The sequence below is a fragment of the Mesorhizobium sp. P2_E6 genome (assembly GCF_056403835.1).
On sequence record NZ_JBFUEQ010000014.1, the window covers coordinates 57,672 to 114,372 of the forward strand.

The 56,701-nt window shown below is 61.5% G+C and carries 51 protein-coding genes and 1 tRNA gene (2 of these 52 only partly in view); 29 read left to right on the forward strand and 23 right to left on the reverse strand.

Going from position 1 to position 56,701, the window contains the following annotated elements; all coding sequences use genetic code 11:
• From AC1D08_RS28405 to AC1D08_RS28425, 5 genes are all read left to right on the forward strand, one after another.
• On the forward strand, positions 1-1,563 hold the 3' portion of the coding sequence (locus AC1D08_RS28405; RefSeq protein ID WP_477424564.1) for a hypothetical protein. 867 nt of this gene lie to the left of the window's left edge; only the last 1,563 of its 2,430 coding nucleotides appear in the window; the start codon falls outside the window, past its left edge; it ends in the stop codon at positions 1,561-1,563.
• Positions 1,564-1,759: 196 nt separating this feature from the next.
• On the forward strand, positions 1,760-3,607 hold the full coding sequence (locus AC1D08_RS28410; protein ID WP_477424566.1) for a CAP domain-containing protein: 1,848 nt from the start codon (positions 1,760-1,762) through the stop codon (positions 3,605-3,607).
• A gap of 173 nt (positions 3,608-3,780) precedes the next feature.
• Positions 3,781-5,271, forward strand: coding sequence for a beta strand repeat-containing protein (locus AC1D08_RS28415; RefSeq protein WP_477424568.1), 1,491 nt, complete (start codon positions 3,781-3,783; stop codon positions 5,269-5,271).
• A gap of 17 nt (positions 5,272-5,288) precedes the next feature.
• Positions 5,289-7,082: a type I secretion system permease/ATPase gene (locus tag AC1D08_RS28420; RefSeq protein ID WP_477424570.1), complete on the forward strand. Its 1,794-nt coding sequence runs from the start codon at positions 5,289-5,291 to the stop codon at positions 7,080-7,082.
• The gene (locus AC1D08_RS28425) at positions 7,082-8,446 is read left to right on the forward strand and encodes an HlyD family type I secretion periplasmic adaptor subunit (RefSeq protein WP_477424572.1); all 1,365 of its coding nucleotides are present in this window, start codon (positions 7,082-7,084) and stop codon (positions 8,444-8,446) included. Before AC1D08_RS28420 ends, AC1D08_RS28425 begins: the two co-directional genes overlap by 1 nt.
• A 72-nt stretch (positions 8,447-8,518) precedes the next feature.
• Here the strand turns inward: AC1D08_RS28425 and AC1D08_RS28430 are convergent, their stop codons facing one another.
• From AC1D08_RS28430 to AC1D08_RS28440, 3 genes are read right to left on the reverse strand one after another with little or no spacing between them, the layout of a single operon-like run.
• Complete coding sequence (locus AC1D08_RS28430) at positions 8,519-9,169, reverse strand: class I SAM-dependent methyltransferase (protein WP_477424574.1); 651 nt, start codon at positions 9,167-9,169, stop codon at positions 8,519-8,521.
• The gene (locus AC1D08_RS28435; RefSeq protein ID WP_477424576.1) at positions 9,169-11,196 is read right to left on the reverse strand and encodes a glycosyltransferase; all 2,028 of its coding nucleotides are present in this window, start codon (positions 11,194-11,196) and stop codon (positions 9,169-9,171) included. The genes AC1D08_RS28430 and AC1D08_RS28435 overlap by 1 nt, the downstream gene beginning before the upstream one ends.
• A 14-nt stretch (positions 11,197-11,210) precedes the next feature.
• On the reverse strand, positions 11,211-11,999 hold the full coding sequence (locus AC1D08_RS28440; protein ID WP_477424578.1) for a TylF/MycF/NovP-related O-methyltransferase: 789 nt from the start codon (positions 11,997-11,999) through the stop codon (positions 11,211-11,213).
• A gap of 111 nt (positions 12,000-12,110) precedes the next feature.
• Here AC1D08_RS28440 and AC1D08_RS28445 point away from each other — a divergent pair, with 111 nt between their 5' ends.
• From AC1D08_RS28445 to AC1D08_RS28475, 7 genes are all read left to right on the forward strand, one after another.
• Positions 12,111-13,034, forward strand: coding sequence for a class I SAM-dependent methyltransferase (locus AC1D08_RS28445; protein ID WP_477304016.1), 924 nt, complete (start codon positions 12,111-12,113; stop codon positions 13,032-13,034).
• Positions 13,035-13,120: 86 nt separating this feature from the next.
• Positions 13,121-13,897 (forward strand): sterol desaturase family protein, encoded by a 777-nt coding sequence (locus tag AC1D08_RS28450; protein WP_477424580.1) that lies wholly within the window; start codon positions 13,121-13,123, stop codon positions 13,895-13,897.
• A 364-nt stretch (positions 13,898-14,261) separates the two neighbouring features.
• Complete coding sequence (locus tag AC1D08_RS28455; RefSeq protein ID WP_457154814.1) at positions 14,262-14,960, forward strand: DUF2161 domain-containing phosphodiesterase; 699 nt, start codon at positions 14,262-14,264, stop codon at positions 14,958-14,960.
• A 56-nt stretch (positions 14,961-15,016) separates the two neighbouring features.
• Entirely contained in the window at positions 15,017-15,445 is a 429-nt protein-coding gene (locus AC1D08_RS28460) for a DUF930 domain-containing protein (protein ID WP_457154815.1), read from the forward strand.
• A 187-nt stretch (positions 15,446-15,632) separates the two neighbouring features.
• Complete coding sequence (locus AC1D08_RS28465; RefSeq protein WP_477424582.1) at positions 15,633-16,292, forward strand: TerC family protein; 660 nt, start codon at positions 15,633-15,635, stop codon at positions 16,290-16,292.
• A gap of 147 nt (positions 16,293-16,439) precedes the next feature.
• Positions 16,440-17,753: a 30S ribosomal protein S12 methylthiotransferase RimO gene (gene rimO / locus AC1D08_RS28470; RefSeq protein ID WP_457155165.1), complete on the forward strand. Its 1,314-nt coding sequence runs from the start codon at positions 16,440-16,442 to the stop codon at positions 17,751-17,753.
• A 99-nt stretch (positions 17,754-17,852) separates the two neighbouring features.
• A complete protein-coding gene (locus tag AC1D08_RS28475) occupies positions 17,853-18,959 on the forward strand; it encodes an acyltransferase family protein (RefSeq protein ID WP_477424584.1) in 1,107 nt (368 codons plus the stop codon).
• Between the two features lie 48 nt (positions 18,960-19,007).
• On the opposite strand, the gene AC1D08_RS28480 is transcribed toward AC1D08_RS28475, so the two are convergent.
• The 8 genes from AC1D08_RS28480 to AC1D08_RS28515 all read right to left on the reverse strand — a co-directional run bounded on the left by AC1D08_RS28480 (position 19,008) and on the right by AC1D08_RS28515 (position 27,257).
• Positions 19,008-20,075: a BMP family ABC transporter substrate-binding protein gene (locus AC1D08_RS28480; protein WP_457153392.1), complete on the reverse strand. Its 1,068-nt coding sequence runs from the start codon at positions 20,073-20,075 to the stop codon at positions 19,008-19,010.
• Between the two features lie 50 nt (positions 20,076-20,125).
• Positions 20,126-21,046, reverse strand: a complete 921-nt coding sequence (locus AC1D08_RS28485) for an ABC transporter permease (RefSeq protein WP_095091569.1) — start codon at positions 21,044-21,046, stop codon at positions 20,126-20,128.
• Positions 21,046-22,176, reverse strand: a complete 1,131-nt coding sequence (locus tag AC1D08_RS28490) for an ABC transporter permease (protein ID WP_457153393.1) — start codon at positions 22,174-22,176, stop codon at positions 21,046-21,048. Before AC1D08_RS28490 ends, AC1D08_RS28485 begins: the two co-directional genes overlap by 1 nt.
• The gene (locus AC1D08_RS28495) at positions 22,173-23,750 is read right to left on the reverse strand and encodes an ABC transporter ATP-binding protein (protein ID WP_457153394.1); all 1,578 of its coding nucleotides are present in this window, start codon (positions 23,748-23,750) and stop codon (positions 22,173-22,175) included. Before AC1D08_RS28495 ends, AC1D08_RS28490 begins: the two co-directional genes overlap by 4 nt.
• A 133-nt stretch (positions 23,751-23,883) precedes the next feature.
• Positions 23,884-24,864, reverse strand: coding sequence for a quinone oxidoreductase family protein (locus tag AC1D08_RS28500; RefSeq protein WP_457153395.1), 981 nt, complete (start codon positions 24,862-24,864; stop codon positions 23,884-23,886).
• A 22-nt stretch (positions 24,865-24,886) separates the two neighbouring features.
• Complete coding sequence (gene pcsA / locus AC1D08_RS28505; protein ID WP_477424586.1) at positions 24,887-25,693, reverse strand: phosphatidylcholine synthase; 807 nt, start codon at positions 25,691-25,693, stop codon at positions 24,887-24,889.
• Positions 25,690-26,304 carry a DUF1326 domain-containing protein gene (locus AC1D08_RS28510; RefSeq protein WP_095091806.1) on the reverse strand — a complete coding sequence of 205 codons (615 nt, stop codon included), beginning with the start codon at positions 26,302-26,304 and terminating at the stop codon, positions 25,690-25,692. The genes pcsA and AC1D08_RS28510 overlap by 4 nt, the downstream gene beginning before the upstream one ends.
• 14 nt (positions 26,305-26,318) lie before the next feature.
• Complete coding sequence (locus AC1D08_RS28515) at positions 26,319-27,257, reverse strand: DUF2182 domain-containing protein (protein ID WP_457154379.1); 939 nt, start codon at positions 27,255-27,257, stop codon at positions 26,319-26,321.
• Positions 27,258-27,328: 71 nt separating this feature from the next.
• On the opposite strand from AC1D08_RS28515, the gene AC1D08_RS28520 reads away from it, so the two are divergent.
• On the forward strand, positions 27,329-28,537 hold the full coding sequence (locus AC1D08_RS28520) for a UbiH/UbiF family hydroxylase (protein WP_477424588.1): 1,209 nt from the start codon (positions 27,329-27,331) through the stop codon (positions 28,535-28,537).
• Positions 28,538-28,715: 178 nt separating this feature from the next.
• On the forward strand, positions 28,716-29,039 hold the full coding sequence (gene hspQ, locus AC1D08_RS28525; RefSeq protein ID WP_167392389.1) for a heat shock protein HspQ: 324 nt from the start codon (positions 28,716-28,718) through the stop codon (positions 29,037-29,039).
• Positions 29,040-29,112: 73 nt separating this feature from the next.
• On the opposite strand, the gene AC1D08_RS28530 is transcribed toward hspQ, so the two are convergent.
• Entirely contained in the window at positions 29,113-29,742 is a 630-nt protein-coding gene (locus tag AC1D08_RS28530) for an invasion associated locus B family protein (protein ID WP_095091562.1), read from the reverse strand.
• Positions 29,743-29,975: 233 nt separating this feature from the next.
• On the opposite strand from AC1D08_RS28530, the gene AC1D08_RS28535 reads away from it, so the two are divergent.
• Together AC1D08_RS28535 and AC1D08_RS28540 are read left to right on the forward strand one after the other, a co-directional pair.
• Positions 29,976-31,796, forward strand: coding sequence for an extracellular solute-binding protein (locus AC1D08_RS28535; RefSeq protein ID WP_477424590.1), 1,821 nt, complete (start codon positions 29,976-29,978; stop codon positions 31,794-31,796).
• A gap of 18 nt (positions 31,797-31,814) precedes the next feature.
• Positions 31,815-32,495, forward strand: coding sequence for a DsbA family oxidoreductase (locus AC1D08_RS28540; RefSeq protein ID WP_457154786.1), 681 nt, complete (start codon positions 31,815-31,817; stop codon positions 32,493-32,495).
• 38 nt (positions 32,496-32,533) lie between these two features.
• On the opposite strand, the gene AC1D08_RS28545 is transcribed toward AC1D08_RS28540, so the two are convergent.
• Positions 32,534-32,962 carry a hypothetical protein gene (locus tag AC1D08_RS28545; RefSeq protein ID WP_457154785.1) on the reverse strand — a complete coding sequence of 143 codons (429 nt, stop codon included), beginning with the start codon at positions 32,960-32,962 and terminating at the stop codon, positions 32,534-32,536.
• Positions 32,963-33,559: 597 nt separating this feature from the next.
• Between AC1D08_RS28545 and AC1D08_RS28550 the strand changes: the two genes are divergently transcribed.
• Together AC1D08_RS28550 and mgtE are read left to right on the forward strand one after the other, a co-directional pair.
• Positions 33,560-35,452, forward strand: a complete 1,893-nt coding sequence (locus AC1D08_RS28550) for an ABC transporter ATP-binding protein/permease (RefSeq protein WP_477424592.1) — start codon at positions 33,560-33,562, stop codon at positions 35,450-35,452.
• A gap of 271 nt (positions 35,453-35,723) precedes the next feature.
• Positions 35,724-37,088 (forward strand): magnesium transporter, encoded by a 1,365-nt coding sequence (gene mgtE / locus AC1D08_RS28555; RefSeq protein WP_457154436.1) that lies wholly within the window; start codon positions 35,724-35,726, stop codon positions 37,086-37,088.
• Between the two features lie 69 nt (positions 37,089-37,157).
• Here the strand turns inward: mgtE and gor are convergent, their stop codons facing one another.
• From gor to rpiA, 3 genes are all read right to left on the reverse strand, one after another.
• A complete protein-coding gene (gene gor / locus AC1D08_RS28560) occupies positions 37,158-38,549 on the reverse strand; it encodes a glutathione-disulfide reductase (protein ID WP_477424594.1) in 1,392 nt (463 codons plus the stop codon).
• Between the two features lie 116 nt (positions 38,550-38,665).
• On the reverse strand, positions 38,666-39,274 hold the full coding sequence (locus AC1D08_RS28565; RefSeq protein WP_457154959.1) for a DUF2059 domain-containing protein: 609 nt from the start codon (positions 39,272-39,274) through the stop codon (positions 38,666-38,668).
• Positions 39,261-39,992, reverse strand: a complete 732-nt coding sequence (gene rpiA / locus AC1D08_RS28570; RefSeq protein ID WP_477424596.1) for a ribose-5-phosphate isomerase RpiA — start codon at positions 39,990-39,992, stop codon at positions 39,261-39,263. Before rpiA ends, AC1D08_RS28565 begins: the two co-directional genes overlap by 14 nt.
• A gap of 389 nt (positions 39,993-40,381) precedes the next feature.
• On the opposite strand from rpiA, the gene AC1D08_RS28575 reads away from it, so the two are divergent.
• Complete coding sequence (locus AC1D08_RS28575) at positions 40,382-41,065, forward strand: phosphoglycolate phosphatase (RefSeq protein WP_477424598.1); 684 nt, start codon at positions 40,382-40,384, stop codon at positions 41,063-41,065.
• A gap of 141 nt (positions 41,066-41,206) precedes the next feature.
• Positions 41,207-41,281 (forward strand) — tRNA-Val (locus AC1D08_RS28580).
• Between the two features lie 205 nt (positions 41,282-41,486).
• Here AC1D08_RS28580 and AC1D08_RS28585 read toward each other — a convergent pair.
• Positions 41,487-42,452, reverse strand: coding sequence for a pPIWI-associating nuclease domain-containing protein (locus AC1D08_RS28585; protein WP_477424600.1), 966 nt, complete (start codon positions 42,450-42,452; stop codon positions 41,487-41,489).
• Positions 42,453-43,146: 694 nt separating this feature from the next.
• On the opposite strand from AC1D08_RS28585, the gene AC1D08_RS28590 reads away from it, so the two are divergent.
• Positions 43,147-43,959 carry a reverse transcriptase domain-containing protein gene (locus AC1D08_RS28590; RefSeq protein WP_477424602.1) on the forward strand — a complete coding sequence of 271 codons (813 nt, stop codon included), beginning with the start codon at positions 43,147-43,149 and terminating at the stop codon, positions 43,957-43,959.
• 72 nt (positions 43,960-44,031) lie between these two features.
• On the opposite strand, the gene AC1D08_RS28595 is transcribed toward AC1D08_RS28590, so the two are convergent.
• Positions 44,032-44,547: a bZIP transcription factor gene (locus AC1D08_RS28595; RefSeq protein WP_477424604.1), complete on the reverse strand. Its 516-nt coding sequence runs from the start codon at positions 44,545-44,547 to the stop codon at positions 44,032-44,034.
• 826 nt (positions 44,548-45,373) lie between these two features.
• Here AC1D08_RS28595 and AC1D08_RS28600 point away from each other — a divergent pair.
• A complete protein-coding gene (locus AC1D08_RS28600; protein ID WP_457154210.1) occupies positions 45,374-46,048 on the forward strand; it encodes a peroxiredoxin-like family protein in 675 nt (224 codons plus the stop codon).
• Between the two features lie 176 nt (positions 46,049-46,224).
• Here AC1D08_RS28600 and AC1D08_RS28605 read toward each other — a convergent pair whose 3' ends face one another.
• Entirely contained in the window at positions 46,225-46,578 is a 354-nt protein-coding gene (locus AC1D08_RS28605) for a hypothetical protein (RefSeq protein WP_457154206.1), read from the reverse strand.
• A 452-nt stretch (positions 46,579-47,030) separates the two neighbouring features.
• Between AC1D08_RS28605 and AC1D08_RS28610 the strand changes: the two genes are divergently transcribed.
• Positions 47,031-47,264, forward strand: a complete 234-nt coding sequence (locus AC1D08_RS28610; RefSeq protein WP_457154207.1) for a GcrA family cell cycle regulator — start codon at positions 47,031-47,033, stop codon at positions 47,262-47,264.
• A 48-nt stretch (positions 47,265-47,312) separates the two neighbouring features.
• Here AC1D08_RS28610 and AC1D08_RS28615 read toward each other — a convergent pair whose 3' ends face one another.
• A complete protein-coding gene (locus tag AC1D08_RS28615) occupies positions 47,313-47,681 on the reverse strand; it encodes a hypothetical protein (protein ID WP_477424606.1) in 369 nt (122 codons plus the stop codon).
• Between AC1D08_RS28615 and AC1D08_RS28620 the strand changes: the two genes are divergently transcribed.
• The 4 genes from AC1D08_RS28620 to AC1D08_RS28635 all read left to right on the forward strand — a co-directional run bounded on the left by AC1D08_RS28620 (position 47,648) and on the right by AC1D08_RS28635 (position 51,771).
• Positions 47,648-49,168 carry a winged helix-turn-helix domain-containing protein gene (locus tag AC1D08_RS28620; protein WP_477424608.1) on the forward strand — a complete coding sequence of 507 codons (1,521 nt, stop codon included), beginning with the start codon at positions 47,648-47,650 and terminating at the stop codon, positions 49,166-49,168. The two genes, AC1D08_RS28615 and AC1D08_RS28620, sit on opposite strands and share 34 nt — an antisense overlap.
• 339 nt (positions 49,169-49,507) lie before the next feature.
• A complete protein-coding gene (locus tag AC1D08_RS28625; protein WP_457154209.1) occupies positions 49,508-49,765 on the forward strand; it encodes a PepSY domain-containing protein in 258 nt (85 codons plus the stop codon).
• A gap of 382 nt (positions 49,766-50,147) precedes the next feature.
• A complete protein-coding gene (locus AC1D08_RS28630; RefSeq protein ID WP_457152131.1) occupies positions 50,148-50,888 on the forward strand; it encodes a lysozyme inhibitor LprI family protein in 741 nt (246 codons plus the stop codon).
• A gap of 397 nt (positions 50,889-51,285) precedes the next feature.
• A complete protein-coding gene (locus tag AC1D08_RS28635) occupies positions 51,286-51,771 on the forward strand; it encodes a hypothetical protein (RefSeq protein ID WP_167392387.1) in 486 nt (161 codons plus the stop codon).
• A gap of 45 nt (positions 51,772-51,816) precedes the next feature.
• On the opposite strand, the gene AC1D08_RS28640 is transcribed toward AC1D08_RS28635, so the two are convergent.
• Together AC1D08_RS28640 and AC1D08_RS28645 are read right to left on the reverse strand one after the other, a co-directional pair.
• Complete coding sequence (locus AC1D08_RS28640) at positions 51,817-53,694, reverse strand: L,D-transpeptidase family protein (protein WP_457152132.1); 1,878 nt, start codon at positions 53,692-53,694, stop codon at positions 51,817-51,819.
• A gap of 212 nt (positions 53,695-53,906) precedes the next feature.
• Positions 53,907-54,653, reverse strand: coding sequence for a 3-oxoacyl-ACP reductase family protein (locus AC1D08_RS28645; protein ID WP_457152133.1), 747 nt, complete (start codon positions 54,651-54,653; stop codon positions 53,907-53,909).
• A 99-nt stretch (positions 54,654-54,752) separates the two neighbouring features.
• Here AC1D08_RS28645 and AC1D08_RS28650 point away from each other — a divergent pair, with 99 nt between their 5' ends.
• Together AC1D08_RS28650 and AC1D08_RS28655 are read left to right on the forward strand one after the other, a co-directional pair.
• Positions 54,753-55,367, forward strand: coding sequence for a TetR/AcrR family transcriptional regulator (locus tag AC1D08_RS28650; RefSeq protein ID WP_457152134.1), 615 nt, complete (start codon positions 54,753-54,755; stop codon positions 55,365-55,367).
• A 58-nt stretch (positions 55,368-55,425) separates the two neighbouring features.
• Entirely contained in the window at positions 55,426-55,821 is a 396-nt protein-coding gene (locus tag AC1D08_RS28655) for a rhodanese-like domain-containing protein (protein WP_457152135.1), read from the forward strand.
• A 13-nt stretch (positions 55,822-55,834) separates the two neighbouring features.
• On the opposite strand, the gene AC1D08_RS28660 is transcribed toward AC1D08_RS28655, so the two are convergent.
• Positions 55,835-56,701: the 3' portion of an alpha/beta hydrolase gene (locus AC1D08_RS28660; protein ID WP_457152136.1), read on the reverse strand. 45 nt of this gene lie beyond the right edge of the window; the window shows 867 of its 912 coding nt (coding positions 46-912); its start codon lies off the right edge, out of view; it ends in the stop codon at positions 55,835-55,837.

The window sequence follows — 56,701 nt, forward strand, 5'->3', positions numbered from 1 at the left end:
GGCGGTCTTGGCAACGACACCTACTATGTCGACAATGCCGGCGACCTTGTCCTCGAGGCCAATGGCCAGGGCACCGACAATGTCCAGGCTTATGTCAGCTTCAACCTCTCCGGCCAGGCGCTGGAGAACCTGGCGCTGCGCAGCGCGGCTTCGATCAATGGCACCGGCAATTCCGCTGCCAACATCATCACAGGCAATTCCGGCAACAACGTCATCGATGGGCTCGCCGGCGCCGACACGATGAGCGGCAGCACCGGCAACGATACCTACTATGTCGACAACGTCGGCGACCATGTCATCGAGCTCAACGGCCAGGGCACCGACAACGTCCAGGCCTACGTCTCCTTCAGCCTCTCCGGCCAGGAGTTGGAGAACCTGGCGCTGCGCAGTGGGGCCTCGATCAACGGCACCGGCAATTCCATTGCCAACATCATCACCGGCAATTCCGGCAACAACGTCATCAATGGGCTCGGCGGTGCCGACACGATGAGCGGCAGCACCGGCAACGACACCTATTATGTTGACAATGCCGGCGACCATGTCATCGAGGCGAATGGCGGCGGCACCGACAATGTCCAGGCCTATGTCTCCTTCAACCTGTCGGGACAGGAGTTGGAGAACCTGGCGTTGCGCAGCTCGGCTTCGATCAACGGCACCGGCAATTCCGCTGCCAACATCATCACCGGCAACACCGGCAACAACATCATCGACGGCCTTGCCGGCGCCGACACGATGAGCGGCGCGCAAGGCAACGATACCTATTATGTCGACAATGCCGGCGACCACGTTGTCGAGCTCAACGGCCAGGGCATCGACAATGTGCAGGCCTACGTCTCCTTCAACCTCTCCGGGCAGGAGCTGGAGAACCTGGCGCTGCGCAGCTCGGCTTCCATCAACGGCACCGGCAATTCCGCTGCCAACATCATCACCGGCAACACCGGTGACAACATCATCGACGGCCTTGCAGGCGCCGACACGATGAGCGGCGCACAAGGCAACGACACCTATTATGTCGACAATGCCGGCGACCACGTCATCGAGCTCAACGGCCAGGGCATCGACAATGTCCAGGCCTACGTCAGCTTCAACCTCTCCGGGCAGGAGCTGGAGAATCTGGCGCTGAGAAGCGCCGGCAACATCAACGGCACCGGCAACTCCATTGCCAATGTCATCACCGGGAACAGTGGCGCGAACGCGATCAACGGCCTCCTCGGCAACGACACGCTGTCCGGCAGCACTGGCCAGGATACCTTCGTCTTTACCACAGCGCTGAACGCCTCGACCAATGTCGACCGCATCACCGATTTCTCGGTGGTCGACGACACCATCCAGCTCGACAATGCGATCTTTGCCGCGCTCGGCGGCAACGGCACGCTGACGGCCGACCAGTTCATCAAGAACACCACCGGCCTTGCCGGCGACGGCAACGATCACATCATCTACGAGACCGACACCGGCTGGCTCTACTATGACAGCGACGGCAGCGCCGCTGGCGGCTCCACGCATTTCGCCACGCTGACCGCCAATCTGGCGCTCACCAACGCCGATTTCGCCGTGGTCTGATCCGCTCGAAGATAGAACTCCCCACGCAATCGCAGGCGCTCGATTACGGCGTCGGCGATTGCGTGGGCATATCTGCTGTGCAGCCCGTTCAAGCGTTGAATGGCACGGCTTTTGAGCTGGTTTCTTCCAGCCGGCTGGCGTTTTGGCGGCATGTTGCCTAAAAATAATACTCGCACAATACTGGATGGGGAAAGTCATGGCCAATCAGAGTGCTGTCGAGCAGGCAATCCTGGAACTGATCAATCGCGCGCGGCTCGATCCGGCCGCTGAAGCCGCACGATATGGCATAAGCCTCAATGAGGGGGTCCCGGCCAACGAGACCATCTCCGCCGCGATGAAGCAGCCGCTGGCGATGAACGACACGCTGCTCGGCGTGGCGCGGGCGCATAGCCAGGACATGATCGACCACGACTACTTTTCGCATACTGATCTGAGCGGCCACGATCCATTCGAGCGGATCACGGCCGCTGGCTATGACTGGAATACGGCAGGTGAAAACATCGCCTACAGCGCTACTTCCGGCACGCTCACACCGGAGATGTCTCTGCAACTCCATCAACTTCTGTTTGTCGATTCGAACTACCCTGGCCGCGGCCACCGGGTCAATTTGATGGATCCGGACTATCAGGAGGTCGGTGTCGGCCAGGCCCAGGGCATCTATCAGGGTCTCAACGCGACGATGCTGACCGAAGATTTCGGCCGGCCAGGCGGCAATCACCAGTTTCTCACCGGTGTCGCCTTCAACGATACCGTGACCGCCGACCAGTTCTATTCGATCGGCGAAGGGCGCGCAGGCATAACGGTTTCCGTCAGCAGCGGACCGAACACGGCCAGCGGCAGCGCCGGCGGCTATTCCGAGGAGGTGACGGCCGGTCTCAAGACCATCACGTTTGCCAGCGGCGATCAGGTGACACCGGTGGTTCTCACCGCGACGATCGCTGCCGGCTTCAACGCCAAGATCGATCTGATGGGCCAGTCGACCATCCGCACGTCGGTATCGGTGACAGCGGTGAACGGCATTTCATCTATCGTCGGGCTTGGCACGAATGCCTTGACGCTGACCGGCACCGACGGCACCCAAGCCATATATGGTTCCTCGGGCGGCGACCATTTGGACGGCAAGGCCGGCAATGACACGCTGGATGGCAAGGCAGGTGCCGACAGCATGTATGGCGGGGCCGGCAACGACACCTACTATGTCGACAACGCTGGCGATATCGTCAGTGAAAACACCGCCGGCGCCAACGGCTCGGATATCGTCAATGGCTATATCTCGATCAACCTCAGTGATGGCAACCACTTCACGGGCAACATCGAGAACGTCGCACTGCGCAGTGCCGCCTCGATCAACGCCACCGGCAACAGCCTGGCCAACGCGATGAACGGCAATTCAGGTGTCAACACGCTGAGCGGTCTTGGCGGCAATGATACGTTGGACGGCAAGGAAGGCGCCGACACCATGCAAGGCGGCATCGGCAACGACACCTACTATGTCGACAATGCCGGCGACCATGTCGTCGAGCTCAACGGCCAGGGCACCGACAATGTCCAGGCCTTCGTCTCGTTCAACCTGTCGGGACAGGAGCTCGAGAACCTGGCACTGCGCAGCGCGGCCTCGATCAACGGCACCGGCAACTCGACCGCCAACATCATCACCGGCAATTCGGGTGCCAATGTCATCAACGGCCTCCTCGGCAACGACACGCTGAGCGGCAGCACCGGCAACGACACCTTTGTCTTCACCACGGCGCTCAATGCATCGACCAACGTCGACCGCATCACCGATTTCTCGGTCGCCGACGACAGCATCCAGGTCGACAACGCCATCTTCACAGCGCTTGGCGGCAGCGGCACGCTGACGGCGGACCAGTTCGTCAGGAACACAACCGGCCTTGCCGCCGACGGCAACGACCACATCATCTACGAGACGGATACCGGCTGGCTCTATTATGACAGCAACGGCAGTGCCGCTGGCGGCTCGACCCATTTCGCCACACTGGCCGCCAACCTGGCACTCACCAACGCCGATTTCGTCGTGGTGTAAGGAGATCATGCCGGTCGGCCCGAAGCGGACCTTGCCGCCGCCGCCAAAGTCCATCGCAACAATTCCATCCCGAACCCTCGCTGGCTAACTACAAGTAAGAACGGTCAGTTGTGCTGTTTCAGGAAACCTCGTAAATATAGGTTGGGGTTGTTAATCTTGGGTGGGAGAACGTCATGGCTGTTGTCAGCGGTGGTACGGTTTTTGGACTGAATTTCGATACGCTGCAGGTGGGAGCACTGGTCGACTACGACTTCGAAGACCCGCAGCCTCTCTATGCAAGGTTTTTTGACGACGCGTCGAATTACACACTCTTTCAGGGCTCTGGATTCACTTATAACGCCGGCGTCCCTACGGGTGGGACCGTGACATCCGTCCAGTATGTGGTGGCTGGCAGCACGGTGCTGCAGATCACGGGCCTGAACGTAGCGGCCACCGACGTTGCGAGCTTCGTCTTCAGCAATGACACGATGGGTCTGCTCAATCTCGCGCTGAGTGGCAATGACACGCTGAACGGAACGCCGCTGCACGACGTGCTCTATGGGTTCGGCGGCGCCGACACCATCAATGGTGGCGCCGGCGCCGACACGATGAGCGGTGGCACCGGCAACGACACCTTCTGGGTCGACAATGCCGGCGACGTTGTCCTCGAGGCCAATGGCCAGGGCACCGATACAGTCAACAGCACGATTTCCTTCAATCTCTCCGGTCAGGAGCTGGAGAACCTGACGCTGCGCGGCGCGGCCTCCATCAACGGCATCGGCAATTCCATTGCCAACATCATCACCGGCAATTCAGGCAGCAACATCATCAACGGCCTTGCCGGTGCCGACACCATGAGCGGCGCGCAAGGCAACGACACCTATTATGTCGACAATGCCGGCGACCATGTCATCGAGGCCAATGGCGGGGGCACCGACAATGTGCAGGCCTATGTCAGCTTCAACCTATCGGGACAGGCGCTGGAGAACTTGGCGCTGCGCGGCGCGGCCTCGATCAACGGCACCGGCAATTCCGCTGCCAACATCATCACCGGCAACAGTGGCAACAACGTCATCAACGGCCTTGCCGGCGCCGACACCATGAGTGGCGCTCAAGGCAACGACACCTACTATGTCGACAATGCCGGAGACCATGTCATCGAGGCCAACGGCGGTGGCACCGACAATGTGCAGGCCTATGTCTCGTTCAATCTTTCCGGCCAGGAGCTGGAGAACCTGGCGTTGCGCAGCGCGGCTTCCATCAATGGCACAGGCAACTCGACTGCCAACATCATCACCGGCAATTCGGGCAACAACATCATCAACGGCCTGCTCGGCAACGACACGCTGTCCGGCAGCACCGGTCATGACACCTTCGTCTTCACCACGGCGCTGAACGCTTCTGCCAATGTCGACCGCATCACCGACTTCTCAGTGGTCGACGACACAATCCAGGTCGACAATGCGATCTTTGCAGCGCTTGGCGGCAACGGCACGCTGACGGCGGAACAGTTCGTTAAGAACACCACCGGCCTTGCGGGTGACGGCAACGATCATATCATCTATGAGACGGATACCGGCTGGCTCATCTATGACAGCAACGGCAGTGCGGCGGGTGGTTCCACCCATTTCGCCACGCTTGCCGCAAACCTGGCGCTGACCAACGCCGATTTCGTCGTAGCCTGAACGTTAAGCGGGGGCATGTGGCAATTCAGATACAGAACCGCGGCGGCACCCGGCCTGCCCCAGCGGGATTGTCCGCGCCCAGCCGTGCGCTAAGGTCGTGCGCTGCGGCACTGGCTTGCGTTGCCGTGTTCTCGGGAATGATCAACCTGCTTGGCCTGACCGGCTCGCTCTACATGCTTCAGGTCTATGACCGTGTCCTGCCTTCGCACAGCATTCCGACCCTGACAGTGCTCTCGATCGCCATGGCGGGACTTTACATCGCCTATGGTCTGCTTGATCTCCTGCGGCTCAGGCTGCTTGCCCGGATCGGCAGGCGTTTCGACACCAGCCTGCAACCGGCTGTCTTCGCTCTCTCGGTCTCGCTCCCTCTCAGGTCCGGTCAGGAAGGCACACGCCTTCAGCCGATCGGCGATCTCGACCAGATACGCAGCTTCATTTCGGGATCGGGCCCGACAGCCTTCTTCGATCTGCCCTGGCTGCCCTTCTATCTGGTCGGCATCTTTTTCCTCCACCCGCTGCTTGGAGCGCTCGCGACGGCCGGCGCGATCGTGAGCGTCTTGCTGACACTGGTTGCCGAAGGGCTTAGCCGGGGACCCGCCAAACGGGCGATGGAATCGTCCATTTCCCGCAAGCAGCTTTCCGATGCCGGGCGTCGCAATGCCGAGGTGGTGCGCGCGCTTGGCATGGGACGTCGCATCAGCGGTCTCTGGCAGGATCGGAGCGAAGCGTATCTTGCCAATCAGTTGCGCATTTCCGATGTCGTCGGCGCGACCGGGACCGTCTCGCGGACGTGGCGAATGATCCTGCAATCGCTGATGCTCGGACTTGGCGCTTACCTGGTGATCGAAGGCGAGGCATCGCCTGGCATCATGATCGCGACGTCGATCATGCTCGCCAGGGCACTGTCGCCCGTCGATCTCGTCATTGCCAACTGGCGCCCCTGGGTTTCGACCAGACAGAGCTATGGCCGGCTCAAGCAGATGTTGCGCAACGCCGATGCACAAGAAGCGCCTCTTACGCTGCCACGGCCTCGGGAGACGCTGTCGGTCGAGGCGGTCTCGGTCGGTGCTCCCGGCCAGCAAAAACCAATCATCCAGAACGTGGCGTTCTCCTTGCAGGCGGGAGCCGGGCTGGGCATCATCGGAGCAAGTGCGTCAGGCAAGTCCACGCTGGCGCGTGCGCTCGTCGGGGCATGGACCCCTCTTCGCGGCACTGTGCGTCTTGATGCGGCCGCACTCGATCAGTTCGACGAAGAAGCGCTTGGACGCGACGTCGGCTACCTGCCGCAGGACATCGAGTTGTTTGAGGGTACCGTCGCCGAGAACATCAACCGCTTCAACGCCAATGCGAGCGCGGACGCCGTCGTGGCGGCGGCCGAAGCTGCCGGGGTCAAACAGATGATCCTCCGGCTGAGCGACGGTTTCCAGACGCGCATCGGCGAAGGCGGCTCAGCACTTTCCGGAGGCCAGCGTCAGATGGTCGGTCTGGCGAGGGCATTGTATGGCGATCCGTTCCTCGTGGTTTTAGATGAGCCGAATTCCAATCTGGACGGCGAAGGCGACATCGCCCTGGGCGCAGCCATAAAGGGCGTACGCGATCGAGGTGGCATCGTCGTCGTCATCGCACATCGGCCCGCAGCGTTGGCGAATATCGATACCGTGCTGGTCATGGCCGGCGGAACGGTGCAGGCGATAGGACCGCGGGACGAAGTGCTGGCAAAGATGACGCGCCCAGCCAATGTGCGGCCGGAACAGGCCCCGGGCGGCGAACGCGCACCAACCGTCGTCACCTTGCATGACAGGCGGCCATGATGAGCCTCGCACCCACGCAAACGCCCCACCTGACGCGTTTGCACGCACCAGCCCTGCCGGCATTGCAACGCTCGTCGATGCGTGGTGACGGAGTTCGATGGACCATTGGATCCGGCCTCGTCGTTGTCGCGGCACTTGTTGGCGGCATCGGCATCTGGGCCGGGACCACCTCCCTTGCCGGTGCGGTCATCGCCAGCGGAACGGTGGTGGTGGAATCGAATGTGAAGAAGGTGCAGGAGCAGACTGGCGGAACCGTCCACGAAATCCTCGTGCGAAATGGCGACAAGGTAACGGCCGGCCAGGTCCTGGTTCGCTTCGACGACACGGTGGCACGCGCTAACCTGGGCATCATTGGCCAACAGCTGGACCGTGCGCGGCTGCAAATGACCCGCCTGGAGGCAGAGACCATTGGCCGCGATGAGATGATCATACCGGACGATCTGTCCGCCCGGGCCAGCGATCCCGCAATGGCGATCCTCATCGCGGGTGAGAACGCGCTGCATCGAAGCAACATGACGCTTCTGGAAAGCCAGAAGGCGCAGCTTGGAACCCGCAACGATCAATATCGCGAACAGATCGAGGGCCTCAAGGCCCAGCGCGCCGCAGCCCTCGAAGCTCTTGACCTGGCGACCAACGACCTCATCATCATCCAGGATCTCTACGCCAAGAGGTTCGCATCGCTGGATCGCCTGACCGCCTTGAAAACGCAGACGATCCAGCAAAAGGGCGAGGCCGGAAGGCTCCTTGCCGCGATCGCCGAAGTGGAAGGGCGCATCAGCGAGAACGCGCTGGCCAGTATCCAACTCGATAACGACTTCCGCAAAAGCGCCAACGCCGACCTGCGCGAGGCCGAAGGCAAGGAGGCCGAACTGGTCGAGCGCAAGCAGGTTGCCCTGGACCAGCTGGACCATATGACGATAAAGGCGCCGCAATCAGGCGTCGTGCAGGAGCTTGCGATCCACACGGTTGGCGGCGTTGTCGCGTCTGGCGAGACCATGATGCTGATCGTGCCTCAGACGGACGATCTGGTGATCGATGCCCAGGTTCCGCCCTTGCGCATCGACGATGTCAGCCTTGGCCAGCCGGTCGTGATCCGCTTCTCGGCCTTCGACCGCAACACCACGCCGGAGTGTCACGGGACGGTCGATCGGATCTCTCCCGATCTGGTCAAGGACACAGCCAACCGGACGGCCTATTACGAGGCCCGCATCAACATTACCGACGAGGCGGTCTGCCTGAAGACGGCAACGCGGCTCATTCCGGGCATGCCTGCCGAATTGCACATCCAGACCGGCGACCGCACTGTCTGGTCTTATCTGATGAAACCCATCACCGATCAGCTCTCCCGGGCTTTCAGGGAATAATTGCCAGCAAGATCGTGGGCGCGGGTGCCTTCAGCTCGGAGCCAACGGCTTCAGACTGGCCTGTGACGGAGTCTACCCCTGCCCTGTCAGCAGCGACTGACGTCTGCCCTGCGGCCGTTTTTCAAAGACGACAATGCTGTCGTAGACACAGATCGAGTCTGTTGCATGGGTGAAGGCGTTCGGCGGCAAGGCGCCGCGCGCGTGACGCGCGTTGATCTCGTCGAGCTTTCCCTTGGCGAATTCCATGAACGATCCCGGCTTGCGCAGCCCTCCGCCATAGTCGTCCCAATAGCTCGTGTGCGTGTCCTCGACGAAGTAGACGCCGTTCGGCTGCACATGATGGTAGAGATGCTCGAAGGTCGCGATGACATGATCCATCATGTGGCTGCCATCATCGATGACGATGTCGATGGGGCCATATTTCTCGATGATCCGATCGAGCAGTCGAGGGTCGTCCTGACTTCCAATGAAGACTTCGACCCCTTCGGACTCGTGCGCCTTGCACGCAGGATCGATGTCTACTCCAACGATTCGCGCGCCCTCGCCGAAATAGGCACGCCACATGTCGAGCGATCCGCCCTTGTAGACGCCGATTTCAACGACGACCGGCCTCCGGTTTCTGAACCGTTCGAAGTGGCGCTCGTAGACGTCGAAATAATGCAGCCACTTGTAAATCTCTTTGCCGCTGTTGTTCAAAAAGTACTGATGCAGGAACCCGCCCATCATAGCCTCTTCATCAGCCTGGCAATTTGCCGCCGCCAGCCGCCTTGATTGTGAATTGCCACAGCTTTGCCGACGAGGTTGGCCCTGATCCGAGCAAGCACAGGTTCCCATTCGTTTGCGACAAGGCCAAGCGCTTCGCCAAGGTTTGCCTCGATCTCGGCAAACTCCATGTTTGCAAAGCGTTGGCCGGCGTCGGCGATCCATGAACGATCATATCTGCCCTTGCCGAAGCCGGATATGACGGTGAGCCCGGTCCAGGGCGTTGCAATGGTGAACACGTCGAGATCGGGGCGCAGCGTCCTGAGCGCCGGAACCAGTTTCCAGACGTCGCCGGTGTGGAATTGCGTCGTCGGCGGAACCCTTTGCGTCGCCTCGTCTAGGGCGGCGGTGTCGTGCACGAGCAGAACCGAGCCGGCGTCGCAGTAGCGTTCAAGGTTCGCAAAATCGCGCAGAACCTGGTCGAAAGTGTGCAGACCGTCGATGAACCCGACACCGACCGGGCGACCGGCAAGCAGGGCGTCCGCTCCACCGCGATCGAAGAAGACGTCACTCGTCTCCGGAAAAATGTGCGTTTGCGCGCCGAGCGCCACCGTGGCGCGCGGATTGGGATCGATGCCTATTGCAAGGGTTGGTGCCTTCACCTTGGAAAGCGACACGCCGTCAAAGACGCCTATCTCCACCACCACGGCGGGCTTCAGCTCTGCGTAAAAACGCTCCAGCCAGTCGTAATAGGAAGGCCCCGACATCCGCGTGCTGGCCAGACCGGCATGGGCACCCACGCTGTCGGCGGCAAGCGCCAGCGCGTTGCGGTATTGACTGTCGGCGGTTTCGTTCTCGCCGATGACACGGTGCGCATCGCCTATCGCCGTGAAATAGGCGGCATCCCGATGCTCATTGTACCGCGAAAGAAGGCCGGCTGACAAAAGCACGCGAGACGTTGCAAGCTCGGCGGGTGCATGGCTGCTTGCCATGCGAGCGACGTCTGCCGCCGCCTTGTAATTCCCGCGCTCCAACTCGACCTTGGCCAACTCGACAAGCGCCGCGGCTGCCTGGTTGGTCAGCGCGGGTTCTTCCGACGGCTTCAATTGCGCCCTGAAGCCCGCGGCCGTGGCTGGCCCGGCGCCGTGTGGAGACACAATCAGGGCGCGGGCAAGGTGCGGCGCAAGCGCTGGAGGCAGCGATCCCACGAAAGCCGAGGGGGCGTGAAAGGTAAAGTTCGCGCGCCCCCTCAACGCATCCCTTTCGGCCTTCCAGAGGAGCCAGTGTTTGGGCTGCTCGACGCTTGCGTTGGTGGCGACACCTCCGTGCAACTGGTGAAATGTAGCCTCTCCCAGGGTGAGGATGAGCTTTGCCCGCGGCATCTCCATCGCACGTTCGAGCGTATCGATGTTGACGAGGCCGCCTCCGGGATAGGTGAAGCGTTCATCCATGCCACCGATCACCTGCCAGCTCTCCCGGCTCATGAACAGGGCATTGGCTTCGGATATCGGCGTGAACCACGGATCGACCGAGGACTCATCCATCGTCCCGATCTCGAACAGACGGTACCCATCTTCCGGCCATCGGATCGATTGCAAAAGCGAATCCTCGATGGCCTTCGTATAGCCATTGCTACGGGCATTCACCTGGGTGTCGCTGCCAAGATACCAGCCGGGTGCGGCCACGACTGCCGTCGGCGCCATGCCCAGGCCGATGCGAGCGAAATGCACCAACCCTGGCGTCACGATCCGTGCGCCGTCGATCATCACGCCGATGTTGTCCCCCCTCGCCTCCCTTATCCCGCGATTGACGGCAGCCGCGGGCGAAGGCAGTGCATCATCGATGCGCAGCAGGCGAAAGTTCGGCCCATAGTCCGCAACCAGGCCCTCACCAACGGCCGGTGACGATCCGTTGTCGACAACGATGACCTCGTAATCATCCGTCGTCACGTCTTGCTGGTAGGGCGTTGCGAGCGAAAGCAAGGTTCGCGGCAGCTCTCGGGGAATGTTGTAGGCGACAACAACGACGGACAGGGTGTTCGTTTTCATCGCGATTCCGTGGCTCAGTTGTCAGCCAATGGCTTCTGCCACCAACCGCCCGTCCAGTCTATCTCGTGGATCTCGGCTTTGATGCCGTTGCGCGCGCGGTAGTCGTCGACCGCTTGCCGGCATGGCCCAAACGCCATGTCGTCGATGATCGCGAACCCGCCGGGGGACAGCCTTGGATAAATCGCTTCAAGGCTGTCCATCGTCGACTCGTACATATCGCCGTCCAGTCGAATCAGGGCGAATGGACCGGCTTTCAGGCTAGGCAAGGTGTCCCCGAACAGGCCTTTGACGAAGACCACCTGGTCGTCCAGCAGGTCATAGGCGGCAAAGTTGGATTCGACCTGTGCCTGATCGATCGCCAGCTGCCGGTATTCGTGCAGCCTGTCACCCAGGTCGGCCGGAAAATTCTCGGGGTCCGGCGGTGGCAAACCGTCGAACGAGTCCGCGACATACACCTTCCTGTCCGTGATCCCGTTGGCGGCCAGAACGCCTTTCATCAGGATACAGCAACCACCGCGCCAGACGCCGGTCTCGATCAAATCCCCGGGCACGTTCTCGTCGATGACGCGCTGGACGAGGTCGCGGACATTCGTCAGGCGCTTGACGCCTGCCATGGAGTGAGCAACCGTCGGCCAATCGCGACCCACGAGGCGATCCTCGCGATTGAAGGGGGTCGACTCTCCGATTTTCGAGGGATCGATCACCTGCGAACCAGAGCCGTAGATCGTGTTGGCGATGATCTTGATCAGGAGATCAGTATAGAGGCGGTTCATCGTCGACCTTTCAAGGCGCTCCAGTTCCATGGCGAAATACGCTGTTGCGGATATCCAGCCGAAGTGCAACAGGATTTGCGCGATTCAACCTGTCGCGCCATGCAAGCAAGCGGCGAATAATTGTCCAATGGGAGCCCCTGAATGCTAACCGCCAATCAAGCGATGGGCATGATCGAGACGCTCGACATTGCTGTTTTCCAGGTCGATACCGGAAGCACGCTCAGTGACCGCACAAGTTTCCTGCGCGTGCAGAACTTCGCGCGATCGACACTCGGCCGATACGTCTATCTCGAGGTTGGCTCAGACATCGGCGGCAGCCTGTTGCCGCATTTGATCGATCCGGCCTGCGAGGCGGTGATATCGGTCGATCTGCGGCCGGCGACCCAGCCCGACGAGCGTGCCGAGGTTTTTCACTACCCAGACAACACGGCGGCCCGGATGGTTGCCTTGCTGTCGGACAAGCTTCCGCCCGACGCAATGGCCAAGCTGATCACCATCGATAGCGACGTCTCCAATGTGCCGCCCCAGTCGATCGAGACCAAGGCGACGCTCGCGCTGATCGACGCGGAGCACACCAACACGGCCTGCTTTTCGGACTTTGTCGGCGTTCTCGGCCTTATGAAGCCGGACTGCATCATTTCCTTCCACGACGCCAACCTGATCGCGGACGCCATTGTCAATGCGGAGCGCTTTCTCGATCATCTCGGCATCGAGCATGAGACGGCGTTCCTTCCCGACACCGTCGCCGTCATGGGCCTCGGCAGGCTCGCATCCGCGGTCCGGGATCAGCTCCAGCCTCATGCCTTGGACCGGGAGACTTCCCTGGACCGCTGGCAACGGCAGCTATGGTCTCACATAGCCAGCGTGCACTCGCGGCAAAACGATGCCGAACTGGAGCACCTGCGCTCGGACAATTCGCGGCTGGTCGAGGAGATTGAACATGCGCGAAAGGCAAGCCGGGACGCACAGGCTCGCCAGGACGCCATAACCTCCAGCACGACCTGGCGTGCATCCGCCCCGGTAAGGGCGGTGGTCGATTGCATCAAACGTGGCTTTGCGCGCTAGACTAGCGAATCACCGGCTTTCCGCGGGTGACACGAAGCCAGGGCGATAGAGGCGGGTGAATGGATATCTTTGGTATCAAGGCGCTGTTGATCTGCGCGCTGATCTTCATTCCGTTCGAACATCTTTTTGCCGAGCGGCCGCAAAAGATCCTCCGCGAGGGCTTTGCCGTCGATGTGATCTACCTGCTGTTCAACAGCTTCATCGTAAAGGCGGCCGTCGTTTTGATGGCCGCCGGTGTCCTCGGGCTCGCTGCCATGCTTGTCCCGCAATCGATAACGCAAGCCGTTGGCAGTCAGCCCGTCTGGCTACAGGTTGCGGAAATCATCCTGATCACCGATCTCGGCGTCTACTGGGCACATCGCGCCTTTCATAAAATCCCTGCGCTTTGGAAGTTCCATGCCATTCATCACGGCATCAAGGAGTTGGACTGGCTCGGTGCTTTCCACTCTCACCCGGTCGACATCATAGTCACGAAGGCAATATCGCTGACGCCGGTCTTTTTCCTCGGGTTCTCGGAAGTCTCGATCGCCATCTTTTCGGTCATCTACTTATGGCACACGATGTTGGTCCATTCGAACATGCGGATTTCGTTAGGCCCTTTGAAGTGGCTGATCGCCAGCCCGCAGTTCCATCGCTGGCATCACGCCAATCAGCGCGAAGCCTATGACAAGAACTTCGCCGGGCAATTGCCCTTCCTCGACGTGATGTTCGGTACCTATAATGCCACCGGCAACAAGGTGCCGGAGAAGTACGGCGTCGATGATCCGGTCCCTTCGACCTACTTTGGTCAGATCGGCTATCCGCTCCAGCCCCGCAAGCAGCTATCTAGTCCGGCAGCACCGACCACTGAAGCGGAAGGCTGACGTCGTAAGGCGGCGTCGCGACAGGTTTGCTTCCCCTTCGCGAGCGCCAGTACGGTTCATTGAAAAAAGAAAACCCCACCGGCAGGGACCAGAGGGGTCATCTTGGGAGGACGCGCGTCACGCTGCGTTCGTCAATCGCGCATTGGTTAATTATCGCGCGATTGCGACACTGATGCGACACAAGTGCATTAGTCGTTTCTAATTTTCCGGACGGCGGCGCCACTTTTTCATGATCATAGGCATCGCGATGCTGGGCTCGCTGGCTTCCATGTCCTCAACGGAGAGCTGTTCGGCAAAGGAGACTGTCTCCTGCTGTGCGCTGGCAGGAAGGCTTTTTGCGCCGAATCGGCTAAGTCTCCTCTGTATGAACGAGACCTCACTTTATGCGCCGGTGAAGCGGTTCCTCGAAGGCCTCGACTTCGTCGTGAAGGGTGAGATCGGTGGCTGCGACATCGTCGCGTTGCGCGACGGAGAGCCGCCCATCGTCGTCATCTGCGAACTGAAGCTGCAGTTCAATCTTGAACTCGTGCTGCAGGGCGTGGACCGCGCGACGTCCTGCGACGAGGTGTGGCTGGCCGCGCGCATGTCGGCCCGCGGCAAGGGACGCGAAAGCGATGCGCGGTTTCGCAATCTCTGCCGCCGGCTTGGCTTCGGCTTGCTTGGCGTGACCGCGAGCGACCGGGTCGAGGTGCTTCTCAGCCCGATCGCCATGGCGCCGCGCAAGAATGCGCACCGGCGCTCTCGCCTGGTCGACGAGCACCAGCGCCGTCGCGGCGATCCCGTTGCGGGAGGAGGATCGCGCAATCCGATCATGACCGCCTATCGCCAAAGCGCGCTTGCCTGCGCCGCCGCCATGGCGGATGGACCCAAGCGTCCGCGTGATCTGACGGCGCTGACGCCGATCGCGCCGAAGATTCTGCGGCACAATGTCTATGGCTGGTTCGCGCGCGTCGACCGCGGCCTCTACGATCTCACGGATGCCGGCCGTGCCTCGTTGGTCCGTTGGCCGCAACCATCGCATGATGAATCTCGACACGCAATTTTGAACGAACCGGCCGTTTGATTGAAGGGTCCTGCAGGCTTCGGGGCCCTCCCCTTGGTTGATTTTTCCGGTAAAATATGATGCTTGTCCCACCCATGAAGAAGCTCTGCATGATGGCCCTGGCGTCCGTGACACTGGGTTTTGCGTCCGTGACACTGGGTTTCCCGGCCAACGCAATGGACAATGCCTTGCGCGCCGGCCTGTTGAAACTCGACCCCCAAACCCGCCTTGAACAGCGTTGCGATGCCGAAGTGCTCGACCGGATCACCCATGACGATCGCAAGTTCAAGGCGGATCGCGTCGTTGCCTACGCCTTCGCGACGCCCGAGATGGGCGCCGATGCGATCAGAAGTCCGGGTGCTGCATTTCGTAGCAAGGGGCAATGGTACCGGTTGAAATTCAAATGCCAGACGGCGCCCGACCATATGGAAGTATTGCAGCTCCGCTATCGGATCGGCGACGAGATTCCGGAAGCCGAGTGGGCAAAGTATAATCTCTACGATTGATTGGCAGTTGGCCGCGGTGGTTCTGCCCGGCTACGGGCGCGTGCGGCCGCTCCCTCAACGCGGCTTCAGTGCAAAGATGGTTTGATCACGTCGCCGTGAGTGATCCCTTGACGCCAAGGGACCACCAAGTTAGGGCCGTCCTGAATAATCGACGAACACTCGGCAAATCAGCAAGGGCTTCCGGTCGATGGACATTTTCAGCGCTGCCAGCCTGACCGCCTTGCTCCAGGTCATCGCCATCGACCTCGTGCTTGCTGGCGACAATGCGATCGTCATCGGCCTTGCTGCCGCCGGCCTGCCGGCCGAACAACGCAAGAAGGCGATCCTCATCGGCGTGCTGGCGGCAACGGTGCTGCGCATCGGTTTTGCCGCGGTTACCATCAAGCTGCTGGCGATCGTCGGCCTGCTGCTGGCCGGCGGCATCTTGCTGCTGTGGGTCTGCTGGAAGATGTACCGCGAGCTGCGCACGTCGCATGCCGATGAGCTGGAAGCGACCGAGGCGCTGTCGAACTCGGATCTCAACAGCGACAAGATGGTGGCCGGCAAGGCCAAGCGCAAGACGCTCGGCCAGGCAGCATTGCAGATCGTCGTCGCTGACGTGTCGATGTCGCTCGACAACGTGCTGGCGGTCGCGGGTGCCGCGCGCGATCATTTTCCGGTGTTGGTCATCGGCCTTGTGCTGTCGATCGCGCTGATGGGGCTCGCCGCGACTTTCATTGCCAAGCTGCTGCATCGCCACCGCTGGATCGCCTATATCGGCCTGCTGATCATTCTCTATGTGGCCTTGGACATGGTCTACCGTGGTGCGGTGGAAGTCTGGCCGCATGTCAACAACGTGGTCAGCTGAGGCGGTTGCCGGCTGCGTCTTCGATCCGGAAGAGCATGGTCGCAAGCGCAGTCGCCGTGCGTTTTGCCGCATCGAAGGCGTGCCCATACCAATGCCGCAATAAGTGTGGTACTGCGCCGGCAATCCTGAAAAGCCCGGAAACCCTATATGTCCGCTCCTCGCGTGAGTTTTGTCAGTCTTGGATGCCCGAAAGCCCTTGTGGATTCGGAACGCATCATCACGCGCCTGCGCGCCGAGGGCTACGAGATCGCACGCAAGCATGACGGCGCAGATCTTGTCGTGGTCAACACCTGCGGCTTTCTCGATTCCGCCCGCGACGAGTCGCTCAACGCCATCGGCTCGGCGCTTTCGGAAAACGGCAGGGTCATCGTCACCGGCTGCCTTGGTGCCGAGCCGCACGTCATTCGCGAGAGGCACCCCAATGTGCTGGCAATCACCGGGCCGCAGGCCTATGAGAGCGTGATGGCCGCCGTTCACGAAGCGGCGCCCCCTTCGCACGATCCCTATATCGACCTGCTGCCGCCGCAAGGCGTCAAGCTGACCCCGCGCCACTACGCCTATCTCAAGATTTCCGAAGGCTGCAACAACCGCTGCACCTTCTGCATCATCCCGGCGCTGCGTGGCGACCTCGTCTCGCGGCCCGCGGCTGACGTGCTGCGCGAGGCCGAGAAACTGGCCAGGGCCGGCGTCAAGGAGATCCTCGTCATCTCGCAGGACACCAGCGCCTACGGCATCGACATCAAGTACCAGACCAGCATGTTCGGCGACCGCGAAGTGCGGGCGAAATTCCTCGATCTTTCCGAGGAGCTGGGCAAGCTCGGCATCTGGGTGCGCATGCACTACGTCTACCCCTACCCGCACGTCGCCGATGTCATCCCGCTGATGGCCGACGGGAAGATCCTTCCCTATCTCGACATCCCGTTCCAGCATGCTTCGCCGCAGGTGCTGAAGAACATGCGCCGGCCCGCCCATGGCGAAAAGACGCTCGAGCGCATCCGCGGCTGGCGCGAGGTCTGCCCGGATCTCGCCATCCGCTCGACCTTCATCGTCGGCTTTCCCGGCGAAACGGACGACGATTTCGAAATGCTGCTCGACTGGCTCGACGAGGCCAAGATCGACCGCGCCGGCTGCTTCAAATACGAGCCGGTCCGGGGCGCCCGCTCCAACGACCTCGGTCTCGAACAGGTCCCGCAAGAGATCAAGGAAGCGCGCTGGCATCGCTTCATGCAGCGCCAGCAGAAGATCTCGGCGACACAGCTGGCCAAGAAGGTCGGCAAGCGCCTGCCGGTGCTGATCGACGAAGCGCACGGCACATCGGCAAAGGGCCGCACCAAATACGACGCGCCCGAGATCGACGGCTCGGTGCATATCCAGTCGCGCCGTCCGCTGCGCGCCGGCGACATCGTCACTGTCAAGATCGACCGCGCCGATGCCTATGACCTCTACGGTTCGGCGGTCTGACGCTGCCGTATTTACTACACCTGGCGATAGTTCAGCTCGCTTAACCCGTTCAGCCGCGATCCGCAGTATGGTTTCCAGACCGTAAATGCGGAAATTCGGATGGACGTCAGACCTGCCAGCCAGGATCACATCGCGACGCTGGACCTGCTCAGGCTGACGGCGGCGCTGGCGGTCGTGCTCTTCCACTATTTCTTTCGCGGCGCGGCCGCTGAAGGCTTCCTTGGCGAGGGGTATCCACGTGCAGCACCGTTCGCCATCCATGGCTATCTCGGCGTCAATCTGTTCTTTCTGATCAGCGGTTTTGTCATTGCCTGGTCGGCGGAAAACCGCCGCTGGGACCAGTTCGCGATCGCACGTTTCGTTCGCCTCTATCCGGGTTTCCTGCTCTGTATGACCATCACTTTCGCGATTGTCGTGCTTGCCGGCACAACGCTGCTTCCTGCCTCCTTCGCCCAGTATGCCGCCAATCTGACGATGTTCGCGCCAGCCTTCGGCCAGCCTTTCGTGGATGGCGTCTACTGGTCGATCGTTCTTGAACTGGTTTTCTACGGTTGGGTGACCCTGGCCCTGTTCACCGGGCTGTTCCAGAGACACAAGCTGGAATTGATCTTCATCTGGCTGGCGATCTCGGCCTTGAACGAATTCTTCCTCGGCAGCGGCGCGGCAAGGGTGCTGTTCATCACCGAGTTCGCGCCGTTCTTCGCCGCCGGCGTGCTGGTCCACCACCTCCACGCACATGGCCGTTCCCTGCCGGCCTTGCTGCTGCTCGCGGCATCGTTCCTGATCTCATGCGGCACACTGTCCGTGACCCAGCACTGGATGCAGGATCACTATGGCATCGCCGTTTCGTCGGCCAATCTCGTTGTCGCCAATGTCGTCATGCACGCGGCCTTGATCGGCGCGGTCCTGTTGCGTCATAGCGTGCGGTCATCGGCGCTCACCCTGGCGCTGGGTGGGCTGACCTATCCGCTCTATCTCCTGCACCAGAACATCGGTTATCTCGTCATCAACGCCGCGGCTCCCCTGGTCGGCAAATGGTTCGCAGCCTTTGGCTGCACCGCACTGATGCTCATCGTTTCCTGGGCGATCTGGCGCATCTGCGAACGACCGGCGCAGCGGCTGCTCAGGATTTGGCTGGGCCGCGCGGTCGATGTCGGCTTGGCGAGGTTTCGTCGTGCCCAGGTCGCAACGGAACCCGCCGAATGAAAAAGGGCGCCCTGCGGCGCCCCTTTCCTTTTTGGAATCTCGCGCCGCTTACTGCGGCAGCTTGTCGTCAACGCCCTTCACATAGAAATTCATGCCGAGCAGCGTGCCGTCGTCGGCGACCTCGCCATCCTTCAGCCACGGCGTGCCGTCCTGCTTGGCGATCGGTCCGGTGAAGGGGTTCCAGCCGCCGGCGATCTTCTTCTCGGTGGCTTCGGCCATCGCCTTCACGTCGTCGGGCATGTTGGTGAAGGGGGCGAGCTTGACCGCGCCGTCCTTGATGCCGAGCCAGACATTGTCAGGCTTCCAGGTGCCGTCGAGGGCCGCCTGGACCCGGCTGATGTAGTACGGACCCCATTCGTCGGTGAGCGAGGTCAGCTGCGCGTTCGGCGCGAACTTGATCATGTCGGAGGACTGGCCGAAGCCGTGCAGCTTGCGCTCCTCGGCCACCTGCAGGGCAGCGGTCGAATCGGTGTGCTGGACGACGATGTCGGCGCCTTGGTCGAACAGCGCCTTGGCGGCGTCGGCTTCCTTGCCCGGATCGAACCACGAGTTCACCCAGACGATCTTGGCCTTGAAGTTCGGGTTGATCGACTGTGCGCCGAGCATGAAGGAATTGATGCCCATCACCACTTCGGGGATCGGGAAGGAAACGATGTAGCCGGCAACGCCGGCCTTCGATTCCTTGGCGGCGATCTGGCCGAGCACATAGCGGCCTTCATAGAAACGCGCATTGTAGATGCCGAGATTGTCACCGGTCTTGTAGCCGGTTGCGTGCTCGAACATCACCTTGGGGAATTTCTTGGCGACCTTCACTTCCGGGTCCATGAAGCCGAAGGAGGTGCCGAAGATGATCTTGCAGCCTTCGCGCGCCAGCCGCTCGAACGCACGGTCGGCATCGGGGCCTTCGGAGACGTTTTCGAGATAAGCGGTTTCGACCTTGTCGCCGAGCGCCTTCTCCACCTCGAGACGGCCCTGGTCGTGCTGGTAGGAATAGCCGAAATCACCGATCGGGCCGGTGTAGACCCAGCAAGCCTTCAATTTGTCGGCTGCCTCTGCGGACGCCGCCAGCGAAACTGCCGCTGTCGTGGTCATCAGGGCAATAAGCAGTTTTTTCATTGTGTTACCTCTCTGTGTTAAGCCTTGGAGCTTCCCGTTTGTTATTATTGTCAACGATCCGGAACGAATGGCTGCCCCAAGGAAGCCGGCGTGTTCATCATCGTCAGACGCTTGTTGCGCGAGATTAGAACGAGAACCACGACGGTTGCCAGATAGGGTAGCGAAGAAAGGAACTGTGACGGCACTGGAATGCCAAAAGCCTGTGCATGAAGCTGGCCGATCCACACCGCGCCGAAGATGTAGGCGCCGGCCAGCACCCGCCATGGCCTCCACGAGGCGAACACCACCAGCGCCAGCGCGATCCAGCCGCGGCCGGCGGTCATGTTCTCGACCCATTGCGGCGTATAGACCAACGACAGATGGCCGCCGGCCAGACCGGCACAGGCGCCGCCGAAGATCACCGCGAGATAACGATAGCGGATGACCTGGATGCCCAGGGCATGGGCCGACGTGTGGCTGTCGCCGATCGAGCGCAGCGTCAGTCCGGTACGGGTCTTGAACAGGAACCACATGACGGCCGCGGTCAGCGCGATCGAGATGTAGAAGATAGGATCCTGCCCGAACAGCAATCTGCCGACGACGGGGATCGAGGTCAGCCCGGGGATGTCGAGGTTGGGCAGCCGTTCGCCTGGCTGGCCGACAAAGCTCGTCCCCATCATGCCGGACAGGCCGAGGCCGAGCAGCGTCAGCGACAGGCCCGTCGCCACCTGGTTGGTGGCCAGCGACAGGGTCATGACGGCAAACAGCAGCGAGAACACCGCGCCCATGGCGATAGCCGCCAACAAACCGATCCAGGGTGATCCGGTGAGATAGCTGGCGCCGAAGCCACCGACGGCGCCCATGATCATCATGCCCTCGACGCCGAGATTGAGCACGCCGGAGCGCTCGACCACCAGTTCGCCGATCGCAGCGATAAGCAACGGAGTTGCCGCCGTGGCGATGGTCAGAAGGATGTTTATGGTGATGTCCATCAACGGGCTTCCTTCAACTTTGGCGCGGCTTCGAGTTTTGCAGCGCTTTCCGGTTTGGTCAGCGCCAGGCCGATCAGGCGAATGCGGTAGTGAATGAGCGTGTCGCAGCCGAGCACGAAGAACAGCAGCATGCCCTGGAACACCCGCGCCACCTTGTCGGAGATGCCGAGCGCGCTTTGCACGGCTTCACCGCCGAGATAGGTCAGCGCCAGCACCAGACCGGCGGCGACGATGCCGAGTGGATTAAGGCGGCCAAGGAACGCCACGATGATGGCGGTGAAGCCGTAGCCGGGCGAAATGACAGGCTGCAGCTGGCCGATGGCGCCCGAGACTTCCGAGATGCCGGCAAGGCCCGCCAGGGCACCCGACAGCAGGAAGGCGAAGAACACCATGCGGTTGAGGCCGAAGCCGGCGAAGCGCCCTGCCCGCGGGCTTGACCCCAGCACGCGCACTTCAAAACCCTTCAGCATGCGGCTCATCAGGATCCAGACCAGCACCGCGGCGACCAGCGCGAAGACAAATCCCCAGTTTGCCCGTCCGGCATCCGGCATCAGCTCCGGCAGCACGGCGGAGTCGTTGAACTGAATGGTCTGCGGGAACCCATGGCCCTGCGGGTCGCGCCACGGTCCTCGCACCAGCCAGTCGAGGAAGAGCTGGGCGACATAGACCAGCATTAGGCTGGTCAGGATCTCGTTGGTGCCGAAGCGCGTCTTGAGCAGAGCCGGGATCGCCGCATATGCGGCACCGCCGACCATGCCGAGCAGCAGCATCAGCGGCAGCACCAGCGGGCTTTCGAACTGCGGAAACAGCACCGGAATGATCGAGCCGACAATGCCGCCCAGGATGAACTGGCCTTCGGCGCCGATGTTCCAGATGTTGGCCTTGTAGCAGACCGACAGGCCGACAGCGATCAGGATGAGCGGCGCCGCCTTGATCGCCAGTTCATGCAGCTGCCAGACCTGGCTGACCGGCTCGATGAAATAGATCCGGAAAGCGGTCAACGGGTTGACGCCAAGCAATGCGAACATGATGGCGCCGGCGATGATCGTCAGCGCAAAGGCGATGAATGGCGACAGGGCCGAGAACAGCGCGGAGCGCTGTGGGCGTTTGACGAGTTCGAGGCGCATCATGCCGTCTCCAGCGTATGTTCGGCGTGGCCGGGCTCGGCGCCGCCCATCAGCAAGCCAACCTTCTCGAAGGTCGCCTCGGCGATCGGCAACGGCTTGGACAGTTCGCCATTGTGCATGACCGCGATCGCATCCGATATCTCGAACAGCTCATCGAGATCCTGGCTGATCACCAGCACCGCCGACCCGCTGCGCGACAGTTCGATCAACGCCTGGCGGATGTGGGCAGCGGCACCCGCGTCGACACCCCAGGTCGGCTGGTTGACCACCATGACGCTCGGCCGGCGGTCGAGTTCACGGCCGACGATGAATTTCTGCAAATTGCCGCCCGAAAGTGCCGCGGCTTCCGGATCCGGCGCGCTCTTGCGCACGTCCATTGCCACGATGATGCGTTGGGCGGCGGTGTAGATGGCAGCGCTCTTGACCATTCCGCCGGCGCCGACAAACGCCTTGCCGTCGGTGGCATGGCGCGACAGCAGCAGGTTCTCGGAAAGCTTCATGCGCGGCGCGGCCCCGTGGCCGAGGCGCTCTTCCGGCACGAAGGCAGCGCCCAGCAACCGACGTCCGGTGATGGTGAGGCCACCCGCGTCCTTGCCACGGATGCGCACGGAAGCGGCATCCTGCTGCAACACCTCGCCGGAGACGGATTCGAAGAATTCGCCCTGGCCGTTGCCGGCGACACCGGCAATGCCGATCACCTCGCCGGCGCGGACGTTCAGGTTGATGCCCTTGAGCGGTATCGAGAACGGCGTTGCCGGCTTGCGGGTGAGGTTGCGGATCTCGAGCAGCGGCTGCGCCTTGTCGATCCCCTCGACCGGCGCACGCACCACGGCCTGCACTTCGTTGCCGACCATCATGCGGGCCAGCGACGAGGCCGTTTCCTCACGCGGATTGCAGTGGCCGACCACCTTGCCATGCCGCAACACGGTGGCGCGGTCGCAGATGCGTTTGACCTCTTCAAGCCGGTGCGAGATGTAGAGGATGGATTTGCCTTCCGAGCGCAGACGCTCCAGCGTCTCGAACAGCTTGTCGGCCTCCTGCGGCGTCAACACCGAGGTCGGCTCGTCCAGGATGATGAGCTGCGGCGTCTGCAGAAGGCAGCGGATGATCTCGATGCGCTGGCGTTCGCCGACCGACAGGTCGCCGACCAGCGATTCCGGATCGAGCGGCAGGCCGTAGCTGTAGGAAAGCGCCCTCGCCTTCGCCGCGATGCTGCTGATCGGCGAACCGTCATCGAGCGACAGCGCGATGTTCTCGGCGGCGGTCAGCGCCTCGAACAGCGAGAAGTGCTGGAACACCATGCCGATGCCGAGCTTTTTCGCCGCGCCCGGGCTGGAAATCCTGACCGCCTGGCCGTTCCAGAAAATCTCGCCGGAGTTGGGCTCCAGCGAACCGAACAGCATCTTGACCAGCGTCGACTTTCCGGCGCCGTTTTCGCCGAGCAAGGCGTGGATTTCACCCTTGGCGATGTCGAGATCGATATGATCGCACGCCGTCAGGGTGCCGAATATCTTGGTAAGACCACGGACCTCGAGCAGGTTCGTGCCGTCCTGATTTGCACTCACAGTGCCTCCCATCTGGTTAGCCAGATATGTTCTGTGTTCCCGCAAGCATGGTAGGCGCGGCCGGCTCTCATCGGAAAGCGGCACGCGTCTTGAAAGAGCTTCAAGAATTTCAGCGGAAATTCAAGGGATAGCAAGGCAGAAGGGACTAAGGGATGAGAATGGTGGTCCCTGTTGTCCTGCGGCCCTCGAGGTCGGAATGCGCCTTGCCGGCGTCCTTGAGCGCATAGCGCTGGTTGATCTTGATCTCCACGGCGCCGCTGAGCACGACCTCGAACAGGGCGGCGGCGGAGGCCTCGAGGTCCTCGCGTTTCGCATTGTAGACGAACAAGGTCGGCCTTGTGGCGAACAGCGAGCCCTTCTGGGCCAGCAATGACATGCTGAATGGCGGGATTGATCCCGAGGACTGGCCGAAGCTGACGAACATGCCGAGCGGATTGAGGCAATCGAGCGACGCCGGAAACGTGTCGTTGCCGACCGAATCGTAGACGACGTCGCATTTCCCGCCACCGGTGATGGCGGCGACGCCGGCAACGAAATCCTGCTCCTTGTAGTTGATGACGTGATCGAAGCCGTGCGCCTTGGCGAGCTCGATCTTGTCGGCTGAGCTGGCCGTGCCGATGACGGTCGCGCCGAGATATCTAGCCCACTGCCCGAGGATCAGCCCGACGCCGCCGGCCGCGGCATGAAACAGGATCGTGTCGCCTGCCTTCACCTTGAAGGTGCGCCGCAGCAGATACTCGGCGGTCATGCCTTTAAGCATCATCGCCGCCGCCTGTTCGTCGCTGATGCCGTCCGGCACCTTGACCACTTGGCTGGCCGCGATGACACGTTGCTCGGCGTAGGCGCCGCCGACATTCGTCGCATAGGCAATGCGGTCGCCCGGCTTCAGCCAGTCGACGTCCTGGCCGACTTCTAGCACCACGCCTGCAGCCTCGCTGCCCGGAACCAGTGGAAATCCGCCAGGCGGCGGATAAAGGCCGGTGCGGTGATAGACATCGATGAAATTGAGGCCGATCGCCGTATGCCGGATCAGGATCTGCCCCGATCCCGGACGGCCGGGATCGGTGTCCTCATAGGTCAGGACTTCCGGGCCACCATTGGCGTGGATGCGGATCGCTTTGGACATGGGCGGAACTTCCTTGGGCTGATCAGACTTTTTTGGCACCGAGATTTGGAAAGAACTGCATGACGCCGCCGATGCAGGCAAGGTAGAGTCCGGTAATTGAGATGCCGATCTTGGTGAAGGTGCTGACCTGCTCGCCCAGCACGCCGATCTGATCGTAGAAGGCAGCGAGTGCCGCCTGCGCCAGCGCCAGTGCACCGAAAGCGCACCACAAAAGCGTCATCGCGAGGTTGATGCGCCGCAGCCGCACCACCCGCACCGGGTGGATGAAATTGATCGGCACGAAAGTCAGAATGCCGGCCACCACCACCACCGCGAACGAAACCCATTGTCCCGGCTCGATGACGAACAGCGTGAACACCACCATGTTCCAGACCACGGGGAATCCCTTGAAGAAATTCTCCTTCGTCTTCATGCCGGTGTCGGCGTAGTAGATGGCACTGGAGACGACGATGATCGCCGCCGACAGAAAAGACAGTCCCTCGCCCATGAAGCCGCGCTGGTAAAGCGCGAAGGCCGGGATCAGGACATAGGTCACGTAGTCGATGATGTTGTCGAGCATTTCGCCCGACCAGGTCGGCAGGATCTCCTTGACCTCGAGCTTTCTGGCGATCGGCCCGTCGATGCCGTCGACAAACAAGGCCAGCCCCAGCCACCAGAACATCGCGGTCCAGCGCTCTTCGCTCGCGGCCACCAGCGACAGGAAGGCCAGGAATGAGCCCGAGGCGGTCAGCAGATGGACGGAGAACGCCCTCGCCTGCGGCCAGGTGACTTTCTTCTTCGGTCGCGGAATCCGGTCCCTGATCTTCTTGGCCGTTGTGTTCTTGCTCACGGGCCCCGCCAATCCAGCTTGCAGATTTCGGCCGACCGGCCGGCGAAATTCCAGTTTCGGCCGAAAGCCCGCATCTTGCTCTTGTCGGACCTGGCAACGATGATCTCAGGCGCGATCCAGTATTCCGAATTGCTGATCACCGTATCCTTGTCTCGGTCCTTGCCGGGGATCGGCGTTACCGCCCCGTCGATGATCTTCGGTATCTGGAAGATGCGTGTCCTGTCACGCGTCTCATAGGTGATCGGCACTTGTTCGACACCGAGGAATTTGCCGACAAGGATGGAAAGCAACGAGGTGGTCCCGCCCGCCTTGCCAGTGAAAATCTTGGTCAGCGCCTTGACCGCATAGACCGATGCGCGCTTGTCGATGAACAGGCCGGCGGTCCAGTTGCCGCGGCTCATATAGCCGGGGATTTCCATGATCAATCCGAGATTGAGCCCCGACAGGTCGACCTCGCCGAAATGGCCGGCGTCGATGCGGAAGCCGGCCCAGGTCTGGCAATAGCCTTCGGTCGGCGGATGACTGCCGAGCGACAGCACGCAGGGGCAAAAAACCGTGCAATTGCAGGAGAGTACGAGCTCTCCCTTCATCGCCCAGCTCTGGTCTGACATCGACTTTCCCCCACTTATCGCGAGACTACTAGCAGCGCTGCTGCCCAGACAAGCAGTATCGCACCGGCCAGCCGGGTTGGAACCCTGCTCGCCGTCTGTTTTTCGATCAGGGTGAACAGCCCGATCAACGCCATCCAGAAGACGTTCATCACCCCGACGGCGAACATCACCAGCATCAACGCCCAGCAGCAGCCGAGGCACCACAGGCCTTGCGCGACGCCAAGCCGGAAGACGCGGACGGGCCTCGCGCTCCAATTCGCGAACAGGATCGAGAACGGGTTCCTGCATTTCTTCAGACAGGCTTCCTTCAGACCGCTGAATTGGTAGAGGCCCGCAATCAGCAGAGCGACCGCGCCGGCAATACCGACGACGGGGTCGAGCATCCCGCTGGGCGAGCCGGATGCATGAATGGCCAAGGTCAGCACCGCGAACATCATCGAGGCAGCGAGCCAGACGCCGAGGTAACCGGCAACCAGCACCAGCGGATGGACGACCGGCTCGCCCTTGATGCGAGCCGTATCGGCGATCTCGCAATAGGTGCGGATTATCGGTGCGGCCGAAGGCAGCATGGTGGCGATCGCCATCAGGAACCACATCAAGACGAGCGCGCCGGCCTTGAGCCCGAGGCTTCCGTCCAGCGGCGTCGGCGACAGGCAGAGCGCAAAGAACCGTTCCAGGAAATCCGGTAGCGGCAGTCGCGGCAGGTTACGCAGAAGCGCGTCGCCAGGGGCGTTGACGCCCGCAATCCGCCCTTCGGCGCTGCGGATTGCCATCGCGGCAAGCAACAGCCAGGCAAGCAGGATGCAGGCGCCGACAACGACGTTTGCCGTTACACGGGGACTGCGCGCGATGTTCGCCATGGCGCGGCCGGCGCGGTCGAGATGGCTGAAGTCGTCTTGCTGGCCGGTCATGACATCGGAATGAGCCGAATCGCCGCGTTGATCAAGCGGCATGAATTGACCTATATGCTGGATCGACTGGCAGGTCGGGTGGGCTGCCTCGCATTGCAAGCCGGAAGCCGATCTTGGAGCATCGAGACACTGCGCGGATACTGGTTGCTGGCACGGGGCCGGCAGGGTTGATCGCGGCGCTCGCTTTCGCCGATGCCGGTTTCCCGGTGACGCTTGTCGGGCCCGAAACTTCTGCCCCCGATGGCCGCACGACGGCGCTGATGAACCCCGCTCTGCAGGTGCTTGCGCGGCTGGGTATGCTCGAAGACATCAAGCCCAAGGCGGCGCCCTTGAAGGTGATGCGCATCGTCGATGCGACCCGCCGGCTGATCCGTAGCCCCGTCGTCACCTTCCGCGCCAGCGAGATCGGCGAGGACCAGTTCGGGTTGAACCTGCCCAACAGCGTCCTCAATCCCGCACTCGCCAGCACGGTTGCTAAGCATACCGGCGTCGACTGGCGGAGGTCGATGGTGGCAAGTTGGCATCTCGACGCCGAACATGCCCGTGCCGTGCTGACCGACGGCAGCACGCTGGATGCATCCCTGGCGGTCGCCGCCGACGGACGGCTGTCGCCGGCACGCCAGGCGGCCGGCATCTCGACCTCGGCCCGCTCGTACCCGCAGGCAGCTTTTGTCCTCAATTTCCGTCACAGCGGCGATCATGCCTTCACCTCGACCGAATTCCACACCGAGACCGGTCCGTTCACGCAGGTTCCGCTGCCCGGCAATCGCTCGAGCCTGGTCTGGGTGGTGAAGCCCGAGACAGCAGCGGAACTCGCCGCGTTGGACGATGCGACGCTTTCCGTGCGGGTCGAACAGCAGATGCAGTCGATGCTGGGCCGGGTGACGGTCGAGCCGGGCCGGCAGATTTATCCGCTTTCGGCGGTGACGCCGCTGCGTTTCGCGCGGGACCGTGTGGCGCTTGTCGGCGAAGCCGCCCACGTGTTTCCGCCGATCGGCGCGCAAGGCCTCAATCTCGGTATCAGGGATATCGACGATCTCGTTGGTATCGCTGGAGAAAATCGTACCGACCCCGGCGCTGCCAAGACCCTTGCGGCCTACGATTTCAAACGCCGCCCCGATATTCTGGCGCGCAGCAGTGCGGTCAATCTGCTCAACATGTCGCTGCTTTCCGACATGCTGCCGGCGCAGATGGCCCGTGTTGCCGGGCTCGGCGTTCTCGGAGGTTTCGCGCCGCTTCGCGCCTTCTTCATGCGCGAGGGGCTTCGTCCCGGCAGCGGCTTTGCGGCGCTGGCCGGCGGCCTGCGAAAGCCGGCGCGCTGATAGCGATCTTCCGAACATTCCGCCAAACCGCGTCCTCGGCGAATGTCGACATCGGCGGCCTGCGGCAAAACCTTTTCCCCGCATCCTGCGTAGCTTCAAGGCACGCTCAAAACGCGTCGGGATTGAATTGATGCCCAGTCTGCGCCAAATAAGTTCAAGGAATTCAGTGGTGAGTACGATGAAAACAGCCAAATTCGCAATCGGACAGGTTGTTCGCCACCGGCTGTTTCCCTTCAGGGGCATCATTTTCGACGTCGATCCGCAGTTCGCCAACACCGACGAATGGTACGAAGCCATCCCGGCCGACGTGCGGCCGCGCAAGGATCAACCCTTCTATCACCTGCTCGCCGAGAATTCGGAAACCGAATACATCGCCTATGTCTCCGAGCAGAACCTGCTCGAGGATCAGTCGGGCGAGCCGGTCCGGCATCCGCAGATCAAGGAGATGTTCGATAAGAGGCCGGACGGGCGCTACGAGCCGAAACGGCAATCGAGGCATTAACCGACCAGACGACAGACGCAAAAAAAGCGGGGCATGACCCCGCTTTTTTGTTAGGCCGACAAAAACCGGCTGATCAGTTGGCGGTCTTCGCCTTGTCCTGCTCTTCCTTGAGCTTCTTGGCGAAATCCTGGTTGTTCTTGGCGACGAAGTCCTGGAGCTTCTTCTGCCGGTCTTCGATGTCGGACTGCTGCAGCGGCGGGCCGTCATAGGCGCCGCTGAAACCCTGCAGGGCGATCTTGATCGGGTTCTGCTGGTTCTGGAAATTGACCGAGGTCAGCGTGATCGCCTGGCCCTTCTTGAAGGCACCGACGAGCTGGTCGGTGAGCGGAACTTCGGCCACGCAACGATCCGGGAAGCAAATGACGTAATCAAGCTTTACGGCCTTGCCGGTATCGATCTGCAGGCCAATGCCGGGAGGCACCAGACGGCCGGTCGGCACCGTCACCTGGAACACCTTGCGGTTCACCTTGCCCTTCAGCTCGATCAGGCTGACGCCGGTGATCAGCTGGCCGTTGCCGGCGGTGGTGATGTTCTGGACGTTGCAGATGTCGACGTCTTCCTGCTTGGTGCAAGCCTTGAACCAGCCTTGCGGAATCTGCTGTTGCTGCTGTGCGGAAGCAGCGGGAAGCCCTGCGCCCAGAAAGCCGACCACGCCAGCGGCCATGACCGACAGGCGGTACGCGTTGCTGTTCAGGCTCGTCATGTCGTGCACTTCCTCTCAAATGATCCCGGGACCGGCTTCTTCGTGCCGTGTGGTCCAGCTACCTGTTGCCAAAATGAGGCAACAGAATGACTTCGGGGGGGCGTGTTACACTGCAAGCGATGTCGAATCCAGCCCGCCACTTGTAATTCTTGATGACGCCATTGGCCGGCGCGCAGTTGCCTCATGCTAGGGTGCGCACCGAATCATCAAGCCGACCCAGTAAGGAGACGGTCATGGGCCGCGTTCTTGTTTGGCTGATCACCGCGATATCGTTTCTCGCCCTTTCGCATCAGCCGGCCGCATCGGAGCCGAAGCACGGCATCGCCATACAGGGCGAACCGGCTTTGCCGCCCGACTACACGCATTTCGACTATGTCAATCCGGACGCGCCGAAGGGTGGCTCGATCACCTATTGCGTCGTCGGCAGCTTCGACAATCTCAATCCCTTCATCCTCAAGAGCCTGCGCACGACGGCGCGCGGCATGATGGACCAGACTTACGGCAATCTCGTCTTTGAGCCGCTGATGCAGCGCAACTACGACGAGCCCTTCAGCCTGTACGGCTTGCTCGCCGACACCGCCGACATGGATCCCGAGCGCAAGAGCATCGAGTTCCATCTCAACCCGAAGGCCAAATGGTCCGACGGCCAGCCGGTGACGCCGGAGGATGTGCTGTTCACCTACGATGTCTATACCGACAAGGGCCGTCCACCCTACAGCGCCCGCATGAGCCTGATCGCCAAGCTCGAAAAGACCGGTGACCACAGCGTGCGCTTCACCTTCAACGACAAGGCCAATCGCGAGACGCCCCTGATCATCGCGCTGACGCCGATCATAGCCAAGCATGCCTTCGACAAGGACACGTTCGACAAGACGACGCTGAAGCCACTGATCGGCAGTGGCCCCTACACCGTTGCGCAGGTACAGCCTGGCCAACGCATCGTTTTCAAGCGCAACCCGGACTATTGGGGCAAGGACGTCCCGGCCAAGCGCGGCTTCGACAATTACGACCAGATCACCATCGAGTATTTCCTCAACGCCAACGCCAAGCTCGAAGCGTTCAAGAAGGGCCTTTGCGCCATCGACGACGACGGCGATCCGGTCAAGCGCGAGCGCGACCTCGATTTTCCGGCCTTCCACAAGGGCGAGGTGGTCGCCGAAACCTTCGACACCGGCATTCCGCCCGTGGTGACCGGTTTCCTGTTCAACATGCGGCTGCAGAAGTTCGCCAACCCGGTGGTGCGGCGTGCACTCGGCATGCTCTACGACTTCGAATGGGCCAACAAGAACCTGTTCGGCGGCAAATACGCCCGCGCGATGAGTTACTGGCAGAATTCTGAGCTTTCCGCGCTTGGTCATCCGGCTGACGACAGGGAAAAGGCGCTGCTGGCGCCCTACCCCGGCCGTGTGCCGGCCGATGTCATGGATGGCACGTACCGGCCACCGGTCACCGACGGTTCAGGGCAGGATCGCAAGGTGCTGAAAGCGGCCTTCGATCTCTTGAAAAGCATCGGCTATCACGTGCAGGACGGGACAATGCTCGATCCCGACGGCAAACCCTTTGGCTTCGAGATTCTGGTTGCTTCGCAGGATGAGGAGCGCCTTGCCGGCATCTATCAGCGCACGCTGGAAAAGATCGGCATCGACGTCACCATCCGCAGCCTCGACGGTGATCAGATCCAGTCGCGCAAGCAGCGCTTCGATTTCGAGGCCCTGATCGGATCGAGCGGCTTCAACAATTCATTGTCGCCCGGCATTGAACAGCTTGGCCGATGGGGATCCGAAGCGGCCAAGGCCGAAGGCTCGTTCAATCTGGCCGGTGTCGCCGATCCGGCGGTTGATGCGGCGATCGACGCGATGCTGCGCGCGCGTTCAAAGGAAGACTATGTCGCGGCTGTCAGGGTTCTCGACCGGCTGCTGATCTCCGGCAACTACATGGTGCCGACGCAGTACAACACGCAGCAATGGATCGCCTACTGGAACTACCTGGAACATCCGCAAAAGACGCCCATATTTGGGTATCAACTGCCAAGCTGGTGGCGCAAGCCGAACTGAGGATTTCGGGAGATCGAGATGAGTGAGCTGAACGCCGTCACCGTCGACGTGGTGTCCGACGTCGTCTGCCCATGGTGCTTCATCGGCCAGAAACGGCTCGACAGGGCGATATCAGCTGTCGGCGACACCGAGGTGCATGTCCGCTGGCGGCCATTCCAGCTCGATCCGACCATTCCGCCGCAAGGCAAGGATCGCCGCGACTATATGCTGGCCAAGTTTGGCAGCGACGAGCGCATCCGCGAAATCCATGCCCGCATCGAGCCGCTGGGCGAGGCCGAAGGCATTTCCTTCGCGTTCGACGCCATCAAGGTGGCGCCGAACACGCTCGATGCACACCGCCTGATCCGCTGGGCCGGCGCCGTCGGCGAAGCCGTGCAGAACCGGCTGGTGCGCCGCCTGTTCCAGCTGAATTTCGAAGAAGGCGCTGACATCGGCGACCATGCCGTTCTGATCGAAGTGGCGCGCGAGGCCGGCATGGACGCATCCGTGGTTGCCACGCTTTTGCCGACCGAGGCCGACGTCGAGGCGGTTCGCACCGAGATCGCCACCGCCTCGCGCATGGGCATAACAGGCGTGCCGTGCTTCCTGATCGAGGGCAAATACGCGGTCATGGGCGCACAGGACGCCGACACCCTGGCCGATGCCATCCGTCATGTGGCTGCCGCCAAGGCGCGCGGCGAACTGGAAAAGGCCGGCTGAGACCGGCTGCCCCTGCCCTTATGCGGCGGGAGCCGGCGTCACTTCACGGTCACCTTGGCCTTGCTGATGAAAAATCCATGGCCATTCGTGGCCGTGCAGGCCAGTCCCTTGGTTGTGGATTCGCATGAGAACGGCCCTGCGCTCCAGCTTTTGCCGTAAGCGAGCTTGGTGACATCGCTGCAGCATGACTGCTCGCCGGGGTTCTTGATCAAAGTCGCCGGCCCCTTGGGTCCCAGGATGATGGTGACATAGCTCGGCGCGACGCGGGAGCAGCTGAGTTCCGGGCCACCGTCCTGCGGCTCATAGGTGCTGGTGCCGCCCTTCGGGGTGTAGATGCAGCCAATGTTGCCGGACGGCGTGTTGAACTCGATCTGGCCCTCGGCGCCCGCCGGAATGCTCTGCTCGGCGGCCTGTGCCAGGGGATGCCAGGCAAGGAGGAACAGGGTTGCGGCTGCGCGTACAAGCATTGGAAGCTTCCTCGTTGGAGAACCGGACATGCATGGGTGCCGACAGTGCCCGGGAAGGTTCAATCCCGAACGAAGCAATTGTCAAACGCGGTTCCTGACCTCACCCAACGGGCCCGGATGTGCCGCCCGGCGCGCCTGCCGCAACGACCGTTTCGGGTCACTTTTCTGCCTCTGGCGAGGTCACGAACGGAAGATTTCCGAAGATTCGGTCAGTCCGCAGTCAGGAAATTTACCAGTCAATTAGATTTTCGAGTTCACAAACCCGTGTGAAAACCTTCCCCAAGGGAAACTTCGCCTATGGCCCTCCCGCGTCCATCAACAATTTGAAATCAATAGCGATATTCTGTTTTCTCCAATCGATTTGACGGCGGTTCAGTCCTGCAATCTGTTGCCTCATGGCAACGGTCGTCCGGGGTAATCCCTTTGGCCAGCTTTAAAAATTAATAGAAAATGATCAATTGGTGTTACCATCCGTAACAAAACAAAAATGGTTTGGGCGGGATCGTGATTCGGGTCGATAGACCAACGCAAGAGTCAGTACCGGAAAAAACACCTCGCGATGCCGCACGGCCATCGCTTCTGACGCCGGTATCGTCGATGCGTACCTTCTGGGGCCTGATGCGGGCCTACTGGGTTTCGGATCGGTGGAAGGAAGCCTGGACGCTGACGCTGGTGATCGCGCTGCTCACGGCGCTCTCCAGCAAGGCCGGTGTCTGGTTCGCCGAAGCCTCCGGCGAGCTGGTCAACTCGATCGCCTTCTTCCATGACGCAGCCAACACCACGCCGCTTCGCACGCTGCTGGTCAATGCCGGCATCCTCGTGCTGCTGGTCCTGCTCAAGGACGCCGGCTTTACCGGCATCCGCAATCTTGTCTCGGCGACCTTGCACCGCAAATGGCGTGGTTGGCTGGACAGCCGCTTCAACGAAGCACTGCTGGACAACAATCATACGCATTTTCATGCCCAGCATGCGTCGACCGGCAGCGGCGCACCGGCGCCCGACAACATCGACCAGCGCGTCCAGGAATCCATCAAGGACATGACCGGCGGCGCCATCGGGCTCGCCATGGGCGTGCTGGGCGTCGCCACCTCGCTCTATTTCGTCGGCCAGAAGCTGCTCGAAAACTCCGTCGAGGTGAAGGGGCTGGAGTTCCTCGGCAGCTATGGCAGCGCCGTCCTCGCTTTCCTCGCCGTCGCCACCTATGTGCCGCTGAACACCTGGATCGCGGTTAAGCTCGGCGGCCTGCTCGAGCGCCTCAACGTCAGGATGCAGCAGGCCGAAGGCAGCTATCGCGGCGAACTGACGACGTTCCTGCGCCGCAGCTTCCATGTCGCCGCGTCCCAGGGCGAAGGCGTGCAGAGGACGATGCATGGCCGGCTCTATGTCGATATCGACGGCACATGGACGCGGCTGAACATCGTCAACACCGTCTACATGTCGTTCGAACTGATCTACAATTTCATCGGCGCCCGCATCGTCGCCTACGGACCTGGCCTGGTGCCGTTCATTCACAATGGTCTCGATCTCAAGGGCTACATAACCGGCTCCGAGCTGGTCAATTCGCTGATCGGCCAATGTTCGTGGTTCATCCACGTCATGCCCGCCATCGCCACGCTGCGCGCCAACAGCCAGCGCGTCACCGAACTGGCCAATGCGATCGAGAATGTCCAGCATCCGCAGGAATTCTACAGCCAGACCGGCCGTTCCGACTTCCACTACGCCAGCCAGAACCCGGTTTTCGGCCTGACCATCCAGAAGCTCGAACTGGCGCATCAAGGCGAGGACGCCACGCCGTTCCTCAGCGCCGCCAATTTGCGCTTCCGGCGCGGCGAATGGACGTTCCTGAAAGGCGAATCCGGTTGCGGCAAGACCTCGCTGATCAAGGCGATTAACGGCCTGTGGCCCTATGGCCATGGCACCATCGTCTTCCCCGAGGGCGTGAAGAGTTTCTATGCCGCCCAGGAGGTCAAGCTGCAGCAGGTGACGCTGAAACAGCTGGTCTGCCTGCCGGGCTCCGAGCACAATCATAGCGATGCGGATGTCGCGGCGGCGCTGTACAAGGCCGGCCTTGGCGACTTCATCTCGCATCTGGCCGACGCAAGCCGCGAAGGCAAAAGCTGGGACCAGGTTCTGTCGGGCGGCCAGAAGCAGAAGCTGGTGGTGGCGCGCATCGTGCTGCAGCAGCCGGGGCTGCTGTTCCTCGACGAGGCGACCGGCGCGCTTGATCCGGAGGGCAAGATTGCCTTCCATCAGGCCATCAAGGACAACTGCCCCGATGTCACGGTCATCAGCGTCATGCACGAGGCGGTGGCGCCGCGATCGCTGGCCGGCGCAGAATTCTACCATAGCATCGTCGCGATCGCCGACGGCGTCGCCACCAAGAAGCCCCTGGTTCCGACCCTGCCTGTCGAACTCACCACGATTCTTGTCCAGCCAAGGCCGGTCGAGGACAAGTGGCTGCGCTTCTCGCGCCGGCTGAAGCAGAAATGACGACCCGTTGATCTCGGCCGGCCGCGCCATGCGGCGACCGCTGATCACAGTCTCGCGAGTGGTGCCATTCGGCACCGTTTTTCATCCTCACCACGATTGACTCGGCAAGGCGCGCACCTATGTTGCGCCGGCTTGCAGACAGTCAAACGCGAACCCGCAAGCGGAAAGGTCACAGCGCCATGCCTGGCGACAGTCACAGTCGAACGCAACAGCCGTCCGCCTAGACGTGACCTGAATGGTTCATGTCCTGCCGGACGGCAAGGAGTGAGCCATGAACGAATTTACCCCCGTAGCGAGCGACGAGGCCGTCGCGATCGCCCGTATCCTAGCCAACGATCACGTCGCCGACATTGTCGAGGCCCTGAACAGGGAGCCGCGAGAAAGCGCGACGGAACTGCTTTGTGAAGTGACGTTCGAGCGGCTGGTCGAGATCTTCGACCAGCCTGAACTCGACCGCGCGCCCGAACTCATGGAGGCGCTGCCGCGCGCCAAGGCGGGCAAGCTGCTCACCGCCATGTCGGAAGACCGCGCCGCCGACATCCTGCGCGAGCTGGACGAGCCGGCCCGTTCCGAGCTGCTCGGCGGGCTTGCGCCGCCGCTGCGCGCCACGCTGCTTGCCATTCTGGGTTATCCCGAAGGCAGCGCCGCATCGATCATGACGACGGAGTTCGTCAGCGTGCCTTCGGACTGGACCGTGGGCCGCACGCTCGACTACATCCGCAAGGTCGAGCGGACGCGCGAAACCGTCTACGCGATCTACATCGTCGATCCGCAGACGCATCTCCTGATGCGGTCGACCGGCCTGCGCCGGCTGATCACCGGGGAGCCGGAGGATTCGATCATGACGGTGGCGCCGGATCGCGCGCCGGTGACGGTCACCCCACTGACCGATCGCGAAACCCTGGCGCAGACGATCTCGAAATACGACCTGCTCGCCGTCCCGGTCGTCGACCACGGCAAGATCCTCGGCATCGTCACCATCGACGACATCATCGACGCGATGATCGAGGAGACGACCGAGGACGTGCACCGTTTCGGCGGCATGGAGGCGCTCGACGAGCCGTACATGAAGATGAGCTTCCTCGCCATGATCAAGAAGCGGGGCGGCTGGCTGTGCGCGCTGTTCATCTCAGAGATGCTGACGGCCAACGCCATGCAGAGCTATGAGGGCGAGTTGGAAAAGGCGATCGTGCTGACGCTGTTCATCCCGCTGATCATGAGCTCGGGTGGCAATTCCGGCTCGCAGGCGACCTCGCTGGTCATCCGGGCGCTGGCGCTGCGCGAAATCGGTCTTCGCGACTGGTGGCGGGTGGCGCTGCGCGAACTGCCCACCGGCCTCGTGCTCGGCGCCATGCTCGGCGTGGTCGGCATCGGCCGCATCGCGCTCTGGCAATATATGGGCTTCTACGACTATGGGCCGCATTGGCCGCTGATCGCCGCGACGGTCGGCGTGGCACTGGTCGGCATCGTCACCTTCGGCTCGCTGTCGGGGTCGATGCTGCCGTTCGCCCTGAAACGCATCGGCTTCGATCCGGCCAGCGCATCGGCCCCGTTCGTCGCCACGCTGGTCGATGTCACCGGGCTGGTGATCTATTTCTCGGTGGCGTTGGTGATCCTGCGCGGCACGCTGCTGTAGCAATTCCCAGATCTCCGCCGTGGCAAGACCCTTGCCGCGGTGGAGAGCTGAACCTCGGCATGTGCCAGGTCAATCCACCCTCTTGCCATCCTTCACGCGATAGGTCGGCTTGTACATGGTGACGATCTCTTCCGCGGCTGTCGGATGCACCGCCATCGTGCGGTCGAAATCATCCTTGGTCAGCCCGGCTTTCAGCGGAATGCCGAGAAGCTGCGCCATCTCGCCGGCATCCGGTCCCAGGATGTGCGCGCCGAGCACCCGCTTCGACGCGCCGTCGACCACCAGCTTGATCAGCATCTTCTCGTCGCGGCCGGACAGCGTATGCCGCATCGGCCGGAAAGTGGCGCGGTAGATCTCGATGTCGGGGAAGCGTTTGACCGCATCATCCTCCGACAGGCCGACCGTGCCGATTTCGGGTTGTGAAAAGACGGCGGTCGCAATGGTGTCGTGGTCGGGCGCCGTCGCATTTCCCTTGAAGGCGGTTTCGATGAAACACATCGCCTCATGGATCGCCACCGGTGTCAGCTGCACGCGGTTGGTGACGTCGCCGATCGCCCAGATGTTGTCGATGTTGGTGCGCGAGTATTTGTCGACGGCGATCGCACCGGTCTTGGTCATCTCCAGGCCGATGCCTTCCAGGCCCATATTCTCGGTGTTGGGGATGCGGCCGATGGCCAGCATCACCTGGTCGACCGTCAGCACTTTGCCGCCGGTGACGATTGCGTCGAGCCGGCCGTCCGGCCGCTTGCGGATCCATTCCGACACGGAATGGCAGAGGATCTCTATCCCCTTCTTTTCCATTGTCTCGTGCAGCATGCGCCGCAGGTCCATGTCGAAGCGGCTGAGGATCTCCTTGCCGCGATAGACCAGCGTGGTGTCGACGCCGAGGCCGTGGAAGATGTTGGCGAACTCGACCGCGATGTAGCCGCCGCCCTCGATCATGATCGCCTTGGGTAGCTGCTTGAGATCGAAAGCCTCGTTGGAGAAGATGCAATGCTCATGCCCGGGCAGCGCCGGATGCGGCGCCGGGCGGCCGCCGGTGGCGATCAGGATCTGGTCGGCGGTGACTGTGCGATCTTCGCCCAGGAGATGCACGACATGCGGATCGACGATCATGGCGCGCGAGTGAAAGGCCTCGCCGCCGGCGCCCTCGACATTCCTCTGGTAGATCGCCTCCAGCCGGCTGATCTCGCGATCCTTGTTGGCGACCAGCGTCTGCCAGTCGAAACTCGCCTCCGGCACCGTCCAGCCATAGCCGGCGGCGTCGGCGAAATGCTCGGGAAATTGCGATGCATAGACATAGAGCTTTTTCGGCACGCAGCCCCTGATGACGCAGGTGCCGCCATAGCGGTATTCCTCGGCGATGCCGACGCGCTTGCCGAGTGCGGCCGCGACGCGCGCCGCCCTCACCCCGCCCGAGCCGCCGCCGATGACGAAAAGATCGTAGTCGTAACCGGCCATCTGGCGGCTCCTCAAGCTTCAGAAATCCAGTGACAGGTAGGCCGCCAGGCAGCAAAAGAAAAGCCCGGACAAGCCGGGCTTCATCGATGGCCGCAAGGCCATTTGGAAACGCAAGATCAGTTCTGCGTGTCGTCTGCCGGAGCCGAACCATCGGCGGGTGCAGCGCCATCCGCAGGCGCGGCTGCGTCCGCGGGTGCTGCGGCAGGGGCTGCCGGCGCCTTGGCCTTGGCGGCCGCGGCCAGCGTCTCGCCAACCTGCTGAGCGAGATCGCGTGCGAGGCCGTTCTGCCAGATGTCGGCTGCCTTGACCAGTTCACGGGTCACGGTCGGGCCGCTATCCAGCAGCTTCTTGCCCGAATCGGAACTGTAGAAGGCGGCGATATCCGTCAGTTCCTTTTCGGAGAACACTTTTGCGTAGGCGAGTGCGGCTTCCTTCTCGAGGTCGGCGCGGCGCGAGGCGAGCGCCAGCGCCTTCTCGTTGATGGTCTTGCCGATCAGCTCCTGCATGTCCGGGTTCTTCTGAATGAGCTGCGATTCGAGCGCGGCTGCCGCCTGCGGCAGGATGTTGTCGAACGGGTCGGTCGCGTGGATCGCCGCTACCGCCGCGCGGGCGGCCTTCAGGTGCGAGTCCGTGACTTCTTGCGAAAACGCCGGCGAAGAGAAGGCGAAAACGGCCGTAGCCGCCAGAACGGCGCAAAGGCTGCGAACCCGGTTATGCAACATCATGATCGGTAGAACTCCCTGGTTTTCGGGCGGCATGGACAGTTTGGATACCGTCGCCGCCGGCGATGATGGCCGCTGACGCCAGCCCGATGAAAAGACCATGCTCGACCACGCCCGGAATGGCGTGGAGAGCATTCGAAAGCGCTCTTGTATCCGGAATGCGGCCAAAAGATGCATCGAGGATAAAATGGCCGCCGTCTGTAACAAAAGCCTGGCCCCCCGTCATCCTCAATATAACCGGACCGGAAAGGCCGAGCTTTTCAGCCGCGGTGCCGATCGCGATTTCGGTTGCGCGCAGGCCAAACTGATTGACTTCGATCGGCAGTGGAAACCGGCCGAGCGTCTCGACCATCTTCGACTGGTCGGCAATGACGATCATGCGCTGGGAAGCCGCGGCAACGATCTTCTCGCGCAGCAGCGCGCCGCCGCCGCCCTTGATCAGGGTCAGCGCCGGATCGACCTCATCGGCGCCATCGACGGTGAGATCGAGTTCCGGCGTTTCCTCCAGCGTCGACAGCGGCACGCCAAGCTCGCGGCAGAGCAACGCGGTGCGCTCCGACGTCGGCACGCCGATGACGGTCATGCCGGTGGCGACCTTCTCGGCAAGCAGCCGCACGAACTCTTCGGCGGTGGTGCCGGTGCCGATTCCGAGCCGCATGCCGTCGCTCACATAGGCGAGCGCTGCCCGCGCGGCTTCGACCTTCAACTGTCTTGCATCCATGCCGCTTGCTGCCCCGGAAATTCGCTGCTGGGCTCCTAGCATTTTTGCCGGTCGGGTCAAAGCCTTTGGCAGCGGCGTACTCCCTGGCGACGAGCAGCATGGATGTTCTGGCAACGCACGGTCAGGGGCAATGCGTCAGGTATCTCCGATAGGAATTTTTTCTTGACCCGGTGAAGGCAGCTATGCTACATATCTATCCATGGTGCTGATTCGCGCCAACGACCCGCCGCCATGGCGGGTTTTTCATGTCTGGCGGCAAGCCACGAAATACCCGGTCCGGCGGGGCTGGCTTGCCCGAACGACTCAGCCGGCTTGCCCCATCCCGCTTGCCTTGACGCGCCGCAGCCGCTATCGCCTGCCACTTGCATGAACTTGGCCCAGGACTGACCATGACTCGCCCGATCATCGTGTTCGACCTCGACGGTACGCTGGTCGACACAGCGCCCGACCTGCTCGATAGCCTGAACCACAGCCTTGCCGCCAGCCATATCGCGGCGGTCGATGAGGCTGGCTTCCGGCGCTTTGTCGGTCACGGCGGCCGCGTGATGATCGAGCGGGCCCATGCCGCCCAACAGCGGTCGCTTGACGTCGAGGAGCACGACCGGCTGCTGAAACTCTTCCTCGACCACTACACCCTCAACATCCCCGGCAAATCGCGCCCCTACCCCGGCGTCGTCGAGGCGATCGCCCGCTTCGAGAACGCCGGCTATCTCCTGGCCATCTGCACCAACAAATACGAAGCCAACTCGCTGGCGCTGATCGAGGCGCTCGGCCTGACGAAGCATTTCGCCGCAATCGCCGGCCAGGACACGTTCGCGTTCCGCAAGCCCGACCCGCGCCATCTCATCGAGACCATCAGGCTCGCCGGCGGCGACCCGGATCGCGCGCTGATGGTCGGCGATTCGCAAACCGACATCGACACCGCCAAGGCTGCCGGCATTCCAGTGGTGGCGGTCGATTTCGGCTACACCGACCGCCATGTCCGCGAATTCGAACCCTCGGCGGTGATCTCGCATTTCGACGCCCTGACGCTCGATCTGGCGCAAAGGCTGATTGTCGCCGCGGGGAACTGACAGGAAAACGGCCGGCATCACGTCTCAGGCAGGTGCTAAAGGACAACAATCCGATCCCTGTCAGAACGCGCTAGGCATCGCCTTGACTTCCCGCACCCGCCTCCCTTATATCGCGGCTCGCTTGGCCTTCGGGCAACGAGCGGGCGATTAGCTCAGCGGGAGAGCACACCCTTCACACGGGTGGGGTCGCAGGTTCAATCCCTGCATCGCCCACCATCCAATCTCCAGGAATGGCCAAATGGCATGTGCCGAGCGCCACGCCTTCATCTGGCACAATGACCGGGAAAATCTCGCCTTCAGTTCCAAACTGAGAGAATGGCTCAAGAGCTCGGCGGCGAGACCTACTATGCGCTCGACCGAGGCAAAGGCAGGGGATGTGGGAAAGTGGCGAAAGAAGGTGAAAAGCCACAGTCCCAGAGGGTTACAGCGCGACGGCCGCAAGGAACATAATACCGCCATCGACGCGTTTGCGGATATTTTGGAGCTTGGCAAAACCGTGTTTTCCGGCCTCGCCATGGGTAGCCTCGTTAAACACCTTGAATAACTGTAGAATGTCCTCAATATCCTTGTCGATAAATCCCAACATCTCAGGGGAGTCGGCGCCTTTTTTCTTCAAAAGGTAGCGGATTTTTGCCCTCCGGGATGGCGTACCCTGCTGCGTCAGTTCGCAGTTGCAATCCGCTTCGCGTACATCGTCGTCGTTGGCCCATCTGCCCAGTATCTCATTGAAGATTTCGCGAACGCTCGTGCAGAAATGACGCCCTGCATCGGGATTTGCTGGGTTCAGCGAAAAAAGTGCGCCTTTCCAACGATTACAAAGATCTTGGGAAAATCCCGCCAGGTACTCAAGGATACCCGTATCCTGCGCACTCTCCGGAGCCTTTGGATCGTCAGACACAAATGCTTCAGCCACTTGCGCACTATTTCCAGCCTCCTTCTCCAACAAGGTCAGAAGGTTGGAAACGCCTGTTGAAGTTCGCGCTTCGTGTTCGACACGTTCAAATCGGTCGTTCAAGTCGAGCGCCGAACTGCGAACCCCAACATACCGAGTGTTGGGTCGACTTTGTAGGCTGGCAATCTGACGCCTAAGTTGCTGCCGATTGCTCTCGACCTGCGCATTGTGCTGCCGGACCGCAGTATTGTATTTGTCGACTGCGGCTTGAGCGTTTTGATTGTTCTTGCGTATTGCGCGATTTCGCTCGTTTACAACCTGCTGATTGTGCCGGTTTACGCGGTCAATCTCCTGATTGACCTCCCTCACATATCGTTCCGCAGCTGCCTTGTTGGCTCGATTTACGCGGTCCACCTCATTGTTATAGCGGCGGACGGCATCGTTATGCCTTTGCTGTTGCTGCCTAAGCCAAGCGTTGTACTGCGAGGGCGTCATGTTCACACCGCGGGGTATCGTCCGGCTACGACCGGAAGTGATTCAAATCCACCTCACGTTAGACGAATCCCCAGAAGAACAAAACGGGGACATGGATTGTAACCAATGTTTTGTGTTGATAAGGGTCTGGCTATTTTGAGGGATTGGGGGGGGCGCTTAAAGATGATCGACAGGGTGAGGTAACGCTGATCTTTTACGTGCCGGTTAGTGAACGCTGTAACCCGCTGAATTCCGGCATTCTTGGGCTATTAGCTGCCTTCACACGGATGGAGTCGCAGGCTCAATCCCTTGCATTGCCCAAATCTAACCTGCAGAATTGGTTAGATGATTTGGCTTCAAAGAAACTCCCGAAAATTAAATATGACTGGCGGCTTCCCCTGCCATTGAAAGACCGAATCCGCATCCATATCTCCAGCCTGACTTCGGCGTTAGGCTGCACCTCGCGCTGGCCCATCGGACCTTGATGCGACTCTCGGGAAGCACCTAGGGACTGGGCTTCGGGAATACCTGTTCTCTCAGTTGACAACTCCATCGTGAAGATGAGGTTGCAGGTATGCCGGGGTCTAGCAATGGAGAACGCCTATGACCAAAAATCAAAAGCGCCTACACCTTGCTGCATCAGTTCTTTCGGTAACCCTTCTTCTTTTGAAGAATGCGGTTATACTAATTGATCTGATCAGCAAGGTTGTCAACTATGCCCGGTCCTTTCGAAAATTTTTGCCACTCCTACTGGAAAAATGGAAAGCCGATCTTCGTTCCGAACCCGTTTGGCGAGGAGCTGGGCAGAAAGCTCAAGCGTAAAGTCGCCAAGAAATACACGTTCGACAAATTCATTTATCACTTTAAGGAGGGCTCTCACGTGGTTGCCCTCCACAGGCACCGCAAAAACGCGTTCTTCTGCCGTGTTGACCTCAGCCGTTTCTTCTACAGCATCAAGCGCAACCGTCTGAAGCGCGTCCTCAAGGACATTGGTATTCCGAAGCCGGAGTACTACGCCAAGTGGTCGACGGTCAAAAACCCGTTTGCGGGCGGAGGCTATGTACTTCCATATGGATTCGTGCGGTCTCCTATCCTCGCCACCCTCATTCTCTCGGAGTCACCAATAGGCACTTACCTGCGGGCTCTGCCTGACACGATCACGCCGTCTGTTTACATGGACGACCTGTGTCTATCGGGACAAGACCAGGCTGCATTGAAGGAAGCTTTTGACGGACTGGTGGTGGCCGTAGCTGCAGCCGGGTTCACCTTGAACGATGAAAAAACGCGAGAGCCCGCTGCGAAGATCGACATTTTCAATTGCTCGTTGGAGAATGGCAACACGGCCGTACTGCCCGACCGGATTGACGAATTCTTCGCAGAGGATCGCGAAGCCGCCGCCGTCGCGTCGTTCGAGACCTATGTCGATATAGTGAAGTCCAAAACGTGGCGGATTGGAGACTCCAAGAAGAGACGGCGCAAGGCGTTTGAGCTGCGGCGAAAGAAGGCGGCAGCTGCTCCGGTCGTATAGAGCTTCGCGTCGGGATTGGCCCAGTCGCGCTAAACCTAGTAACTGGGCGTGTTCCGATATTCCCCCATTACATTATTTGGACGGGCACTCGGTTGAGATTCTTACGCCGGTGCCAAGAACCTCCATTAGCCGCAAGATGCATCTACGACCTTGCGATTCGAGGTTGATCTGCCCACCACCATTCATGAACTTCTTCTCTGAGTAGCCAGTGAGGTCGCGGACAGATAGCTCTGCGATACCGCCCGAGATTCTGTCCAGAGTCACGATATAGCTTTTGTCCATCACCCCAATGAAACTGCCCTCGGGTATCACAACACTCTCTGTGACGGTTGAAGCTTGCGTGACAAATTCTGAAATTGTCCGCTTCAGTTCGTCATTTTCATGCTTCAGAGTCTCAACAGTGCGTTCAAGGGCTTCGACGCGATCTTGTGCAGCGGAAAGCTCGGATGCGTTGGGTGACGACTTGTAGAGTACCGTCATGTAAACGCCTGACAGAGCTAAGCCGCTAGTTACAATGGCAATCAACAGCGGATGGCGGCTGATACCTGCCAGCACTGCGTTGTCTTCTGGCTTCGGATTCACGTCCACTTGTTTCGCCACTAGCACCGCCCGCCGGTCAAATCATTCGAGGCCGATATAGACTGGTGAACTTACCCAAAGCCTTCCGATTCGGCGAATCGGGGCGCACACATGAAAGGGTAATCTCAACAACTACAGCTCGCCCCCTCGCCACCAAAATTCTTCTGGGCGAAATTCAGGGCGCTGCTGTAGCTCGTGTAGCTCTGGAACCGACAGACGTCGGAGCCGTTCCGCACTTTCATCTGCTCGAGGTCCCAGAACAAACCTGGATGCGGTCGTCGGCGCAATAGACCGTATAGCGTTCAGGCTCCAGCGCCCCTGGGCTTTCTGCACGGGACGGGGTTTCATCGAGCACTCGTCTCACCTGCTACTGCCCGCTTGATGAACAACCCTGTGAAGTCCGACATAGGTGGCTTCATGGGCTCCGATCAGCGCCCGCAAACTTACTAACATGTTGGCCAAAATCGTCGATCTAGGCCTTTTTCGTTTCGCCACTAAGTCGCCACCAATTCGACGATTGTTTTCGACACCGGCGTCGGGAACTTCGCAGCTGGCTTCGCCTCTTTCACGGCGGTATTCCGTCCCGAAGGCCCGAAATGCTCCGCTCGTTGGTAGGCTCCAACCTGTAATCGATTCCTTGATTGCCAGCCGTTTGCTTCTGCGCGCCAGGAGTGAGGCTCCGCAAGGCGTAGCCTTCGGTAGCGCCTCAACGTCCGCCCATCTCTGTGCTACATTGCAATTTCAGCACGCTCAGGACGTGTGTGCCGAACACCGGCTGGAGCCGGAAGTACCGCCGCGCTTTCGTTACTGGATTGAGCCGCGAGGAGGATCAAGCATGTCTGACCGCGCCGACGTAGGCCCTCTGCAACTGGGCGAACGAGCGCCCAATTTCGTACTCGACGCAATTACTCGCGAGGGCAAGATAGCTATCGACGATTTCCGCGGCGAGAAGCCAGTGCTGGTTGGGCTGTATCGAGGTCTGCATTGTCCGTTTTGCAGGCGTCATATCGCGACGGTTTCGCTGCTCACACCAGCCCTTAACGCAAAGGGCATCGAAAGCCTCACGGTGGTGAACACGCCCATCGAGCGGGCGCGCCTTTATCTCCGGTACCATCCGATGGTTGGTTTGCTTGCTGCATCTGATCCGGAGCGCGTTTCACACCGCGCCTTTGGATTGCCCAATATGCAAATAACCGAGGGCGAGAGCGCATTGCCGCACAAGGTCTCGATGAGCGATGTGAAGGCGATGCGGCTCAACGTGCCGGGCGAAATGCCTGAGCCGATGGATCCGTTTGCCACGCTCGAATATCTGAACAAAAAAGACAATTACGATATCACTGAAGCGGACCAGCAAATGATGGCGACCGGCGTGGGCCAGCTCACCGGCCAGTTCCTGCTCGACCGCAACGGCGTCGTTCGCTGGACGTTCTCCGAAGTTTTCGATGGCGGCTTGGGCGCCCACCCGAACTCTGAGGCGATGATGTCGGTCGCGTCGCATATTGGTCAGTAGCGGCGCGGTTGCGGACATCGGCTGCACGGACAGCAGGTGTTATGCAAACCGTTAGTTCGAGCCGGCGTCGCCACGCTTGGGGCAGTCGCTTCGACGACGGGCTGAGTGCGGTGGGAATTCCAGTATGAGCGACCAACCACGCGCCAGCGCGGAAAGACAATGGCGTCGAGCCGCGATCAGCGCTTCATCGAGTGCAGGATGGCCTGCATGTGCTCTTCCAGGTCGAGTTCGCCCCGAGCCTCAGCGGTCAACAGGTACTCGGCCTTAGCCCGTCGGTCGCCTCGGCTGATCGCAGGATAGGAGCAGATGGCCAGCAATGCGTCCTGTTCAATCCGGTCTGCCCTCTTGCGTTCGTGGCTGCTACTGCCCGCTTGATGAACAACCGTGTAAAGCCCGACATAGGTCGCTTCATGGGCTCCGATCAGCGCCCGCAATTCGGGTGAGGCGCCTTCCCCTTCAGCAAGCGTCGGTTCAACGACCGAGGCCACGGCGGCGAACGCGAGCAGTGTACGGCGGGTGACTTCGGGCATGCCTCATATCCCTGCTGTCTGATCATGCGGGCTCACTATAGCACCGGCGCAACGGTTCGGAGAGATGCTCTGGGACGCGACCATACTGTCTGCTGACAAAATGTTATTCGCACCCGCAGATCGCCCTCCCGGGGCTGGCCGGTTGAGGGCCCTTAAAAACCGAAAGCGCAGCGCGTTGAGCCCACAAGCCACCCCTCACCCCGCCTGCCGATTAACCCGGGGGCGACAACATCGCCCGCCGGGTGCCTTCGCGCTGTCAACCGCACCCCAGCGGTAAGTGTGGCCTTAAGTCGCAATAACTGGCTTCCGAAAGCAGGGCCTTGGGCTTCATTGATGCTGTGACCAACACCATATGGTGATCCACAGCCCTCCAAAACGAGAGAAGCTCGCCCTGACGCGGTCGCACTGCGGCCGTCAGCCGGAGATGGCCATGAACTAGGAACCTGAAAACCATGCCTGAAAATATCAGACCAACTTCGAGAGACGTCCCCCTCATCCAGCTCGGCGTCTATCAGTGCCGCTACCCGGTGAGCGAAGACGCGTCAGTACCTGGCGGTTACCGTTTTTGTGCTGGGCCAACTTCGCCGGATCGCGTCTATTGCGATCACCACCACAGCATCGTGACCGCCGTCGACCCTCGCCGAGCCCGTTCAGGTCTCCACCCCGCTCAACGACGCGCCGCGTAAGTTAAGCGGGCGGCCTCCCCCGACCGCAAGCGCGACAAGGGGAGAGATTCAGCAGAATTTCAGAAATCTTCCGGTACGCGGCCGTTCATAGGCTGCATTGTTCTGAAGAACGAACCGGATGAGGTCGAACATGTCGCTGAATGAGAACACGCGCCAAGCCGCCCGGCAGGAACTGCTGGAATTTGCGTCCAGCGTCATGGTTGGGTCCCCTTGTGCGCCCATGCCTGGAACAATGTTCGAAATGCTGGAGATCATCGCCGTGGAGAGGCGGATGACTTCCAGCCAAGGTGAAGACAGGTCAAATTCCTCTGATCCCTTGACGTCCGAGCCGATTGGGACCCCAATCAGGCTGCGTTTGGTCGAGCTGGTCAGATCGGCATTCGATGTCGCAAGGAAACGGTGGGCCCATACTGGCACTTGGCAGTTGCGAGCTTGATCTTGCCCGCGGGCTGCTTGTGCGCGATGGGAAACCCGTTGCTCTGCGCTGCAAGGCGTTTGATCTGTTAACTTACCTCAGCCGGAATGTCGGGCGTGTCGCGACCAAGTCTGAACTGATGTCAGCGGTATGGCCCGATGTGTTCGTGACCGAGGACTCACTGACGCAGGCGGTCAGGGAGTTGCGAAAGGCGCTGCAGGACGAAAGCCAAACCATTATCCGCACGGTTGCCAAACGCGGCTACGTCCTCTCTCTTCCCGATACGCCAAGACAAGAGCGCTCTGGACAGCCGAGTGTTGCGGTCCTGCGCTTCAGCAATGAAGGTGCGCCGGACGACTCCCCTTTGGTCGACGGTTTCGCCGAGGACATTGTCAATGCGTTGGCTCGCTTCGGAACGGTCGTTGTGCTGGCGCGCAATTCCGGATTTGCATTTGTCTCGGATTCCGCTTCCGATTGGCGTGCCGTTGGCGACCGCCTCGGCGCAACCTATCTGGTCCGCGGCAGGGCGACGACCCGCGCAGACGGCATGGGGGTCACCGTCAGTCTCATGACCGCTTCGACGGGTGAAGTCCTCTGGAGCGATACGTTTTCTGCTTCTGGCGGCCAGATCTTCGACATGCAGGAAGAAATCGCCAGCCGTGTGGTGAACCGGCTGGTCGCTCGGCTTGACGACGCGGGTATCAAGCAGGCAACTCCGAAGCCTCCCGATAGCCTGGCCGCATATGAGCTTGTCCTGCGTGGACTGGCCCGGCTGCGCGGTTATGGCGATGACGACAATCAGGCCGCGCGCGACCTCTTTCAGGCTGCGGTCGACAAGGACCCGACCTATGCTTTGGCGCACTCCTACACCGCGCTCGCCGATCTCATTATCGGTGGCTATGCCGAGGCATCCTCGGCGTTGCTTGCTTCATTGATCGACCGTGCGGAGTGTGCGGTGACGCTGGCGCCGGAAGAGCCACGCTGCCATCGCGTGCTTGCCCAGGCCTTGATCTCTGCCCGTCGGTTCGAAGCGGCCGAACATCACCTTCAACGCGCGTTCGACCTCAATCCATATGACGCCGATACGATTGCGCAAATGGGCTACTTGCTCACGATGAGAGGCAGGCCGCTTGAAGCACTCGCGGCGATTGACAGTGCGATACGGATCAACCCGATCCATCCTGATTGGTACCACTATGATCGCGCCATCGCCCAATACTCGGCGGGAGATTACAAGGCAGCGCTTGTCAGCATGTCCAAGGTCCCCCCGAGGACCCCCTGGCGACTGGCAAGGCTGGCGGGGTGTCACGCTCAACTCGGCGAACTGAAGGAAGCTCAGCGCATTATGGCAGAGGTCAAGCGGATGGCGCCTGATTACTCGCCACTTGAGTTTGCGCAAACCGGAATCGCCTTTGAACACGCGAGTGATGCTGAACACCTCATTGCCGGCGTCGCCAAGGCACTCGCAGCCTATGAGGACCAAGGCTAGGGCCGCCCAAGCGCGCCTGCTTCCTCAACATCGCAATCCAATGCAATAGACCGTGTAGCGTTCAGGTTCCAACGGTGGCTTTCTGCACGGGCATGCAAACGGCCGGGATGGAAAGCACTGACAGTGCAACCAAGACGACATGACGCGCGCGCATAGTGACCCCCAATGAACCGCCAACATAATATGGCCATGAATACTGAAGCGGCGCATCGTGTTTTTTTGGCGCATCGGTTTTTCTTCCGAAAGCTGCAAACGGTGAACTCAATCGCCACGCGCTTCAGCTGCGGAACAAACCGGCATGGCAGCGAGTTTCCGTCCGACGAGAACTTGAGGGAAAGCATGTCCAGATTTCTGCTGGCGACAAGCGTCGCCGTTCTTCTCGCCGGCGGGCCGGCCTTTGCCGCGGATGAGCCCCTGTTGCCGCCGCCCAACGCTAAGAAACTGTCGGAGATCCTCGCCAAGGTCGAGAAGCGCGACGGCTTTCGCTATGTCAAGGAAGTCGACTGGGACAGCGGCGCCTACGTCGTCACCTACTACACATCCGACAAGGCCAAGGTCGAAATCACCTACGATCCCGTGACCGCCGAGCCCAAATAGAGTGCGTCGGCACGCGCCTTGAATTTAGGTCTATTGGCCTTTCCTGGCGCTGGCGCCGCCCCTCACCTGCCTGCCGGCATCCTCTCCCCGTATAGTGACGGGGAGAGGGACGCCTTCATCGCCGATTTCGCCAATCACCAGCGTCACCAGAATGGCGCTGAGGTTGCGGCCAGCCCCTTCTCCCCGTCACTATACGGGGAGAAGTGCCCGGCAGGGCGATGAGGGGCGGCGCCGATTTCGGCGATGGTGGTCTTCGCCTCAAGTCGAAGGTCATTGGTCTGGGCGATTGCCCTGGCCTCGCCCAAAATTGTCCATTCTTGAGGTATGACATGCATGCCAGGGCGTGGGCCGCGCCTTGGGCAATCGTGGCTTGGGGGCAATCATGCGATCTTCCGTTCTAACCCGTCGTCTGGCCGTGCTGGCCATCATTCTGGCCGGCGGCATCCTTGGGGCCGTTCCGGCGCGGGCCGATGGGCCATCCTTCGACTGCGCCAAGGCAAGCCTGCCGGCGGAAAAGGCGATCTGCGCCGATCCGCAGCTGTCGGCCATCGACCTGTTGGTCGCCAAGGCGTTCAAGGATTTCGAGCCGGCGTTCGGCGGCGACAAGCGCAGGATCGCCCGAGGGCTGATTGCCGACCGCAATGCCTGCAAGAGCGACACCGCCTGCATCGTCAGCGCGCTGAACAACGCACTGCAAACCTATGGCGCCGCGCCGCCATGGGTGCAGGACTACAACATCGCGCTGATCGGCAAGAAGGCGCTGGAAGCCGCGGCGCGAAACCCGAAAGAGACCGATCAGCCGCTGCCCTCGGCAATCGGCCAATGCGCCTCCACCCATATCAAGACGCTGACCACGCGGCTTGGCGACGATCCGCTGGAAACGGCCAACCCGGATGGCGGCAGCGCCGCGACATTCACCAATGACGGCGGCGCCGTCTCCTACGATCGCGACCCTGGCCTGGCCGCCTCGAAGGTCGGCGACGCGGCCGTCATGTGCCTGATCTCGATTCCCAGGGACTGCCCCAAGCACGATGAGCGCGGCCGCGTCTACTACGGCATCGATCTCGCCATCAAGGCGTCGTGGGCGCTGCCGGACTCGGAGCATATGTGCGGCGGCGCCTGAATGCCGCTTCGTGTTCCGCGTGGCGCTGCCCCTCACCTGCCTGCCGGCATCCTCTCCCCGTATAGTGACGGGGAGAGGGGCGCTCTCATCGCCGGTTTCGCCCATCACCAGCGTTGCAAGACGAGCGCCGTCGTTGCGGTCAGCCCCTTCTCCCCGTCACTATACGGGGAGTTGAGGAGTGGTCCGCGTAGCGGACGAAAAAGCCAATTGCTTGGCTTTTCGAACGACGAACGCCCGGCAGGGCGATGAGGGGCGTCGCCGACCTCCGCAATTGGTGGTCTCCACCGCAAGTCGAGCTTGTCATTGGTCTGGAGCGACCACCTGCACCATCCTGCCCCTCCCCTTGCGTCAGTCTCGCTTTGATGGCTGACTGCGGCCCATAGGCGCCGCATGGGGGATGGGCATGGCGACGGCGAAGCACGTGCTGAAGCGCATTTTGATGATGTTGGCCGGCTACCTCGTATCGGTGCTGGTCGGCTTGATCGCTGTCGTGGCGATCTACGCCGCGCTCAGTTCCCTACCCAACGCGCCCGCCTATTTCGACGTCATGGGCGTCTCGCCGATCGCCGTCCTTGTGGTTCCGCCGCTCGGCATGTTCGTCTATTTCCTGACGATTGTCGTGACCGCACTGCAGACGCTCATCTTCGCGCTGATTGCCGAACTCTTCTCGTTGCGCAATTTCCTGCTGCACATGTTTTTTGGCGCCGCGGCCGCCGCCGGCGGGTTCTTCCTGATCTGGCCAAGTTCAGCGGAGGACATGGACCCCGAGCGCTGGGCCGACATCGGCATCATCGCCGCCGCCGGCCTTGTCGCCGGATTGGTCTATTGGCTGATCGCCGGACGCGACGCGGGTTTCAGGCGCCCGCTGTTCGAGCTCGGCTGAAACTGTTTCAGCCGACGCGCTCTAGAAGCCGAGAAAGGCCGTCGCTCAACTCGACGGCGAGCGCACCGCCTCGGTGGCGTCCAATGCCTGCTTGAGCCGAGTGTCGCGATCGTAGACGTCGCCGAAATATTCGACCTTGCCGGACATATCCGGCCAGGCGGTGAAATAGGCGACATAGACCGGGATCTTGCGCGTCACATCCTCGGTCGAATGGCCGTGCTTCAGCTTCTCGGCGATATCGTCGACCGAGGTGCCGAGCACGGCGGCCGCCATGCCGCGCGGATCCTGCAGGCGCACGCAGCCATGGCTGAGCGCGCGCATATCCTGCTGGAAGAACGATTTCTGCGGCGTGTCGTGCATGTAGATCGCGTGCTTGTTGGGGAACAGGATCTTCAGCTCGCCCAGCGCATTGGCCTCGCTCGGCTGCTGGCGCACGCTGTAGGGAATGTTGGCGCCATACGCGCCCCAGTCGACCGCCGACGAAGGGATGCGCTTGCCGCGCGAATCGGTGACCTCGTAGCCGGCCCGGTCGAGATAGCCGGGATCGCTGCGCAGCCGGGGCAGCATCTCGTTGACGATGATCGACTGCGGCACGCCCCAATAGGGATGGAAGTCGACCTGCTTGATCTGGTTGTAGAAGAAGGCGGTCTGGTTGGTGGTCCGGCCGACAACGACACGCGTCTTCAGCTTTTCCTCGCCATTGTCGATGTAGCTCGCGGTGAAGGCCGGCTGGTTGATGAAGACACGCGGGCTGCCGAGATCGGAAGGCAGCCAGCGCAGTTCCTCCAGCGCCACCTCAACCTTCAGCAACCTGTCGGCCTTGGACGTTCCGGCCAGCGTCGCGACGGTGCGCGGTCCGATGACGCCGTCGCCCTTCATGCCGGCTTTCTTCTGCACGGCTTCGATCACCGGAACCAGTTCCGGGACATAGACTTCGCTGGTGGCCAGCCTCGCCAGGGTCTCGCCATAGGCGCCACCCATCTCGTCATCGAGATTGCGGGCGATCAGGGTCAGCAGCTTCGGCAGTTCGGGACTGGTTTCGCCCGGCTTCAGCAACAGCTTGGGGTCGACGACGATCTCGTTCTCGGCGCTGGCCTGCAGGGCTTCCAGTTCGACGCGCAACGCCTGGTATTCCGCATTCTGAGGATGCCGAGATTCGAGATAGGTGCGCACTTCCTGGGTATGCGCCAGTGTTTTCAGCACGCCTTGCAAGTCGAGCGGCTTGGCCGGGAAATCATAGTAGCCGGTCATGCGGTTGGGCTCGACGCGGCCGCTCTGGGCATCATGGGCATACCGCAGCACGCGGGCCGAGAGCGCCATCTCGAAGCGGACGAGCTCTTTCAGCTGTGCATTGGCGTCGGCCGGCGAGGCGCTGGCGGCAGGCACGTTGACCATGTAGTCTGCCGGCTCGAGGCCGTAGCTCGATGCCTCGCCCAGCACCCGCACCGCATCCTGCGCGCGGCTGTTGAGGCCCGTGCCCGTCACCCAAATGAAATCCGGATTGGCCGAGTAGTAGGCGATCAGCGCCTTGGCGATATCGGGCTCGGCATAGAGTTCGTAGTCGCTCAAGCCGGCAATCGCGTCGTGGAACGCAGCCCCCGTGGCCGATGGCACGAAAGCGGCATCCTGCGGGGCCGCCGGCATTGGCGCCGCGGTCAGCGCCGAAAAGTCGATGCGCACCAGCCGATCGGCCTTGTAGGTGTAGTAGGACGGGCTGCTGATTTTTACGCCGCCGCCACCCGGCACTTTCGGCTTGTGCTTGGGCGGCGCGGGTGGAAACTCACCTTGCGGCTCGTGCCTGACGCCACCTCCGAAAAGCATGTCGAAGAGCCCTTGCGCGCCTGCCTGTGGCACACCGAAGGCCAGCGTTGCCGAGATCGCCACCAGCGGCATCACGGTTGCTTTGTTTCGGAGGAATTTCATGAATCACCCGCCCGGTTGTACCCGGTTCCCGTTCCGCACCGTTAAGACGATCTCGCTCACCGCATGGCGGATGTAAGGCGCGACTATACTGATTCATACTGATTTCGTTAAGCTTCCATAAATTTTGGAACGCTTGTTGCAGAACGGTTTCACAACATCGTGACGGCCGGAGCGAGGTGTCTTCGCTCCGGCCCGGGGAAATCCTCCGGGGATCAGGCGTTGGCGCCACCGTCGATGGTCAGCGCCGCGCCGGTGACGAATCGGCCTTCCGGTCCCGCGAGCCAGGCGACCATGCCGGCAATGTCTTCGGCTTTGCCAAAGCGCGGCGTTGCCATCTTCTGGCGCTGGTGTTCGGCGTGGGGGCCATCGGCCGGATTCATGTCGGTGTCGGTCGAACCGGGGTGGACGACATTGGCGGTGATGCCGCGCGGGCCGAGGTCGCGCGCCAAGGCCTTGGTCAGGCCGACCAGCGCCGCCTTGCTGGCCGAATAGGCGCCAAGACTGGTGTCGGTCACCCGCTCGGCAAGATTGCTGCCGATCGAGATGATCCTGCCGCCCTCTCCCATATGCACTGCCGCCGCCTTCGAGGCGATGAACGGCGCCCTGAGATTGATCGACATGGTCTCGTCGAAATCGGCGAGCGATAGGGTATCGATGGGTGCGGCACGCCAGATGCCGGCGCTGTTGACCAGGATGTCGAGCCGGCCGAACGCGGCCACGGCGTCTTCGACGGCCTTGTCTATGGCCGCTGCGTCGCGGTTGTCGGCCTTGATGGCGATGGCGTGGCCGCCCTTGGCCTCTATCTCGGCAACGACCGAGCGGGCCTGCTCCTCGCCATGCACATAGGTCAGCGCGACACTGGCGCCGTCGGCCGCAAGCCGTTGCGCGATCGCCGCACCGATGCCGCGACTGCCGCCGGTGACGAGCGCGGCCTTGCCGTTCAAGCTGCTGGATGACATCGATTTCTCCTTTTTGTAACGTTCGATACACAAATATCTGTCAGCCTTGCCCAGCCACGTCAACTGAATTATGTATCGATCAACACAGAAAAGAGCGTCATGCCTGAACGAGGCCGCCCCCGCACCTTCGATCGAACCGCAGCCTTGCGCCGGGCGATGGAGGTTTTTTGGGCTCGCGGTTACGAAGGCGCATCGATGAGCGAGCTGACCGCCGCCATGGGCATCAACTCGCCCAGCCTCTACGCCGCCTTCGGCAGCAAGGAGGCGCTGTTCCTCGAGGCGACCGATTTCTATTCGCGCACCGAGGGTGCCGACATCTGGATGGCGCTTGAGGAAGCGCCGACCGCGCGGCAGGCGATCGAACAATTTCTATGCCTGACGGCGAAAGCCTACGCGCAGACCGATCGCCCGCAGGGCTGCCTGATAACGCTCGGCGCTTTGCACCAGGACTCCAGCCGCGGCGCGATCTGCGACGATCTGCGCCGTCGGCGCGCCGAAAATCATTCCGCCCTGCGCACGCGTCTCGAACGCGGCGTTGCCGAAGGCGAACTGCCGGTCGGATTCGATTGCAGCGCTGCCGCCACCTTCTACGCCACGGTCCAGCACGGCATGTCGATCCAGGCCCGCGACGGCGCCTCGCATTCGGCGCTTCTGGCAACCGTGGCCGGCGCGATGGCGGCGTGGCAGACGATGGTCGGCACGGACAGAGCGTGACAAACGCCGGCCATTGTGCTGCAAATCCAGACAGCCAGCCGGTCGGGAGGACAAGCCTGTGAAAAAAGGGTATCGCGAACTGCTGGATGAGGCGAATGCCGAGATCGAGGTGGTGTCGCCGGAGGAAGCGGCCGGGCTGCTTGACGATGAAGACACCATCTTCGTCGACCTGCGCGATCCGCGCGAGGTCGAACGCGACGGCAAGATCCCCGGCGCCAAGCATGTCACCCGCGGCATGCTGGAATTCTGGATCGACCCCGATAGCCCCTATCACAAGCCGTTCTTCGCTTCGGGGAAGAGCTTCGTCTTCTTCTGCGCCGGCGGCTGGCGCTCGGCGCTGGCCACCAAGACGGCGCAGGACATGGGACTATCGCCGGTCAAGCACATCCTTGGCGGCTACACCGCCTGGAAGGCGGCCGGACTGCCGGTCGAGCCCGGCGGGAAGAAGAAATAGCCTCGATGGCCGTTCAGTGCAGCAGCGACGGCTCGCGATGCTCGCCGACGAAACCGACCGCGCGTCCGACCACGCCCTTGTCGGCAAGGATGCGGCGGTGGCCGAGGCCGTCAGCCCAGTAGAGCCGCACATGGCCGCCGGCACCGGCATAACGTGTTGCATGGTCGGCCGGAACTTCACGGTCGTCGGGTGCGTGGATGACCAGGGTCGGCACCGGCGCATCGGCGAGCTGGCGGTCGCCGGTGAATTCGTGCAGCGGCCGGCCGGAAAGATGTTCAACACGGTCCGCCATGGCGGCCTGCGAGCGAGGTCCGACATTGAGCATGCGGCTGAAGTCGGCGAAGATCGCCGGCAGGGAACTGGGCGCCGCGATCAGCACCAGGCGTCCGGCCACCAGCGGCGGGATGTTCTTGACCGAACCGGCGAGGGCATTGGCGGCGACGGCGCCACCGAAGGAATGGCCGACAACAGCCACGAATGGGCCGAACCATTGGCCGGCGACCCGAACCGCATCCACGGCATTGACCATGTTCAGCCGTCGGCCCTGCGACTGGCCGTGGCCAGGCAGGTCAAGCGAAACCACCCTGTAGCCGGCCGCGCGATAGCCTTCGATCAGCGCACGCATATATTCGGTGCGCGAACGCCAGCCATGCACGACAAGCACCGTGCCGGCGGCCGCCCTGCCCGGCTCCGGCCGGAATTCGTGCACCATGACGCAGCCGGTCGCGGTCTTCAGCCGATGATGGCGTGCCTCGGTCATGAACGCGGCCGCACGGTCGACGGCGCGGCGCTCGCCATCGCTGAGCATCTTCACATTCGGCGTGCGGCAGAACAGTTCGAAAGCCGCGCGTCCGGTCAGGCGCGGCGCAATACGCTCAGC

Excerpts from the sequence above, each read along its gene's own strand:
- AC1D08_RS28410 (WP_477424566.1), top strand. The coding sequence starts at position 1,760 with ATGGCCAATCAGAGTGCTGTCGAGCAGGCAATCCTGGAACTGATCAAT.
- AC1D08_RS28415 (WP_477424568.1), top strand. The coding sequence starts at position 3,781 with ATGGCTGTTGTCAGCGGTGGTACGGTTTTTGGACTGAATTTCGATACG.
- AC1D08_RS28425 (WP_477424572.1), top strand. The coding sequence starts at position 7,082 with ATGAGCCTCGCACCCACGCAAACGCCCCACCTGACGCGTTTGCACGCA.
- AC1D08_RS28430 (WP_477424574.1), bottom strand. The coding sequence starts at position 9,169 with ATGGGCGGGTTCCTGCATCAGTACTTTTTGAACAACAGCGGCAAAGAG.
- AC1D08_RS28435 (WP_477424576.1), bottom strand. The coding sequence starts at position 11,196 with ATGAAAACGAACACCCTGTCCGTCGTTGTTGTCGCCTACAACATTCCC.
- AC1D08_RS28440 (WP_477424578.1), bottom strand. The coding sequence starts at position 11,999 with ATGGAACTGGAGCGCCTTGAAAGGTCGACGATGAACCGCCTCTATACT.
- AC1D08_RS28445 (WP_477304016.1), top strand. The coding sequence starts at position 12,111 with ATGCTAACCGCCAATCAAGCGATGGGCATGATCGAGACGCTCGACATT.
- AC1D08_RS28455 (WP_457154814.1), top strand. The coding sequence starts at position 14,262 with ATGAACGAGACCTCACTTTATGCGCCGGTGAAGCGGTTCCTCGAAGGC.
- AC1D08_RS28460 (WP_457154815.1), top strand. The coding sequence starts at position 15,017 with ATGATGCTTGTCCCACCCATGAAGAAGCTCTGCATGATGGCCCTGGCG.
- AC1D08_RS28465 (WP_477424582.1), top strand. The coding sequence starts at position 15,633 with ATGGACATTTTCAGCGCTGCCAGCCTGACCGCCTTGCTCCAGGTCATC.
- rimO (WP_457155165.1), top strand. The coding sequence starts at position 16,440 with ATGTCCGCTCCTCGCGTGAGTTTTGTCAGTCTTGGATGCCCGAAAGCC.
- AC1D08_RS28475 (WP_477424584.1), top strand. The coding sequence starts at position 17,853 with ATGGACGTCAGACCTGCCAGCCAGGATCACATCGCGACGCTGGACCTG.
- AC1D08_RS28480 (WP_457153392.1), bottom strand. The coding sequence starts at position 20,075 with ATGAAAAAACTGCTTATTGCCCTGATGACCACGACAGCGGCAGTTTCG.
- AC1D08_RS28485 (WP_095091569.1), bottom strand. The coding sequence starts at position 21,046 with ATGGACATCACCATAAACATCCTTCTGACCATCGCCACGGCGGCAACT.
- AC1D08_RS28490 (WP_457153393.1), bottom strand. The coding sequence starts at position 22,176 with ATGATGCGCCTCGAACTCGTCAAACGCCCACAGCGCTCCGCGCTGTTC.
- AC1D08_RS28495 (WP_457153394.1), bottom strand. The coding sequence starts at position 23,750 with ATGGGAGGCACTGTGAGTGCAAATCAGGACGGCACGAACCTGCTCGAG.
- AC1D08_RS28500 (WP_457153395.1), bottom strand. The coding sequence starts at position 24,864 with ATGTCCAAAGCGATCCGCATCCACGCCAATGGTGGCCCGGAAGTCCTG.
- AC1D08_RS28510 (WP_095091806.1), bottom strand. The coding sequence starts at position 26,304 with ATGTCAGACCAGAGCTGGGCGATGAAGGGAGAGCTCGTACTCTCCTGC.
- AC1D08_RS28515 (WP_457154379.1), bottom strand. The coding sequence starts at position 27,257 with ATGCCGCTTGATCAACGCGGCGATTCGGCTCATTCCGATGTCATGACC.
- hspQ (WP_167392389.1), top strand. The coding sequence starts at position 28,716 with ATGAAAACAGCCAAATTCGCAATCGGACAGGTTGTTCGCCACCGGCTG.
- AC1D08_RS28530 (WP_095091562.1), bottom strand. The coding sequence starts at position 29,742 with ATGACGAGCCTGAACAGCAACGCGTACCGCCTGTCGGTCATGGCCGCT.
- AC1D08_RS28535 (WP_477424590.1), top strand. The coding sequence starts at position 29,976 with ATGGGCCGCGTTCTTGTTTGGCTGATCACCGCGATATCGTTTCTCGCC.
- AC1D08_RS28540 (WP_457154786.1), top strand. The coding sequence starts at position 31,815 with ATGAGTGAGCTGAACGCCGTCACCGTCGACGTGGTGTCCGACGTCGTC.
- AC1D08_RS28545 (WP_457154785.1), bottom strand. The coding sequence starts at position 32,962 with ATGCTTGTACGCGCAGCCGCAACCCTGTTCCTCCTTGCCTGGCATCCC.
- AC1D08_RS28550 (WP_477424592.1), top strand. The coding sequence starts at position 33,560 with ATGCGTACCTTCTGGGGCCTGATGCGGGCCTACTGGGTTTCGGATCGG.
- mgtE (WP_457154436.1), top strand. The coding sequence starts at position 35,724 with ATGAACGAATTTACCCCCGTAGCGAGCGACGAGGCCGTCGCGATCGCC.
- gor (WP_477424594.1), bottom strand. The coding sequence starts at position 38,549 with ATGGCCGGTTACGACTACGATCTTTTCGTCATCGGCGGCGGCTCGGGC.
- AC1D08_RS28565 (WP_457154959.1), bottom strand. The coding sequence starts at position 39,274 with ATGATGTTGCATAACCGGGTTCGCAGCCTTTGCGCCGTTCTGGCGGCT.
- rpiA (WP_477424596.1), bottom strand. The coding sequence starts at position 39,992 with ATGGATGCAAGACAGTTGAAGGTCGAAGCCGCGCGGGCAGCGCTCGCC.
- AC1D08_RS28575 (WP_477424598.1), top strand. The coding sequence starts at position 40,382 with ATGACTCGCCCGATCATCGTGTTCGACCTCGACGGTACGCTGGTCGAC.
- AC1D08_RS28585 (WP_477424600.1), bottom strand. The coding sequence starts at position 42,452 with ATGACGCCCTCGCAGTACAACGCTTGGCTTAGGCAGCAACAGCAAAGG.
- AC1D08_RS28590 (WP_477424602.1), top strand. The coding sequence starts at position 43,147 with ATGCCCGGTCCTTTCGAAAATTTTTGCCACTCCTACTGGAAAAATGGA.
- AC1D08_RS28600 (WP_457154210.1), top strand. The coding sequence starts at position 45,374 with ATGTCTGACCGCGCCGACGTAGGCCCTCTGCAACTGGGCGAACGAGCG.
- AC1D08_RS28605 (WP_457154206.1), bottom strand. The coding sequence starts at position 46,578 with ATGCCCGAAGTCACCCGCCGTACACTGCTCGCGTTCGCCGCCGTGGCC.
- AC1D08_RS28610 (WP_457154207.1), top strand. The coding sequence starts at position 47,031 with ATGCCTGAAAATATCAGACCAACTTCGAGAGACGTCCCCCTCATCCAG.
- AC1D08_RS28620 (WP_477424608.1), top strand. The coding sequence starts at position 47,648 with ATGTCGCAAGGAAACGGTGGGCCCATACTGGCACTTGGCAGTTGCGAG.
- AC1D08_RS28625 (WP_457154209.1), top strand. The coding sequence starts at position 49,508 with ATGTCCAGATTTCTGCTGGCGACAAGCGTCGCCGTTCTTCTCGCCGGC.
- AC1D08_RS28630 (WP_457152131.1), top strand. The coding sequence starts at position 50,148 with ATGCGATCTTCCGTTCTAACCCGTCGTCTGGCCGTGCTGGCCATCATT.
- AC1D08_RS28635 (WP_167392387.1), top strand. The coding sequence starts at position 51,286 with ATGGGCATGGCGACGGCGAAGCACGTGCTGAAGCGCATTTTGATGATG.
- AC1D08_RS28640 (WP_457152132.1), bottom strand. The coding sequence starts at position 53,694 with ATGAAATTCCTCCGAAACAAAGCAACCGTGATGCCGCTGGTGGCGATC.
- AC1D08_RS28645 (WP_457152133.1), bottom strand. The coding sequence starts at position 54,653 with ATGTCATCCAGCAGCTTGAACGGCAAGGCCGCGCTCGTCACCGGCGGC.
- AC1D08_RS28650 (WP_457152134.1), top strand. The coding sequence starts at position 54,753 with ATGCCTGAACGAGGCCGCCCCCGCACCTTCGATCGAACCGCAGCCTTG.